The following is a 56543-nucleotide window of genomic DNA, read 5'->3' on the forward strand; positions in this document are numbered from 1 at the left end:
AGCCCGTGGGCTTCCGCCGCTGGGCCGCGGTGTGCGTCGGCCTCGCGGGCGTCATCGTGATACTTCGTCCCGGTGAAGGCGCCGTGCAACTGGTGGCGCTGTTCCCCTTGGCCGCGGCCTGCTGCTACGCGGCCATGCAGATCATGACCCGCCGCCTCGGGACCACCGAGCGCGCCTCCACCATAGCCTTCTACTCCCAGGTGGCCTTCATCGTCGCCAGCGTCACCATGGGGCTGGTGGCGGGCGACGGGCGGTTCGCGCCCGACGACGGCACGATCCTCGTGTTTCTGCTGCGGGCCTGGACGGTCCCGTCGATCGCGGACGGCGCGCTGTTCCTCGGCATCGGCGCCTTGAACGGAGTCGCCGCCTACCTCATGTCCCAAGGCTACCGCGTCTCGGTGCCCGCGGCACTCGCGCCGTTCGAGTACGTGGCGCTGCCCATGTCGGTGTTCTGGGGGGTGCTGTTCTTCGGCCACTGGCCGGACGCGGTGACATACGCCGGGATGGCGCTGGTCTGCGGCGGCGGCCTCTACGTGCTGAACCACGAGCGAGTCCGCCGGTCCGGCGCCAGATCAAGCTCGTGACCGTACTTGAGTGGGTCAAGGACAAGCCCGGGCCTTCCCCGGAAGTGCCGCTCAGCTTTCAGTTGACAGGCGGGCGTCGATGTACCGGACTCCCGCGGCCAGCCGCGCCAGGGTCACGTTCCGCCCGAGCACGTCGATGACCTCGTAGATGCCGGGGCTCACGGTTGACCCGGTCAACGCCACGCGCACGGGCTGAGCCACCCGGCCCAGCTTGATGTCCCGGTCCGCCACGATGTCGCCGAACACCTGCTCGATGCCGGACTGGTTGAAGTCGGCCAGATTCCCCAGCTTGACGGAAACCTCCTGGAGAAGGCTCTTGGCTTCGGGAACGAGGTGCTTGCGGCCGGCCTTCTCGTCGATCTCCACCGTTTCGGCGAGGAAGTAGTGCGCCATGTCCGCCAGCTCCACCAGCGACTTGGCCCGTTCTCTCAGGGTCTTGACCATCTTCTCCAGCCACGGGCGGTCGCCGGGCACGGCGTAGCCCTTGGCCGTCAGGTAGGGGACTGCGTCTTCGGCCAGTTGGGCCGTCGGGCGGTTCTTGAGGTAATGGGCGTTGAGCCACAGGAGCTTCTCCGGGTTGAACACCGCCGAGGACTTGCCCACGGCGTCGATGTCGAACTTCTCCACCAGTTCGTGGGCGTCGAAGATCTCCTGGTCGCCGTGGGACCAGCCCAGCCGCACCAGGTAGTTGTTGAGCGCCTCGGGATAGTAGCCCATGTCCCGGTAGGCCGTCACCGAGGTGGCGCCGTGGCGCTTGCTGAGGCGCTTCTTGTCCTCCCCCAGGATCAGCGGCACGTGGGCGAACACCGGTGGCTCCGCCCCCAGCGCCCGGTAGAGTTGCATCTGCCGCGGCGTGTTGGACAGGTGGTCGTCGCCGCGGACGATGTGGGTGATGCCCATGTCGATGTCGTCGCACACCACGCAGAAGTTGTAGGTCGGGTTCCCGTCCGAGCGCGCGAGGATCAGGTCGTCCAGCTCCGTGTTGTCGAACTCCACCCGCCCCTTGACCTTGTCCTCCACGACCGTGGCGCCGCTCTCTGGCGAACGGAACCGGATGGTAAAGGGAATCCCCTCCGGCAACGTCACCGCCGCCCGCTCCGCGGGCCGGCACGTGCCGTCGTACATCGGCTTGCGCTTCTCGGCCATCGCCGCCTGGCGCTTTGCGTCCAGGGTCTCGGGCGTGCACACGCAGGGGTAGGCGTCCCCGGCGCTCAAGAGGGCCCGGAGCCGGTCCTGGTACAGGTCCATCCGCTCCGTCTGGTAGAACGGCCCCTCGTCCCACTCCAACTCCAGCCATTCCATGCTCCGCAGGATCGCGTCGATGGCCTCCGGGGTTGAGCGCTGGCGGTCCGTGTCCTCGATGCGGAGCACAAACTTCCCGCCGCAGTGCCGTGCGTACAGGTAGTTGAACAGCGCCGTGCGCGCGCCGCCGATGTGCAGGTAGCCGGTGGGGCTGGGAGCGAAACGTGTTCGGACTTGGGGCATGAGTTCCGTGGTTCCGGATCTTTAGTGAAGTTGTGGCGTGCGGAGCGCCATGAGGGCGCGTCGCCGGACCACGCCCTCCACGCATCATTTGTAGAAGGCGCCGTCAGCGGTTGTCAAATCAAGGCCTGTAACTGCTGGCGGGTATGAGCGAACGATGGAGGGCCGCTGGAGTGATGGGAGTTGCCAGCGGAGAAATCTGTGGGGCGGTGTCTTGCCGACTAACCGAGGTACCGCGTGATGCCGACGGCAACCGCGGCAATGCTGACGACGATACCCAGTATCCGCCATTCCCGGCTTGCCGCCCTGTGTTCCGACTCGCGCATGTCCCGTACTAGCCGGGTCTCCAAAGCGCCGATGCGCTCCACGACACGGGTTTCAAGTTGCGCCAAGTCTTCACGGGTGGCGTAGTGTGCAATTTCCATGAGCGGTTCTCCCGGTGAGATTCTGGACTGTACGATATCCTAAATGGGAAGCTGGTTCAACCGGCGATGTCATCAGAAATGCTGTAGTGGTGAGTCGGCCCGACGGGTCAGATGAAAATTTGACCGAGTCGGCCCCGTGTGCCATAGTTCCGGTTCGGTACCGGCTTCGGAGAGATGGCCGAGCGGTCGAAGGCGCACGCCTGCTAAGCGTGTGTACCCCAAAAGGGTACCGAGGGTTCGAATCCCTCTCTCTCCGCCACCCTTCCTTCAACAGCTTTTCTAGACAGTTTACGAGGTTAGCAGAGATGCCGCACCCTGGCGGCGATGCCGACCACGATGCCGAATATGCGCCATTCCCGGCTGGCCGCACGCCGTTCCGATTCGCTCATGTCCCGCACCAGACGGCTTTCGAGGGCGCCGATTCGCTCCACAACGCGGGTTCCCAGTTGCGCCAGGTCTTCACGTGTTGCGTAGTGGTTCATTTCGAGCGCTGCCAAGAGTAATTCGTCGTGGTGCGTGTGGGCTGAACGCTACAGATACTTGACGAAGGCAACGGCGACCGCTGCAACGGCTGTCAACAAGCCGAGCAGGCGCCATGTGAGGTGAGAGATCTGTGCCGTCAGACGGGTTTCAACGCCGGCTATCCGTTCCACCAACCGGGTTTCGAGTTTGGCCAAATCCTCGCGGGTTGCATAGTGCTGTGCTGTTTCCATACCCGATCCCTTACGGCCGAACCGGTCAACGCTACGTCTCCGGAGGACTGGTCCGCAGTCTTCCGCAAACTCACGATTCGACCGTGTGCCATTCCGTGGTGGGTCTTGTCTCCCCGATACTGGACTGTATGGTATCCTAAGGGCGAAGCCGATTCAACAGGAAGGGCTGCATCGCGATGACCGCTGAGGCGTTGCGGTTTCCCGGTCGGTATGGTTAATTGCTCAGTACTCCCCCCAGACACTTGCGCCCGTAGCTCAACTGGATAGAGCGCCAGACTACGGATCTGGAGGTTAGGGGTTCGACTCCCTTCGGGCGCGCCACCTTGCATCTTGTAGTTTCCTCAACAGGTTTGAAGCAGAGAGGCTTCCGCAACGTATTCGCATTCGCCGGATTCTCGGGGCAAAAACCAAGAGTGATGGTTGATGTACGTAACCCGGACTGCTTGAGGACACGAACATGCAAGACCACATCGACGAAAGAAAGGCGCGCTACACGCGCATGGACGAGGGCACGGTGGAGGACTACGCGCTACTGAAGGAGCTTCGGAAGCCGTTCGAGGGCGCCGCCGTCGAGCGTGCGCTGGCGCACCTGGAGCTCTTGCGCGACAGCTACCCGGGCAATCACATCGACCGCTACCAACACTCGCTTCAGACCGCGACCCGCGCCGAGAACGCCGGTGAATGCGACGAGATTGTCGTGGCGGGGCTGCTGCACGACATCGGCGATACCATCTCCCTTTACAACCATGAGGAGATCGGCGCCCAGGTGCTGCGCCCATACGTGAGCCAGTACACCTACTGGATGCTCCGGCAACACGGCATCTTCCAGGGCTACTACTATTTCGACAAGATCGGACGGAACAAGGACGAGCGCGAGCAGTTTCGGGGTCATCCCGCCTTCGAGATGACCGAGCGCTTCTGCCGCGACTATGACCAGGTGTCCTTCGATCCGGACTACGAGACCCGGCCCGTCGAGCACTTCATGCCCAGGATGCGGACGATCTTCGGCCGCGAGCCCTGGGGGCCGTATACGCGGGAGCTCTGGCCGGTTGCCTGAAGGGTACGGTGCCCCTCTTCATCCCTCCGCCAGCACCTCCACCCGTAACGGCCGGCTCTGCCATTCCGGAAAGCGGTTGCCGCGCCCGGGGCAGGACGACACGGCCACCAGGCAGTCCTTCTCCGCCCTGAGTTCAAGGTAGTCGCCGGCGGTCGACTCGGCCGGCTCCTCGAACAGGCGGTCGTCCTTGCCGATGCCGGTCTTCATGAAGATGTTGAAGGCGTCATGGACGTTGTGCGCGGTGAGCCCGTAGGATTCGATGGCTCGCACGAGGTTGTCCTGGCAGTTGGGGGCGTTGTCGACGCCACGGAGCTTCCACAGTCCCGAGCTGCAGCGCGCGTAGATGAGATCGTGGGAGATGCCGCCGAGTGGCGAGTCGACGCGTTTCACGGTGTCGTCGGTGATGGTGAACAGCACCTCCATGTTGGGCGAGGAAAACAGGCGGTTGCCGGTGGAGAGGTGCGCTCCCTCCACGATCCGGGTGCGCCCGGACCAGAACTGCTCCTTGTAGTCGGGCAGCGTCCAGGCGTTGAAGTCGGCCACCTGACCGCCTTCGACGTCGACGACCCGTACGTACTGGCCGGTCTGCACCGTGCAGGCGGCGCCTCCGCCGGCGGGAACATCAACGGAGCTGATTTCGCGAAGTGCCACGGCTTCCCTCCCTTTCGACTATGTCGATCCGGTGATTGTCCTGATCATTGCTTCGCTGCGCCTTACTTGCCGGGTGCGGTCCGCGCCCCTTCTCGCAGTCGCGCCAGCGCATCCTCGTAGTAGTGTTCGTAGTACCAGTCCGAGATCTCCTCGGCGGTGGCGGCCCACACGCCGTCGTGCCCGAGGATGTATTGCAGGCCCTTGTCGATCCACTTGGCGCGGTGCGCCTGGCCGCCGATGAAGGGGTGCAGGCAAAGGCCCAGGATGCGGCCCGTCTCCGCGCCTTCGGCGTGCAGCACGTCGAACTGGTCGCACATCATCCGATAGAAGCTTTCGCCGTCCATGCCGGCGCCCACGAAGGCGTAGATGTCGTTGACCTCCATGCAGTAGGGCACGCCGATGAGCCGGCCGCTGCTCACTTCGATGGGGTAGGGCTGGTCGTCGTTGCACCAGTCGGAGACGTACTCGATGCCGGCCTCGGCCAGGATCTCCAGGGTGTTGAAGGTCTCCACGAGCCCGGGGCCGAGCCATCCCTTGGTGGGGCGCCCGGCGGCCGCGCTCAGCTTCGCCACGCTGGCTTGGATCACGGCGCGCTCGTCTTCGGGCGAGAGGCCGCCCAAGGTGTGCGAGTTGTTGAACCCGTGGCCCATGAGCTCCCACTCGCGCCGCACCGCCTCGCGGATGATCTCGGGATAATAGTCGCACACCTGGTCGTTGGTGGGGGCCGAGGCGCGAAGGCGGTAGCGGTCCAGCATCTCCATGAGCCGCCAGATACCGACCCGCGCGCCGTAGTCGCGCCAGCCGGCGTTCTTGGGGTCGGGGATGGGGCCGGGCGAGCGGCTCGGCGGCAGGCTCATGCCCGGGGCGTCGATCTCGAAGTGCTCCAGGTTCATCTGCACCCACAGCGCCACCCGGGCTTCGTCCGGCCAGCGCAGGGGAGGGCGCTCGATCAGGGCCGAATACCCGATGAGAGGTTCCATGCTCCGTTCCTCCGGCATCGCTGTCCCCTGTCCGCTACGACGTCGGGCCGCACAGTTCCAGGGCGGCCAGGGCGTATACGCCGGCGGCCTTGACCAGGTGCTCTATCTTCAGCACCTCGCTGTGTCTATGGGCCGGGTCGTAGTTGGCGAACTGGCCGCCGGTGGAGATGCCGCCGGGGCCGTAGGTCAGGCCCCGGATGCCGTACTCGAACATCGGTCCGGCGTCGCTGGAGACGGCATAGCGGTTGGGCGCGGCATAGGGGACGGGCTCGCCGTAGACGTTCTGATGGGCCCGCTCCATGGCCTTCACCAGGGGCTCGTCGCGCTCGAGCTCGAAGCCGTTCCCCGTCAGGTACAACTCGACGTCGGTTTGCAACTCCGGGTCATCGGCCTTCAGTTCGTTCAGTACCGCCTCGATTTCCTTTTTCACCTCCATGAAGCTCTGTCCCGGCACCACGCGCACGTCCACGTACAGGTTGCAGAAGGGCGCCGGGCACTTGGAGGGCTTGTAGGGGTGTCCGCCCTGGATGGCGCCGATGCCGATGCGGCCTTCCATGAAGGGATGCGGATGGCGTTCCCGGAACACGGGCTCCCACGCCTGCAGCGCGGTGAAGACGCGCATCATCTTCTCGATGGGGTCGATGCCGTGCTCCTTGGACCAGGTGTGCTGGGACCGGCCGTAGACCGTCACCTTGACGAAGCAGTAGCCGGTCTCGCCGATCTGCAGGCGCATGCCGGTGGGCTCGCCGATGACGGCGTAGTCGGCGGTGACGCCATGGGTCACCAGGAAACGCGAACCCACCTTGCCGCCGCGGAATTCCGCCCCCTGGTACTGGTCCACCGGCGCCTTCTCGGTCTCGCCCACCACGCCGGTTATGAGGAGATCGCCGGCCAGCTCCACGCCGGCCCGCTGGAGCGCCCGCACCGCGCCCCAGTAGGCGGCGAAGGCGCCCTTCATGTTGCTGGCGCCGAGCCCGTGGATCCACCCGTCGGCGGTGGTGGCCTGGGGCACGCCGCCGCCGACGATGTCGGCCGTATACCCGCTGCCCAACACCTCGGCCTCGCGTCCGGTGGTGCTGGTGTCGAAGTGTCCGCTGAAGAGCAGCGTGGGCGAGCCCTTGCTGCCGGGCAGCCGGCCCACCACGTTGTTGCGGCCCGGCTCCACCTCCTGGAGCTGCACGCGCATGCCCAGCTCCGCCAGCCGTCCGGCGAGATAGTCGCCGGCCGGCGCCTCCGCGCCCGGCGGGCTGGAAATGCTCACCAGGTCCATGGCCATGGTCACCAGTTCGTCCTCGCGGATCCCGGCCAGCACCTGCTTCTGAAGATCATCCATCGGCATCCTCATTGTCTTCGAGATGGCGTCCTTCGACTTCGCTACGCTACGCTCAGGACGAACGGTTGTAAGGACAGCCACATCCCGTTCGTCCTGAGCGTAGCGAAGCGAAGTCGAAGGACGCCATCTAGTGCTACCCGGCCTCGTGCACGACCTTGCCGTCCACCACGGTCATGTCCACGGTGATGTGCCGGATCTCCTCCGCCGGCGCCGTCAGGATGTCCCGGGACAACAAGGCCAGGTCGGCGAGCTTGCCTTCCTCGATGGAACCCTTGCTCTGCTCCTCGAAGTGCGCGTAGGCGCCGTTGTAGGTGTAGATCCGCATTGCCTCCATGACCGTCAGGCGCTCGTCGGGATTCAGCACCGTGCCCCCCGGGCTCGGGTCCAGGCGCCGGTTGACCAGGCAGTCGATGCCCACCATGGGGTTCGCGGTGACGATGGGCATGTCGGAGCCGCCCGAGGAGATCACTCCGCGGTCCAGCAGCGACTTCATGGGAAACGCGTACCGCGAGCGCTCCGCGCCCCAGGGCTCCAGGGTGCAGGCTTCGCCCAGCACCTCCAGGATCGGCGGCTGGGCGTTGTAGACGACGCCGAGGCCGGCGGCACGGTCCAGCAGCTCGGCGTTCCACAGGTAGGCGTGCTCCAGGCGGTGGCGCGCGTCCGGGCGTGGGAAGGCCTTCTGGGCCTTTTCGATGGCGTCCAGGGTCACGGTGATGCCGTGGTCGCCGTGGGGGATGGCGGCGATCTGGAAGCCGGCCTTGTGGGCTTCCAGGCAGAACTCGTCCGCCATCTCCTGGGAGCAGCGGAAGCTCCCGCGAAATTTTCCGTCGGGGTCGTTGGAGTAGGGCTCGAAGAGCGCCGCCGTCTGTCCCTGCACGCCGCCGTCGATGCCGATGACCGCCGGCCCGAGGCGGAGCCAGTCGTCGCCGTAGCCGGTGCGCATGCCCGAGCGGAATATCCTGTAGGCTGCGGTCTCGATGTCCCACTGGGTGCCGTAGACCGGATAGATGTTGAGATAGATGCGCGCCGTGAGGCCGCCGCGGGCGCGCAGGAGCTGCCACGCGTGGGTCTCGTGCTCGTTGCGGATGGACGCCTCGTCCACGCTGGTGACCCCGAGCCCGTTCAGGTACTGGCACGCCCAACCGTAGCCTTCCGCGAGTTCTTCCAGCGTCGGCGGCGTGATGGTGGGGAAGATGTAGACCACCCGGCAGTTGTCCCACATGGGACCCAGGGGCGCTCCCTGCTGGTCCCGGAGCATGGGGCCGCCGGGAGGATCCGGGGTGTCGTCCTCAATGCCCATGCGGCGCAGCGCGGCCGTGTTGGCGGTCCAGCTCATGGACTCGCGCTGGCGCAGCAGCACCGGGTGGTTGGGGGAGACCGGGTCCAGGTCGCGCCGCGTCGGGTAGCGCCGCTCCCGCAGCCGGTGGTGGTCGAAGCCCCAGCCCACGATCAGTTCGCCGGCGGGGGTCTGGTCCACGCGTTGCTTCACGGCCGCGGCGACGTCGTCGATGGAGGAGGCGACCTCCGGGCCGCAGTTGATCCACTTGCGGTCCTCCACCGCGTTGATGATGTGCATGTGGTTTTCCACGAACCCGGGAGTCAACGCGCGCCCCGCCAGGTTCACCACGCGGGTGTCGTTGCCGACCAATGCCTCCACGGATTCGTTGGAGCCCACGCGGACGATGCGGTTGTCCGCCACCGCCACCGCCTCGACCACCTGGTCCCGCTGGTTCATCGTAATGACGCGTCCGTTGACGAACGCCAGATCCGCGTCGCGCCAAGCGTTGCTTGCCATGAGCGTCCTCCTTCCGGCAGGGGGCTGCCGCCAGTATGGTGTCTCATTCCCATGGAAACGCACGAGGAAAACGCACGAGACAACCCGCCCATACGATTATTGGCCGCCTAGTGCAACCTTGACACTCCGAGAAATCCTGTGCGAGTATCGCGCCCGGAGCAGGGGTTGGAGGGCTGTGACGGTCTGTTCGGAACGGTGCCGCTGGTGGCACCGGCGCAACGGGCGGTGTTTTCACCCTGTGCGCACGCTGTCGTCCTGGAGACGCCGCCGAGGAGGAAATCACGATGAGTAGGACGAACCTGACGAGAAGATCGGGCTGGTCTGATTCCTCGCCGAAACGGTGGTCTTTGGGACTCGCCATCGCGGCGGTCTTTGTCATTACCTGCGTCTTCGCGATGCAGGCCACCGCGCAGAAATCCGGCGGCATCCTGCGTCTCGGAGGCGAGCGTGACGTGAACGATCTCGATCCGCACACCACGCGCGTGGGCTGGGACATCAACATCATGCAGAACGTGTACTCGGGGCTGGTGCGCGCCGGCACCGATATCCAGCCCAGGCCGGACCTGGCGACGAGCTGGGAGTTCACGTCGCCCACCCAGCTCGAGTTCACGCTGCGCGAGGGAGTGAAGTTCCACAACGGACGCGAGTTCACCTCGGCGGACGCCAAGTACTCGCTGCAGCGGATTCTCGACCCGAACGTTCCCGCAGGCTACGCGAGCACCATCGCGTCCATCGACTCCATCGAGACGCCGTCCAAGTACAAGCTCGTGCTGAAACTGAAGAGGCCCGACGCGGCCATCGTGACGAACCTGTCGCTGCCCGCCATGGCCATGGTGGCCGAGGAGGCGGTGAAGCCCATGCCGGTGGGGTTGAAGGATGGGATGATGGGCACCGGGCCGTACATGTTCAAGGAGCAGGTCAAGGGTCAGCGGCTGGTGCTGGTCAAGAACCCTAATTACTACGACAAGTCGGTGCCGTTGCTGGACGAGCTGCACTTCATTCCGCTCAAGGACCAGACCGCGCGCACCAACGCGTTGCGGGCGGGGCAGGTGGACTACATCGAGCCGGTGCCGCCCAAGGACGTGAACGCCCTCAAGCGCGACCGCAGGATCAACGTCACCGGGGGGCCCAACATCAGCTTCGTCAACATCTCGCTCAACGTGAGCAAGAAGCCGCTGGACGACGTGCGCGTGCGCCAGGCCATGGCCTACGCCATCGACCGCAAGGAGATGGTGGAGAAGGGCTTCGACGGCTTCGCGCAGCCGCTCTGGGGGCCGCCGCTGATCCCGCCGTACTGGGCGGGGAACGACGAGAAGTACTACAACCTGGATCGCGACAAGGCGAAGAAGCTCCTGGCGGACGCCGGGTATCCCAACGGCGTGGACATCGTGCTGCGCATCGGCACGACCTCGTACCACGCGGCCTTCGCCGCGGTGGTGCAGTCCGAGCTCAAGAAGGTCGGCATCCGCGTCGAGATCAAGGCGTCCGACAGCGCCACCGCGCAGCGCGACTGGCGCTCCGGCAACTTCCAGATGTATCCGATCCGCTGGTGGGGTTCGGATTTCGTCGATCCGGACGGCGCCCTGTCGCCGTTGTTCACCTGCAAGGGCAGCTACAACAACAGCCGGTTCTGCGACCCCGAGTTCGACAAGCTGTTGGCCAAGGGGGTGGTCGCCACCAGCATCGCGGAACGCAAGGAGGCCTACCGGGTTGCCATGAAGCGGCTGGCGGAACAGCAGCCGTGGGTCTTCCTCGTGGCCTTCGACCGTTTCCAGGCCATGCGCAACCACGTGAAGGGTTACACGGCGTTCCCCAACGCCAGCCAGTACTCGTTCCGCGAGGTCTGGCTCGACAAGTAGGCAAGCAGGTTCGTGGGCGTCGAAGGCTGGTTCCCGGCAACAAGGGTTCGTCGGGGACCAGCCGTCCGGCGTTCCGGAACAGGACAGTCACAGCTCCAGCCCGCACGTTGCATGAAGAGGCGTCACCTCGTGGACGCTGCGTCAACACTCATGAGTCGGGGACCCCACGAATCGTCATTCCCGCGGAAGCGGGCATCCAGGCGGGGTGAGGCGGGCGGTCCCACGCGGCTGCCGCGTTGACCTGACGGGTTTCCGGTGAGTCGATACATCGCGCAGAAGCTGGTCTCCCTGGTGCTGGTGCAGTTCGGCATCTCGGTGGTGGTGTTCTACATGATCCGCCTGGTGCCGGGCGATGCCGTGGACTTCATCTACGGCCTGTACATGGGCTCCGGGCGCATCGAGGAGATCCGCGCGCTGTGGGGCCTGGACCGCCCCATCGTGGTCCAGTACCTGGAATGGATGGGGCGGGTGCTGCAGCTCGATTTCGGCCGTTCCATCGTCTCCGGCTACCCCATAGCGGACGAGATCTTCGCGCGGCTCCCGGTGACGCTGCACTTGTCGTTCATGGCGGGGACCTGGAGCGTCATCTTCGGCGTGACCCTGGGCGTCATCGCATCGCGCTATCCCAACGGCAAGATTGACGGCATCGTCACCACCACGGGAATCCTCGGGCTGGCCATGCCGCACTTCTGGCTGGCCACGTTGCTGGTGCTGGTGTTCGCCGTCTACCTCAACATCCTTCCTTCCGTCGGCTACATCCCGTTCTTTGAAGACCCCGTCGAGAGCACGCTCTCGCTGATGCTGCCGTCCCTTGCCCTGGGCACCACCATGGCGGCGGCGGTGATGCGCATGGCGCGTTCGGCCATGCTGGACGTGCTCGCCCATGACTACATCCGCACGGCCCGCGCCAAGGGAGTGCGCGAGCGCCGCGTGTACTCCAGCCACGCTCTCAAGAACGCGTTCATCCCGGTGCTGACGCTGATCGGCACCGAGACCGGCAAGCTGCTCGGCGGCTCGCTCATCATCGAGCAGATCTTCGCCATCCCGGGCATTGGCCAGTACGCCGTGGAAGCCGTGCTCAGCCGGGACTACCCGGTGCTGCAGGCCACCATGATCGTCATCGCCGGCAGCTACGTGATCATCAACACGCTGGCCGACCTCGGCTACGGGCTGCTCGACCCGCGCGTGCGGTACGACTAGCCCCTTACAGGTGAGTGACGCCGTGGCGGAATCCATCAACATCACCCATGCACGGCAGCCGGTCGCGCCCCGCCGAGAAGGGGCGGGGCGGGCTTGGCGCCGGTTCGCGCGCCACAAGCCCGCCCTGGTGGGGGCGGCGGTCATCCTCGTCTACCTGCTGGCGGCGCTGCTGGCGGACGTCCTGGCGCCCTACGACCCGCTCGACATGGGCGCCGGGTCACGGTTGACCGGGCCGGACGCCGCTCACTGGTTCGGCACGGACGAGTACGGGCGCGATGTCCTCAGCCGGGTGATCTACGGCGCCCGGATCGCCTTCGTCGTGGGGGTCCTCTCGGCCTCGGGCGCCGCGGTCGTGGGCATGCTGATCGGGGTGCTCGGGGGCTATTTCGGCGGGTTGCTCGACCGCGGCGTGACCATGCTCATCGACCTCGTCTTCGCGTTCCCGACGATCCTGCTGGCCATCGCGGTGGCGGCGTTCCTCACGGGCGGCGGGTTGCCGCCGGCGGTGCCGGTCATCATCGCGCTCTGCGTGGTGCAGGCGCCGCACTTCGCCAGGGTGGCGCGCGGGGCGACCATGGCGATCAAGGCGCAGCCGTTCGTGGAAGCCGCCCAGGTGCTGGGGGGCTCCCACCCGCGCATCATCCGCAGCCACATCGCCCCCAACGTGGTGGCGCCGCTGCTGGTGCAGTTCGCCCTGTCCTTCTCCTACGCCATCCTCGCGGAATCGTCCCTGAGCTTCCTCGGCGTGGGCCACCCGCCGCCAGCGCCTTCCTGGGGTGCCATGCTGACCGGCGCCTACGGCTACGTCGAGCGCGCGCCTTGGGCCGCCTTCTTCCCCGGAATGGCCATCACACTCCTCATCCTCGGCTTCAACATCCTGGGTGACGGCCTGCGCGATTTTTTCGATCCTACAAGACGTTAGGCGCCGGCTTGCGCATCCATCGGGGAGCGGCTATTGTCCATCAGGCTTGCCCCAGGTTCCTCAAGCGTTTCCACGGAGGTGTTCCATGGCGGACTCGAACGTGTCGACAGCGGTTTCCACCGCCGACGTCGTGTTTGTCGGTGGTCCCATCGTGACAGTCAACTCCCGGGACGATGTGGCCGAGGCACTGGCGGTCCGCGGCAGCAACATCCTGCGGGTAGGTGACCGCGCCTACGTCGAGCAGACCGTCGGGCGCGACACCGAGGTGGTGGATCTCAAGGGGCGGGCGCTGACCCCCGGTTTCATCGACAACCACATCCACATGACCAACGGTCCCCAGCGCCACTGGGTGGACTGTACCTACGCCGCCTGCCCGTCCATCGCCGACATCGTCGAGAGGATCAGGGAGCGGACCGCGAAGGCCAAGCCGGGCGACTGGATCCTGGGCCGGGGCTTCCAGGCGACGCGTCTCACCGACCGGCGCAACCCCAACCGTTTCGACCTCGATCCCGTATCGCCCGACAACCCGGTGGGCATCGCCAACCGCGAGTCCATGGGGTGGACCTTCAATACCCAGGGGTTGCGGCGCATGGGGGTCCAGGACGATACCCCCGACCCCGCCGGCGGCCCCATGGAACGGGACGATCAGGACCGTCCTCTGGGTCCCATGTGGGACAACACGCGCACGGTGTTCATCACCCCCAACCTGCCCCAGTGGGACGTGGACGACATGATGGACGGCTATCGCTGGATGGCGAGTGAGCTGAACCGCAACGGCGTCACCACGGCGTTCGAGGCCGCCATCCGCAACCGCAGGGACACGGTGGGCTGGCAGCGGCTGCACCGCCAGGCGCCGCCGAGCCTCCAGGTGGTCATGGGCCCGTACCCGGTGCACGGCGAGGGATGGGACCTCGAGGGCACCGCCGGCAAGATCTTTGAGACCGGCTTCGCCACCAACTACGGCACGGAGTGGCTCAAGCTCGGGGCGCTCCAGGTCGGCATCGACGGCGGCGTCATCGGCCAGACCGCGGCCCTGTTCGAACCCTACAGCAACGACCCCGCGGGCAAGAAGCTCGGCAGCTTCCGCATCACCCAGGAGGTGGCCGACGACTTCATGGCCCAGTGCCAGGCCAGCGACTGGCAGGCCGGGCTCATCTGCCACGGCGACCATGGCATCCACCGGTCGCTGGAGGCCATCGCCAACGGCCGCGCCCAGGTGGCGGCGCACGACCTGCGCCACCGGCTGGAGCACGCCTACCTGTGGAACCCGCGGGTCATGGACCGCATGGCGGAGTTGGGCATCATCTGGAACACGCAGCCGCCGATCCTGGAGAGCATCGGCAGCGAGGGCATCCACGGGCAGTGGGGCGACCGCGCGCGCTACGCGTTCCCGTTCAAGTCCCTGACCGACCGGGGCGTCATCATCTCCGGCGGCTCCGACTGGCCGGTGGGCATGTACAATCCGTTGCAGGGCATCGACATCCTGGTGAACCACCGCTTCGGACCCGAGGAAGGCGGCGAGGTGCTCAACGCGGACGAGGGCGTGAGCGTGCTGCAGGCGATTCGCATCTACACCTACAACTGCGCCTACACGTCGTTCGACGAGACCCGCACGGGTTCCCTGGAAGAAGGCAAGAGAGCCGACCTAGCGGTGCTCTCGGAGGACATTCTCGGGGTGGCGCCGACCGCGATAAGGGACATCAAGGTCGACCGCACCTACGTGGACGGGCGCCTGGTGTTCGAACGGGCGTAGTTCCGCGTCCGGCGGCGACCCGGAGGCCCGGCAGCCTGCGCCGCAGACGCCACAGGGCGGGTATCGAACCCGCCCGCGTCCGCGCCGCGCCGGCGGCGATACGGGTATTCGGGGAGGCGTTTCGGCGGTTGGCCGGGCAGTGAAGACAGGAGGAAATCATGGCGCTGGCACTCGTGGGCGCCCGCATCATGACCGCGTCCAACGGCGCGATCGACGAGGGCACCCTGCTGATCGAAGGGCGGACCATCGCGGCCGTCGGCGCCGGCGTTCCCACGCCCGAGGGCGCCGAGGTCTGGGACGTGAGCGGTAAGGTCCTCATTCCGGGGATGATCGACGCCCACACCCACCTGGGGCTGTGCCAGGACGGGGTGGGGGCGAGCCAAAGCGATGAGGACGAAGTGGGCGACCCCGTGGTGCCGCACCTGCGCGCCCTGGACGCCATCAACCCCGAGGACGTCGCGTTCCAGGACGCCCTCAGGGGCGGCGTCACCACGGTGGGCGTGATGCCCGGCAGCTACAACGTCATCTGCGGCCAGCCGGCCGCGGTGAAGGTGGTGGGGCGCACGCTGGAGGAGATGCTGGTGCGCGCCCCGGTGGGCATGAAGATCGCCTTCGGCGAACGCCCGAAGCAGGTGTACGGCGGCATGAAGAAGAGCCCGATGACGCGCATGGGCATCGCCGCCATCCTGCGGGAGGGGCTGGTCCGGGCGCAGCACTACGCCGCCAACGGGGACGGCTCGCGGGACCTGCGGCAGGAAGCCATGGTCCCGGTGGTGCGCAAACAGATCCCGCTGCGCGCCCATGCGCACCGGGCCGACGACATCATGACCGCCATCCGCATCGCGCAGGAGTTCGACCTCGACCTGATCATCGAGCACGGCACCGACGGGTACAAGGTGGCCGGGGAACTGGCGGAAGCCGGCGTCGGGGTGGTCCATGGGCCGTGGCTCAAGACCCGCGGCAACCTAGAGCAGTCGGGACGCAGTCCGCATTCGCCGCGCATGCTCATCGAGAGCGGCGTGCTCACGGCCTTTTCCACCGACCACCCGGTGATCCCCATCCAGAACCACCGGATGCAGGGCATGACCGCGGTGGACCACGGGGTGAGCCCCAACGAGGCGCTCAAGGCGCTGACCCTCAACTCCGCGCGGCTCATGGGCATCGACGAGCGGGTGGGAAGCCTGGAGACGGGCAAGGACGCGGACGTGGTGGTGCTGTCGGGTTCGCCCTTTGACGCGGCGACACGGGTGGAAGGCGTCATCGTGAACGGGAGCATTGGCTGGAAAAGCGAGCCGGCGCGCATGTGAGGGCCGCCGGCGAGGGAGAAGAGACATGAAACTTCAGAAAGCGTTCATTTGCACGGCATCCATCGTTTTCGCAATCCTCTTCGCGGCCGCGGCCGTCCACGCGCAGGCCATGAAGATCACCACCGCGGAGGTGGCCTATGTCACGGGCAACGACAAGGTCAAGGGCTACCTCGCCAAGCCCGCGGACAAGAAGGCGCGTCCCGGCCTGATCCTTATCCACGAGTGGTGGGGCCTCAACGACAACATCCGGGAGAACGCGCGTGCGTTCGCCGAGCTGGGCTACGTGGCCCTGGCGGTGGACCTCTACGACGGCGAGATGGCGACGACGCCGGACGGTGCCCGCAAGCTGGCGGGAAGCGTGCGCAAGAACACGGACGCGGCGTTCGCCAACCTGAAGCAGGCCGTGAGCTACCTGAGCGGCCTCAAGGGGGAGGTGGACCCGGCGCGCATCGCCTCGGTGGGCTGGTGCTTCGGCGGCGGCTGGTCCTACCAGATGGCCAAGAACGACCTCGGCGTGAAGGCGTCGGTCATCTACTACGGCCGCTTCAACCCCGCCGACGACCTGAGCCGCATGCGCGCCACGATCCTCGGACACTTCGGCGAGACGGACAGGGGCATCAAGGTGGACAACGTCCGCGAGTTCCAGGCGAAGCTCAAGACCCTCAAGGGCGACCACATGGTCTTCATCTATCCCAACGCGGGGCATGCCTTCGCCAATGCCGACAGCCGCAACTATGACAAGACGGCGGCGGAGACGGCCTGGAAGCGGACCATGGAGTTCTTCCAGAAACACCTGTAGCGTGCCGATCAACCGGACACCACACTAGCCACAGGGAGGAAATCGACATGGCGCGCATCCGTCACATCGCCATACTCACGGACGACAAGGAGAAGCTGGTGGAGTACTACACCGGCGTGTTCGGGCTCAAGGTGGTCAAGGGAGTGGGCACCGCCACCTACCTCTCGGACGGGCACGTGAACCTGGCCATCATCCCCAAGGGCCCGGAGGAGCGGGTCGAGGGACGCGCCCTGGACAGCGGCCTCAACCACATCGGTTTCGAGGTGGACGACGTACAGGCCTTGAAGTCGGTGTCGGACCGGATGGGGGCGGCGGACGACGTGAGGAAGAGGCCGCCCAATCGCGAGGCGGAGTACCGGGTACAGGACCCCGACGGCAACCTCATCGACCTGTCACAGCACGGCTGGCCGGTCTGACAGTGGCATCGCGAGCAGGAGAAGGAGTGCATGGCTGAACAGGAACGGGTGCTGTTGCCCGACGACGTTGAACCCAGGCGTTATGACATAACCCTCAGGCCCGACCTCGAACGTTTCACCTTCGGCGGCAGCGAGACCGTCGACATCGACGTGAAATCGGCCACGCGCCGGATCGTGCTGCATGCCACCGAGCTGGAGCTGCACTCGGTGGCGCTGGAGCGGAACGGGGCGTCGTGCGTGCCGTCGCGCATCGAGTCCGACGAGGAGGAAGAGACGGTCGCGTTCGTATTCGACGCCCGGCTCGATCCGGGGCCGGCGCGACTGCGCATCGAGTTCACCGGACAGCTTAACGACAAGATGCACGGGTTCTACCGCGGCGTCTATCAGGTGGACGGCGAGAAGCGGATCATGGCCGCGACCCAGTTCGAGGCCACGGACGCGCGGCGCGCGTTTCCCTGCTGGGACGAGCCCGCGCGCAAGGCCGTGTTCGCGGTGGCGCTGGTGGTGCCGGAGGACCGGGTGGCGGTGTCGAACATGCCGCCGGCTCACACCGAGACCGGGACGGACCGCCTCAGGACCGTACGCTTCGCCGAGACCCCGGTGATGTCCACGTATCTGCTGGCGTTCATCGTCGGCGAGTTCGATTACGTCGAGACCGAGACCCCCGAAGGCGTCACCGTGCGGGTGTACACGCCGCTGGGACGGCAGGAGCAGGGGCGGTTCGCGCTGGACGTGGCCGCCCGGACGCTCTCCTTCTTCCACGAGTATTTCGGCATCGCCTATCCGCTGCCCAAGATGGACCTGCTGGCCATCCCGGACTTCGCCGCCGGGGCCATGGAGAACTGGGGCGCGGTGACCTATCGCGAGACGGCCATCCTTGTGGACCCCGAGGAGTCTTCGGCGGGGACGCGCCAGCGTGTGGCCATCATCGTCGCGCACGAGCTGGCGCACCAGTGGTTCGGCAACCTGGTCACCATGGAGTGGTGGACCCACCTGTGGCTCAACGAGGGGTTCGCCTCGTGGATCGAGTTCATGGCCGTGGACCACCTGTTCCCCGAGTGGGACATGTGGACGCAGTTCGTCTACACCGACTTCGGCCGCGCCCTGTCCCTGGACGGGCTGAAAAGCTCACATCCCATCGAGATTGAGGTGCAGAGTCCCAAGCAGATCAGCGAGATCTTCGACGGCATCAGCTACAGCAAGGGCGCCTCGGTGATTCGCATGCTGGACGCCTATCTGGGCGCGGACACGTTCCGCAACGGTCTGCGGCGCTACCTCGAGCGGCACCAGTACGGCAACGCCACCACCGAGGACCTGTGGCAGGCCCTGGCGGAGGAGTCCGGACAGCCGGTGAAGCGGATCATGGACACCTGGACCAAGCAGACCGGTTATCCGCTGCTGTCCGTGGACGCCGGCGGGGGAGAGGTGGCGCTGCAACAGACGCGCTTCTTCCTGAGCGGCGTGCCGGATCGAAGCGACCCGAGCCGGTGGTCGGTTCCGTTGGGAATCCGCACGGAGGGGGCCGGCGACACCTTCCAGGTGTTCGAGGGCGAGCGGGCGAACATAGAAGTGAGCGTCGGCCGCGGCGGCTGGCTCAAGGTCAACCCGGACCAGACCGGCTTCTATCGCAGCAACTACAGCGCGGAGTTGTGGGACCGGCTGGGCGCCGCGGTGCAGGCGGGAGAGCTTTCATCGGCCAGGGACCGTCTCGGCCTTGAGAACGACGCCTTTGCCTTGGCCCGCGCCGGCTACCTGGACGCGTCGCGACCGTTGGCGCTGGCGCCGGCCTATCGCAACGAGACGGATTACACGGTGTGGGCGGACCTGTCGGAGAATCTCCGGGCCTACGACGTGCTCCTTTCGGACCAGCCTTGTCACGACTCGTTCCGTTCCTTCGCGCGCAGCCTGTACCAGACGATCTACGGGAGTCTCGGGTGGGACGTCCGGCCGGGTGAGAGCCACTTGACGCGGCTGCTCAGGCCGCTGGTGATCGGCATCCTGGCTCGCTACGCCGACCCGGAGGTGGCCGCCGAAGCCCTGCGCCGGTTCGACGAGGGGACGCGCGCCGGGACGCCGGTGGCGCCGGACGTGCGCGGGGCGGTGTACGGTCTGGTGGTGGAAGGGCGCGGCGCCGAGGGGTACGAAACGGTGCTGCGGGTCTACCGCGAAGCCGAGCTTCACGAAGAGAAGAACCGCTGCCTGCGGGCGTTGGGCTGCAGCACCGACACGGACCTGCTGCGGCGCACGCTGGAGTTCTCCCTGTCGGACGAGGTGCGCGGGCAGGACACCCCGTTGTGCGTGGCCGGTGTCGCCACGAATCCGCTGGGGCGGGACTTGGCATGGGACTTCCTGCGGGAGAAGTGGGGCGAGTTCGACGCCCGCTACGGGCAGGGCGGGTTCATCATCGCGCGCATCGTGTCCATCACCACCGAAGATTTCACCACCCTGGAGAAGGCCGCCGAGGTGGAGGCGTTCTTCGAGGCGCATCCGGCGCCGGCTGCGACGCGCACGATACGCCAGTCCCTGGAACGGATCCGCTCCAACGCGTTGTGGCTGGAGCGGGACGGCGACGCCATCGCCGGCTGGCTCGACGCGTACCGGCCGCCGTCGTGATTCGAGCGCGGCCGGGTCCCACGGCGGCGTGACGCAACCAGAAGCGAAGAAGGAGAGCATTCATGTCAGGAAACGCGGAGCTTCTTTCGTTCACCACGGCCGACGGCGAAACCCTGCACGGGCTCCTGTTCCGCCCGGACGCGTCGCCGCGTCCCGATCTCGCGCTGATCCTGATTCACGGGGTCGCCATGAGCTTCTACACCGGCCCGCTCCCCGTGTTCGCCGAGGCCCTGGCCGGACGCGGCCACCACGCCTTCTCCATCAACTGCCGCGGCCACGACTGGATCGCCCGGGGCGGGGACCTCACGGCTTTCCGCGGCGCCACCTACGAGAACTTCGAGGACTGCGTGCTCGACATCGACGCCGCCATCCACCGGATGAAGGAGGCGGGTTACGCGCGCTTCGTGCTCGTGGGGCACAGCCTGGGCTCGATCAAGTCCCTCTACTACCAGGGTACGCGCCAACGCGACGACGTCGCCGGCGTGATCTCATGCTCCGCCCCGAGGCAGTTCTACTCTGCCAGGGCGGCCGAGGACCCGGAGTTCGAGGCACGCATGGCGGAAGCCGAGCGTCGAATGGCCGGAGGAGAAGGGGAGGAGTACCTGTGGGCGCCGGCCAGCGGCGCCATCGGCCCGTTCACCTACAGGACCTACGTCAGCAAGTACGGGCGCGACGAGACCAACGACGTCCGCCCCCACGCAGCAAGGCTGAACTGCCCGCTGCTCGTGACGGCGGGCGAGATCGAGGCCGCCTACTTCCGTGAACTGGCCCGCGAACTGGCCGACTCCGCCGGACCCGACAACTGCACCTGCATCATCGTCCCCGGCGCCAACCACTTCTACGCGGGTTGCGAGGCATTCATGATCGATGCCCTCGACGGGTGGCTGAAGGAGAAGGTTGGGTAGCGATTCGCTTCCTCATCGTCGTTGCCTTGCGAGTTTTGCCGCAGCCTGTTTCGCGGGAATTACGGGTGCGGACAGGAGCCCGCTTCAAAGCCGTGCCAGCAGCCTGCCGTAACCCTCCACCGGCTCGTTCAGCTTCATCGCCTTGAGCGCGGTCCAGATCCAGGCTTGGGTGTTGGTGACCACGGGCTTGCCGAACTCCTGCTCCAACTGGTCGATGATGGGAGTGATGCGCCACTTGTTGCAGGGCATGTAGAGGCCGTCGACGTCCGGGTGGTCGCGCAGCAACGGACGCGCGACTTCCAGGCCCGACTCCGGCGGCAGCGCCCAGATGACCTTGGAGTTTTCATATGCCAGGCCCCGGTAGGCGGCGACGTGGATGTCGTCGTGTTCGAGGAAGCGGGCCAGCCGGGCATCCTGGTCCTCGGGGAAGGGCGACGCCATCACCACACGCTTCAGACCCAGCTCGCGGCAGGCGTCCACCACCGCTGTTAGGACCGTCGAGGCGGGCACGGGCGTGACCTCACCCACGGCGGCCAGGAGCTGGCGGTCCGAGCCGGGGCCCTTGTAGGACAGGAACAGTTCGCCGGTAACCATGAGGAAGTCGAGAGGGTATTCGGTCAATTCCCGCACCAAGCCAAAGAACTCGCTTTCGGCCCGGGCGAACTCCTCGTCGGTGAACTCGCGCACCCGGAGCCCGCGTCCTTCCACTGTGATATCCGGCGGCAGTATCCGGTAGACGTCCGCGAGCACCTCTTCGCTCATGTTCGGCGATATCAGGCCGATGCGTTTCATGTGAATTCCGCCTTCGAAAAGCCGCCGCCCCACTTGTCGGGCGACGGCACTTCCCGCTTATACGTTGCCCAATGACAGGAGCGACAGCGACGTCACCTCGAAGTCCTTGACCCAGTACTCGCCGGTGTACATGCCTTCGGCGCCCTTGGCGATGTTGGCCCGGGCCGGACTGGTGACGTAGTTCTGCATGTCTTCCTTGGTTTCCCAGAAGGTGAGGGATATCCCTTCGTCCGGATTCTCGGAACTCCGGAGCAGTTGGCGGCCGCGAAAGCCCGGCATGTTCGCGGTGGCGGGCACCACCACCTCGTTGTAGTACCGCTCGTATTCCGTCCATTTCCCGAGTCGAAGCTTGCCCCAGAAAATTCGGCAGACCATGGGTTCCTCCTGACAGAAGCGATTTGAACAGGCCGCGGGTTGCGAGAACCGCACGGCCGGCTCAGTCTTTCGGTATTGTAGACCTGAAGCCCCGCGGCTCGCAATCCGCCCGCTCAAAGAGGCGGGATGATGCCGCCGCGATGCTGGCGACCAGGGCATGGACAGGATGCATCCGCGCTTCCGTCACAAGGTAGGCCACGATGAAGAGCGGCGGGACCACGAACATCCCCAGCAGAAACGGCGAGCGTGTGTTTGTTCCGGCTCAGCCGGCCGGGTTGCGGCAAATCACGTTCAGAAGGGCTTGGCGCCCCTCCTCCTTGACGGCCTTGAGGCCGCGCTGCAGGGCGGAGGGGAGGTCCGCCGGGTCGTCCACGCGTTCGGCGTAGGCGCCGCATGCCTGGGCGGTAAGCTCGAATTGCGGCGACGGCGACAGGTCCGTGCCCGGGAAGTTCCCGCTCTGGTGGGCGACGCCGTCGGGATACAACTCGCGCACCGTGCTGAGCGTCGCGTTCCATGCCTGGTTGTTGTAGATGACGGTGAGGAACGGCACTTGGTACTTCTGCGCGGTGAAGTGGCAGGCGGTGGGGACGCAGAACATGTAGGAGCCGTCGCCTTCGCAGGCGATGACCGTGTGGTCCGGCGCGGCCAGCTTGGCGCCGATGGCGGCGCCCATGCCCCATCCCAGGTGCCCGGCGGGTGCCTGGTCGAAGAACGATCCGGGCCGTTCCAGTCCCAGCACCGGCCCCAGCGGTGAGGTCACGGCCTCGCCCATGACGATGGTCTTTTCGTCCACCACGTCGGCGATGCAGCGCGACACCCACAGGGGATGGATGGGGCGCTCGTCCTTTACCTTCTCGATGCGGGCGGCGAGTTCCGCCCGGTTGCTGTCGTGAACCGCGTTGATGCGGCTCCGCCGCTCGTCGACGCGTTTCCGTAGCGCCTCCGAGCCGTCGAGCCCCTCCCGGATCAGGCCGTTCAGCACCGGCAGCGTCACGTCCGACGATCCGGTCATGGCGTGGTCCACCGGGAAGCCCCACACAGGGATGGAGGAGAACAGCGGGTCCACTTCCAGTTGCAGCACCGTGGCGTCGGGCCGCAGGTTGTCCCGGGTCGCCGGCGTCCACGGCACGTCGACGTCGATGAGAAAGACCACGTCCGCCCCCTTCACGTGGGCGGCGACGTCGTGGCCGGCATGGCACGGGTGGCTCGACGGGAAGTTCATGTAGGGCGACTGCGGATGCTGCACCACGGGAACAGCCAGCAGGTCCGCCAGCTCCACCAGCGGCGCCACCGCCGCGGGGGTCTTGCCGACGTAGCGCGTCACGATCACCGGGTCGGACGCGCCCATGAGGATCTCCGCCGCCCGCTCAAGGTCCCCCACGGGGGTCTGGATCTTGCTCGGCGGCTCGAACACCTCCGCGGACACACGAGTCGTCTCCATGGACTCGTACAGCCACTCGCGCGGCAGCGACAGGTACACCGGTCCGCGCGGCTCGGCCATGGCGATCTTGAAGGCGCGCGGGACGATGGCGCCGAGCTGCTCGTTGGCGCGGTTCTCGAAATCCCACTTCACGAACTCGCGCACGATGCTGCCCTGGTCCCGGGATTCCTGGCGCCAGTGGATGTGGCGGCTCTTGCCGCCCGCCACCTCGCCCTCGGTCACCGGGGTGCGTCCGGCCACGAACAGCATCGGCACTTGGCATGCCTTGGCGTTCATGAGCCCGCCCAGGCCGTTGGCGGTGCCGGGCAGGGTGTGCACCAGCACCACCTGCGGCTTGCCCGACGCGCAGTAGTAGCCGTGGGCCATGGACACCGCGGCCTGCTCGTGGGGCACGACCACGATCTCCGCTCCCTTGGACTCGCTGCGGTGCATCTTGGCCAGCGCCTCCAGGATCGGGCCGTGGTCCGTCCCGGTATTGGCGAAGATGTAGTCGACGTCGGGATTGGCGTTAAGCTGCGCCAGAAAGGCTTCGGCCCCGTTGGCCACGGTCACGTCTTCGAATTGAGGTCCCGGCATGTTCGCATTCTCCGTGTGTTGTGGGGGTCACCAAGAGGGCGCAAGTCCGCAGACTTAACAACCGTCTCGTCGGCATGTCAAGTCAACGTTCGAACGAAGCAATGCTCCAACGGTCGAACCCAGGAAGCGGAGTTGACCGGCCACACGAAGCATTTTAAGCTCGGTGTTCACATGGGCGAAACAGACTGTTTCGGGGAGGACGCGGCCATGAGCGAGTCTCGGGAGGATTCGGCGAAGATCGAGGGCACCTACGTGTTCGACGGAGCTCAGTCGCGCAAGGGCTACCGTCTCAACAAGTTCTTCTTCTCCCTCAACGAGGCCGAGAACCGTGCGGCCTACAAGGAGGATGCCGAGGCGCTCATGGACCGCTTCGGCCTGTCCGAGTGGGAGAAGGAGAAGTTGCGGGAGAAGGACTGGCTGGCGCTGGCGCGCGAGGGCGGCGCCAACATCTACTTCATGTACAAGATGGGCTCGGTGACGGGCGACAGCCTGCAGCACATCGGCGCGGCGTTCCGCGGCGAGACGCTGGAGGAGTTCCTGAGCACGCGCAAGGTGAAGGGGGCGAGGTAGCATGGGCAGGATCGTTGCAGGGATCGGGTCGTCGCACGTGCCCGCGGCGGGAGCGGCGTTCGACCAGGGCAAGCAGGACGCTCCGGAGTGGAAGCCGCTGTTCGACGGCTACCGGCCGGCCATGGACTGGCTGCGGGAGGCCCGCGTCGACGTGGCCGTCTTCATCTACAACGACCACGGCTCGGACTTCTTCTTTGACAAGTACCCGACCTTCGCCATGGGGGTGGCCGGGAGCTATGCGCCGGCGGACGAGGGCTGGGGCCCGCGCCCGCTGGCGCCGGTTCCGGGCGATCCCGAGTTCTCCTGGCACATGGCCGAGTCGCTGATCCGGGAAAGCGAGTTCGATATGACCGTGTGCCAGGAGCTGTCCGTCGACCACGGGCTGCTCACGCCGCTGCCGATGCTCTGGGCGCACGAGCCGCAATGGGACATCCGGGTGGTGCCCGTGGCGGTCAACGTCGTGCAGCACCCGCTGCCCACGGCGCGCCGTTTGTGGAAGCTGGGGCGGGCGCTGCGCACCGCGGTGGAGAGCTATCCCAGGGACATCCGCGTGGCGGTCCTGGGTACCGGCGGGCTGTCGCATCAGCTCCACGGGGAGCGCTTCGGCTTCCGCAACGAGGAGTGGGACCGCAGCTTCATGGAGCGCATCGTGAGCCGGCCCGAGGAGCTGGTGGAGCTGTCGCACCATGACTACATGGTGCAGGGGGGCGCCGAGGCGGTGGAGATGATCATGTGGCTGGGCATGCGCGGCGCCATGTCGCCGGAAGTGCGGCTGGTGCACCAGAACTACTACGCACCCATGCTGACGGGCATGGGCCTGCTGCTCCTGGAAGACACCGCGAATTCGTGAACATGGAGCGCGATCGGGTAGCAACGGACGCGCTCCGGGTGACGCTCCTGGTTACAGGCAGGCCCAAGCCGCAGCCGGGACACACGAGCCCGGCCACGTTGGTGGAGGCCGATCCCGTTTACTATCCATTATAATTCCCTTCTCGTTCTTCCGCGGGCAACCCCACCGTATCCGCCACGCGCTGAGCGTAGTGGTTCCAGGTCCACTCGTAGACCTTCGACACGGCGGCCTGAAGGCCTCCCTCCACCACGAAGGCGAAGGCATCCAGGTCCGCCTGGGAGAGGGTAGGCGGGCGAGCACCGCCGGTGGCGCGGGCGGCGTCCAGGGTGACCCTGGCCAGGGTTTCCAGGCGTATGCCCAGCAGGGTCACGGCTTCCACGGTAGGGCCGATGACGGTGAGGCCGTGGCCGCGCATCAGGCAGCAGTCCCGGTCGCCCATGGTGGCGATCAGGTCGGCCGCCAGCTCCGGGCTGTCGATGAGCACCGATCTGGGATAGAGCGGGATCCCCTGAATCGCGGCGCTCAGACTCAAGGGGTCGTAGCAGCCGTAGATGGGCCGAAGCGGGAGCCCGGCGATAGTGGCGACGAGGCAGTGGTACGGATGGGCGTGCAGCACGGCCCGGGCCTCGGGGCGCGCCTTGTACAGCTCGCCGTGGATCGGCAGCTCGATGGGCAGACGGTATCCGTCCACCTGTTCCACGGTGCGGTCGAAACCGACCCGGCGCACGTGGTGCACGTCGGTGTACAGCAGCCCCTTTTCCGGCGCGGTCTCGTCGCCACCGAGGCAGCGGAGGAACATCTCGTCCGAGTCGGGAATACGCACCGACAGGTGTCCGAGAATGTCGCCGAGGCAGCCCTGGCTGGCCAGAATGCGGGTCCCCAGCGCGACCTTGCGCCGGAGGGTCAGCAGCGATGCGTCCATAACCGTCCTTTCGCTTCGCCGGTTTCGTCCGGCCGCATATGCTCACGTGTAAACCGCCTGCGCCCCGGAGTGTCAACCCGCAATTGAAACCACTGCGGCCTTCATCTATGGTCAGGCTGTTTCATGACCGCTTACGTCACCATCCACGAGTTGCTGTCCCACCAGGTCGCTGAGCGGCCGGACCGTCCTTGCCTGATTTACGAAGACCGGCAGTGGAGCTACGCGGAGTTGGCCGCGGAAGTGGAGCGGGTGGCGCACGCGTTCGCGGCTCTCGGGCTCCGGCCCGGGCAGCGTGTCGCCATCCTGCTGCCCAATTGTTCGGAGTTCCTCTGCGCGGTGTTCGCCATGGCCCGCACCGGCGGCGTGTTCGTGCCCCTCAACACGGCACAGACCGCGGACGAGCTTCAGTACCTCCTGTCCCACTCCGAAGCACGCTGCCTGCTGACCGCCGATGCCTTCATGCCGCTCATCCAGGGCATCCGCGGGGATTGTCCTAAGCTGGAGCAGGTGATCACGCTCGATCCCCCCGGCGGGAGCGGCGTCCTGGGCTGGGACGAATTCATCCGCGGCGCCGAGCGCCGCCCGGCGCTCACGGAAGTCTCGCCCGAGGACATGGCGTCCATCATCTACACGTCCGGCACCACGGACCGGCCCAAGGGCGTGATGCTCAAGCACTCCGCCTTCGCCTTCGCCCCGAGCCACCGCGCGCGGGCGCTGGGCTGGACCGGTGACGATCGGGTGCTGGTGGTGATGCCGCTGTTCCACGTCAACGCGCTGTGCCACATGACCCTCGCGATGATGTCCGTGGGCGGCGGCGTGGTGCTGAAGGATCGGTTCAGCGCGTCGCGTTTCTGGGACGACGTAAAGCGCCACGGCGTCACCACCTCGAGCATCATGCAGACGATTCCGCGTATCCTGCTGAACCTGCCGCCGGACCCGGCGGACGCGGATACGCCGTTGCGGCAGGCAATGGCGCTCTTGCCGCCCGACGTGCACCTGGAGTTCGAGCGGCGTTTCGGCGTCACCGCCATCCCCACCTACAGCCTCACCGAGGACCTGCTGAGCGTTCTCGGGCCCTTGGACGTGTCGCGCCGGAAGCTCGGCAGTTGCGGCGTGCCCATCGCTCCGGAGGTGCACCGGGTGCGCATCGTGAACGAGGAAGGGGAGAACTGCGCGCCCGGCGAATTCGGGGAGATCGTCAAGCAGAGTCCGGCGGTGATGATGGGCTACTACAAGAACCCCGACGCCACCGCCGCGGCCCTTCGCGACGGCTGGCTCCACACCGGTGACCTGGGCTACCTGGACGAGGACGGTTTCCTGTACTTCGTCGACCGCAAGAAGGACATCATCAAGCGCGGCGGCGAGAACATCGCCTCGGCCGAGGTGGAGCGCGTGCTCAACTCCCACCCGCTCATTGCCGAGTCCGCCGCGGTCGCGGTGCCGGACATCATTCGCCAGGAGGAAGTGAAGGCGTGCATCGTGCTGGCCGCCAACGCCTCCCCTGAGGACCTGCCGCCGGAACGGCTATGGGAGTTCTGCGCCGATCACTTGGCGGCCTTCAAGATACCGCGCTATCTCGACTACCGGCCGGAACTTCCCAAGACGCCGAGTTCGAAGGTGCAGAAGAACCTTCTTCGGGACGAGGGCGTGGGGCCGGAGGTGGCGGACAGGACCGCCTTGACAAATATCACCGGCGCGGCCAAAAGATGAGGTCAAAGGAGGGACATACAGTGGCAAGACGCAGCACAAGTACGGCATTGAAGCACCGTCCGGAGGACCTGGGGACCCCCAGGATGCGCTGGGGCAGCGACGTCGTCGCGGCGGTGGCGCGCGAACTCGACTTCAAGTACATCGCGCTGGTTCCTGGGGCCAGCTACCGAGGTTTCCACGACAGCCTGGTGAACTTCCTGGGCAATGAGAACCCGCAGATGGTCACGTGCCTGCACGAGGAACACGCGGTGTCCATCGCGGACGGCTACGGCAAGGCCACGGACGAACCCATGGCGGTGGCGCTGCACTCGAACGTGGGGCTGATGCATGCCACCATGACCATCTTCAATGCCTGGTGCGACCGGACGCCCATGGTCATCTTCGGCGCCACGGGTCCGGTGGACGCGCACAAGCGGCGTCCCTGGATCGACTGGATCCACACCGCCGCGGACCAAGGCGCGATCATCCGGAACTACATCAAGTGGGACGACCAACCGGCGTCGCCGCAGGCGGCCGTCGAGTCGGTGCTGCGGGCCAATCAGATCGCCCGCACCGCCCCCTTCGGGCCGGTCTACGTTTGCCTTGACGTGGGTCTGCAGGAGGAGTCGCTGCACGAGGACGTGCGCATCCCGGACGCCTCGCGGTATGCGGCGCCGAAGGCCCCCTTCGCACCCTCGGCCGTGGTCAAGCAGGCGCGGGAAGTCCTCAAGAAGGCCAAGTTCCCGGTCATCCTCATGGGACGGATGTCCCGCGGCCAAGCCGACTGGGATCGCCGCGTCAAGCTCGCGGAGGCCCTGAACGCCCCGGTGCTCACCAGCTCCAACGACCCCTCGTCCTTTCCCACCACCCATCCGTTGCACTTGGCCGCGCCGGCACTGCGTCCGTCGAAGCAGGCCGTGGCGCTGGTCAAGAAGGCGGATGTCATCCTCAGTCTCGACTGGCTGGACCTGGCCGGGTATCTGCGCGGTTGCCTGGGGGCATCGCAGACACAGACGCCGGCCGACAAGACCATCATCCACTGCTCCATGGACACCTATCGCACCAACGGCTGGAGCATGGACCACCAGGCGCTGCCCGCCGCGGACATCCCGGTGGCGGCATGCCCGGACACCCTCGTGGAACAGATGCTGGAGGGTTTCGGCCGCAAGCGGCCCGCCGCGGGGTTGAAGGCCATCACCCACTGGACGCGCACCCCTGTCGGCCGGGCACGGCCCAAGGAGGGCGTCCCCATGACGTTGATGGACATGGCGCTGACGGTGCGGGAGTTCGCCCGCAGCCGGCCCGTGAGCTTCGCGCGCCTGCCCATCGGCTGGCCCGGCGAGGCCGCGGAGTTCAGCGGTCCGTTGAGTTTCATGGGCAACGACGGCGGCGGCGGCGTGGGCAGCGGCCCCGGCCATGCCGTCGGCACCGCGCTGGCCCTCCAGGGCAAGGGCCGCCTGGTCACGGGTGTCCTGGGCGACGGCGACTATCTGATGGGCTGCAACGCGCTCTGGACCGCCACGCACATGGATCTGCCGCTGCTCATCGTCATCGCGGACAACCGCTCCTACTACAACGACGAGATGCACCAGGAACGGGTCGCGGTGATGCGCGAGCGGCCGGTGCAGAACCGCTGGATCGGGCAACGGCTGGACGATCCGCCCGTGGACCTCATCGCCATGGGACGGGCCCAGGGCTTCGACGGCGAGGCGCCGGTGTCCACCGCCGAGGACTTGGCCGCCGCCCTGGAGCGGGGCGCCCAAGTGGTGTCCAAGGGGGGCCGCTACGTCATCGACGCCTTGGTGGAACCGGGCTATGCCGACACCGGCGCCGACCAGCGCGCGGACATGAGCAAGAAGAAGAAGTGACGCGGGGACCGCAACTTTTCGCCGTTCGTCCTGAGCGTAGCGAAGCGAAGTCGAAGGACGCCATCTACACGTCGAAGAACACGGTTTCACGCGGACCCTGCAGGCGGATCTCGAAGTCGTAGACCGGCGGTGCGCCGCCGGATGCGCGCGGGACCGCCAGCAGGGTCTCGCGCCGCCCGGCCTCGGTGATGGTCCGCAGGACCGGGTCCCGGTCATTGGCGGCTGTTTCGTCCGCGAAGTACATCCGCGTCACCAGTTGCTTCAGCAGGCCGCGCGCGAACACCGACAGGGAGATGTGCGGCGCCTGCACCGTCTCCTCGGGTCCGGGCACGCCCCCCGGCTTGACCGTGACGATGTTGAAACGGCCGTCGCCGTCGGTGATGGCGCGGCCGAATCCCTGGAACCCCGCCACCAGCGGCACCTCCCGCGTGTCCTCGGCGTGCGCGTAGCGGCCGTGGACGTTGGCCTGCCACACCTCGATGACGCAGTCGTCCACGGGCTGGCCGGCGCCGTCGACGATGCGTCCCTGAATGCGGATGGCGCCGGCATCGTCCGTCGCCGCCAGTTCCGCGCCGCCTTCCCACGGCACCATGATGCGGTGAAACGGACCGATGGTCTGGGAGGGAGTGGTTCCATGCCGGCCTGACACGATTCAACCCTCCATCGGCGTGGCGTCCCGGCCCCGCAACACGATGTCGAACTCGTAGGCGAGGGCCCACTCCGGTTCGGTCTTCTCGAGGTCGAGCCTGCACACCAGCCGTTGCCTCGCCCCGGCGTCGGCGGTCGAATTGAAGATGGGATCGCAGTCGAGCAGCGGATCCCCCGGGAAATACATCTGCGTGATCAAGCGCGTGACGAACGCGGTGCCGAAGAGCGAGAGGTGGATGTGCGCCGGGCGCCAGGCGTTGGGGTCGTTGCCCCAGGGATACGCCGCCGGCTTGATGGTCACGAAACGGTAACGGCCCTCCGTGTCGGTGGCGCAGCGTCCGCCACCGCTGAAGTTGGGGTCGAGCGGGGCGGGGTGGTTGTCGGCGTCGTGGCGGTAGCGGCCCGCCGAGTTGGCCTGCCAGATCTCCATGAGGGCATCCGGCAACGGTCTGCCGTGGGTGTCCATGACCCGCCCATGGACGATGATGCGCTCGCCCAGGGGCTCCCCTTCGTGCTGCCGGGTGAGGTCGTGGTCCAACGGACCGACCTTCTCGTGGCCGTACACCGGTCCGGTGATTTCCGACAGCGTGTGCGGCAACGGCACCAGGGGCCGCTTGGGCGCCCGCAGCACCGTGGAGCGGTAGTCGGGGTAGAGGTAGGGCGGCTGTTCCGCCGCTGGGTCGCGCTTGTATCCGGTCGGCTGATCCATGTTGCTCCTCGCTTTTTCCAAGACGAATTACGCCGTATGCCGGGCCTTGTAAAGCAGCGCCAGAAAAGCCCCTGCAAGGGTGAGGGCCCCGACCCAGACGAAGCCCATGTCGAAGGCGCCCAGGTCGCCGCACAGGCCCAGGAACCAGGGGGTGGCGCCGCCGCCGATGACGAACGCCATGGGGACCACAAGGGACACGGCGGTGCCGCGGGTCTGCATGTCGCCCAGGGTGGACAGGGCGGTAAAGCCCGCGGGGAAGAAGCCCACTGCCACCATGGGCTGGATGAAGACGGCCACCGTCACCCAGGAATCCGGGACCAGCCCCACGAGGGCCACGGTGACGCTGCTCAGGGCCAGCGTTGTTGACAGGGTGCGGCGGACGCCGAAACGGTCCGCCGCCCATCCTGCCACCAGGGCCAGGACCGGACAGGCGCCCCGGGAAAGCCCCACCAGCGTGTTGGCCCAGCCTTCCCCCAGGCCGCGTTCCGACACCAGGTAGAGGGGGAGCATCGTGAACACGCCCAGGGTGATGGCGACTCCCAGGATGAAGAGCGCGAGGATGATCCACAGCATGGGGTCCTTCAGGAACCGCCGGATCACGGCCGGGACCGGGGGTTCGCCGGCGAACCTGCCGCCGCGGCCGAGTACGGCGTAGAGCCCGCTGGCCAGGAAGTTGACGAGGCCGAAGTAGAACAGGATGGCCCGCCAGGAGAGACTTCTGAGCAGCAGCTCACCGAGCAACGGCACGATGACGAAGCTCGTGTTGGGCGCCAGCTCGTGGATGGAGATGGCCTTGCCCCAGTGGGGACGGGTAACCAGCGAGGTGATGGTGGCGATGGCCGACGGAAGGTATAGGCCGGCCCCGAGGCCCATGGCGAAGAGTCCGAGCCGGATGCCCGTCAAGGTGGAGGCTTGGGCCACCGCGAGGGTCGATAGTCCCAGAAGCGCGAAGGACAGCACGATGGTCCGGTGGTGCAGCAAGCGGGCGGATACGTAACCGGCCCCGGACATGGCGGTCAAGTACCCGGCGGAGATGAACAGGAAGAACATGCCGGCCTGGGCGTGGGTGATGCCGAGATCCGCCTCCACCGTCGGCAGCAGCGGCGCCAGGATGACGCGACCGGTGAAGTTCAGCAGGAAGATCACCGCCATCAGCAGCACGGCGGGAGCCTGCATGCGGAAGTCGGCGTCGATGGAGGTGCGCGGGAGGCCTATGGCCGGCCTCCGTCCTTGAGCGTTGCTCCGGTGTCGTTGCCGGCCGAGGTGCGGGGAATCGGTTTCCAGTAGGCGAAGCCCATGCCGCAGCCCGTGCCCGCGGGCGAACGGTATCCGGGAACGTAGTCCACCAGCGTCATTTCCATGGGCTCGGCGAACCCGCCCAGGGCGATCCAGTTGAGGATCTCGGAAGTGCCGCTCCTGAGCTTCTCGCGCGGAAGCCCACGGAGCGCGCCGGCGTCCTTGTCGGCCAGGGCCTTCAGCATGGCCTGGTCGATGTCTTCGTCGACCACGAAGTGGCTCAGGCCGCCGGAGGCCATGACGGCCACCCGGGCGTCCGAGTCCCACGACTCGATGGCCTCGCGGACGCATTGCCCCAGCGCGTAGCAGCGTCCCGGCGTCGGCTGGTTGGGCGGGTAGTAGGTATTGACCATCACCGGCACCATGGGCAGCGTGCTTCCGGGGAGGAGGCGGCGGTACAAGAAGCTGAACGCGTGCCCGATGCCCTCGCGCAGCCGGTTGGTCCGGGCGATGTCGAAATCGTGGTCCGAGAGCCAGGCAATCAGGTGCTCGGCCAGCTCCGTGTGGTTGCAATAGAGCGGCGCGGTCTCCGCCCAGCCCCGCTGCTCGGACTTCTTCCACTCGGGCAGCGGTCCGGTGCGCGGCGCGATGGTCATGTCCGGCCCGTGGTAGACCGCGAAGGTCGGCATGTTGTCGTCGAGGAACTGTTCGTGCTGGTCGTCGCCGAAGGCGACCACCACGTCCGCGCGCGCTTCCCGGAGCGTGTCGCCCAGCACCTTCAGTGCGTCCTGACACGCCTGGAACCGCTCCCGGTACTTTTCCGGCGTGATCTCACGGCCGATGTCCGCTTTCGCCGCGGCCGTCAGCGCCGGGTAGTCGAGGGTCGGATCGGTCTCGTCCTTGGTCTGCAGCAGGCGCCAGTCGGTGACGCTCAATTGCGGGGTGTGAGAGGTAGCGAGCGCCAGGACGATCCTTGCCATGGCGCCCTTTGTACCAGATGCAAGACGCCATGGCACCATTTGGCGGTAGTGTCGCGGTTTGCGGACCGGGACACCAACCTTTGGGCCGGCCGCTTGACACTCCCGGAGGTCCGGGGATACATTCGCGCGGTGCGAGAAAACAACCCTATCAGGAGGTGCAGATGAGATTCTTTACGGCCATGGCCGCCTTGCTGCTGGCTGTCGTGATATCCGGCCCGGTGCATGGGGCGGACGATTTTTACAAGGGCAAGAAGATCCGTCTGATCGTGTCGTCGAGCCCGGGCGGCGGCAACGACACCTACTCCCGGCTCATCGCGCGGCACATCCCCCGGCACATTCCGGGCAATCCCACCGTCATCGTCCAGAACATGCCCGGTGCCGGCGGAATCATGGCCGCGGACTACCTTTACCGGAAGGCCAAGCGGGACGGCACGGTGTTGGAGCAGATCAACTGGGGCGTGTGGTTCCACCAGGTCGTCGGGTCCAAGCGGGCGCGCTTCGACTTCAACAAGATCAACGCCGTCGGCGTCGCCGCCATCGAGAGCGCGATCCTCTTCACCCGCAAGTCCGAGTTTCCCGATTGGAAGTCCGTGCTGGCCTCCAAGAAGCTGATCACCAGCGGAAACAGCGGACGTCAATCCCTGGGCTACACCATGGGCAAGGTGATGGAAGTGATAGAAGGGAGGCGGATCTTCGACTACGTCTTCGGTTATCCGGGCGCGCGGCAGTACAGTCTCGCGTTTCGCCAGGGTGAGGTCCAGTCGTCCGGAAACACCCCGGGCTCGTTCGCCGATCAGCTCGGCGACATGTGGGACGAAGGCAAGGTCGCCATGCTGGCGCAGGCACCGACGCCCGAAGGCGGCAGGACCAAGGAGTTCCCGGATACGCCCACGTTGCTGGAATACGCCAAGACCGACGCGCATCGTGAAGTGATAAAGGTCGCCTTCGATCTCACCCACTACGGCCGTCCGTATGCGCTTCCCCCGGGCGTGCCCAAGGACCGTGTCCAGATCATGCGCGATGCCTTCGACGCGACCATGAAGGACCCGAAGTTCCTGGCCGAGGCCAAGAGGATCAAGCGGGTCATCATTCCGTCCACCGGCGCAAAACTCCAGCAACTCTGGAAGAACGTTCTCAACGCGTCCCCCGAGAACCTGGCCATCTTCAAGGAGATATTCGGCGAATCGTAGTGCCGGACCGGGCAGGCGGGGGCTCCGTGTGCTGGGGGTCCCGAACATCGGCAGAAACCTGGAGGTAACAATGAAGGCAGTATTGGGTCTCGTGACGCTCGCGTTGTTTTTGTTCGGAGCAGGCTCGGCAGCGGCGGCCGACTTCTACGAGGGCAAGAAGATCCGGCTGATCGTCTCGTCCTCGCCCGGCGGCGGCAACGACACCTACTCGCGGTTGCTGGCGCGCCACATCGGCAGGCACATTCCGGGCAACCCGACGATCATCGTGCAGAACATGCCGGGAGCCGGCGGCGTCCGCGCGGCCAGCTACATCTACAACAAGGCCAGACGCGACGGCACCGTCATGGAGCAGATCAACTGGGGGGTGTGGAACTGGCAGGTGGTGGGCGACAAGGCTCGCGGCAGCCAGTTCGACTTCAACAAGATGCAGGCCATCGGCGTGATCGTCATCGAGAACGGCCTGCTCTACAGCCGCAAGGACCGTTTCAAGACGCTGGACGAGATCAAGAACTCGGGCAAGCTGGCCCGGGTCGGCATCAGCGGCAACCAGTCCAGCGGATTCGTGCTCGGGAACATCGTCGAGAAGCTGCGCGGCGAAAAGCTGTTCGAGTACGTCTTCGGCTATCCCGGCGCGCGCCAGTACAGCCTCGCGTTCCGGCAGGGCGAGGTGGACGTCTCGGGCAACGTGACCTCTTCGTTCATGGATCAGCTCGGGGACATGTGGAAGGCGGGGGACATCATCATGCTCGCCCAGACCGGCACGGTGGAGGGCAAGAAGAGTCCGGAGTTCCCCGACGCGCCGTTGCTGGAGGACATGGCCAAGACCGAGAAGCAGAAGAATCTGGTGCGGGCGACCTTCCTGCTCTCGCGCTACGGACGTCCGTACGCCATGCCCCCCGGAGTTCCCGCGGACCGCGTGGCGCTTGTGCGCAAGGCTTTCGACAACACCATGAAGGACCCGAAGTTCCTGGCCGAGGCCAAGAAGCTGAAGCGGCCCGTGAGGCCGACGAGCGGTCCAGCCCTTCAGAAGATGTGGAAGGATTCGCTTGGCGCTTCACCGGAAGACAAGGCCATCGTCAAGCAGATCTTCAATCCCCCCGGCAAGAAGTAAGACAGGATGCTTGATGCAGGGTTCGTGCGTGACGAACCCTGCAGGATTTCTCAAAGCTGGGAGGTTACCATGCGGACTGTATTGAGTCTCGTGATGCTCGTGCTGCTCCTGTTCGGCGCGGGCTGGGCAGGGGCGGCGGATTTCTACGACGGCAAGAAGATCCGCCTGATCGTCTCGTCATCGCCGGGCGGCGGCAACGACACGTACTCGCGGTTGCTGGCGCGCCATCTCGGGCGCAACATTCCCGGAAACCCGACCATCATCGTGCAGAACATGCCGGGAGCCGGCGGGGTCCGGGCGGCGAGCTATCTCTACAACAAGGCGCGGCGCGACGGCACGGTCATGGAGCAGATCAACTGGGGGGTGTGGAACTGGCAGGTGGTGGGGGACAAGAGCCGCGGCGGTCAGTTCGACTTCAACAAGATGAACGCCGTCGGCGTGATCGTCATCGAGAACGGCCTATTCTACACCCGCAAGGACCGGTTCAAGTCGCTGGATGAGGTCGAGAAGTCGGCCAAGCCGGCCAGGGTCGGCATCAGCGGCAATCAGTCGGGCGGATTCGTGATGGGCAACATCATCGAAAAGCTTCGCGGCAAGAAGCTGTTCGAGTACGTCTTCGGCTACCCCGGCGCGCGCCAGTACAGCCTGGCGTTGCGGCAGGGGGAGGTGGACGCCTCGGGCAACGTGACGTCGTCGTTCCTGGATCAGCTCGGGGACATGTGGAAGGCGGGGGAGTTGGTCATGATCGCGCAGACCGGTACGGTGGAAGGCAAGAAGGCCCCGGAGTTCCCCGACGCGCCTTTGCTGGAGGACATGGCCAAGACAGAGAAGCAGAAGAACCTCGTGCGCGCGACCTTCCTGCTCTCCCGCTACGGGCGTCCGTACACCCTTCCTCCGGGAGTCCCGGCGGAACGGGTCGCGCTCATCCGCAAGGCCTTCGACGCCACCATGAAGGACGAGAAGTTCCTGGCCGAGGCCAAGAAGCTCAAGCGGCCCGTCAACCCCACGAGCGGCGCGGACTTGCAGAAGATGTGGAAGGACTCGCTCAACGCCTCGCCGGAAGACAAGGCGATCGTGGCGCAGATCTTCAACCCCAAGGGGAAATAGCAGCGCCGGTCCGAACCGCCTTGTGTTGAAACAAAAGGGCGCCGGGGACATCCGATCCCCCGGCGCCCTTTTTGTCTTGAGAGAGCGGGAACGATCCGGCGCGGCCGTCACCCCAGCCAGGGCATGAGGCTCTTGAGGAAATTCTCGGGCCCGGCAATGAGCGGCTCAAGCCAATGGATGTGCAGGATCTGATCGAAAACGCCGACGAAGAAGACCAGCATGCCGCCGGTGAGCCAGAGCGTCAACGGCCAGCCCTCCCTGGCCTGGTACTTCAGGTACAAGAGGGTGAACACCGGTACCGTGATGAAGAACCCGAACAGCAGAATGCTGAAGAACATGCCCAGGAGCCACGCCGCAAAGGTCAGCCCGGCCGCTGCCACCTCGGCCGTGGACATGGTCCAGTCCACCTGCAGGTCGCCGGTTTCCCGCTCCTGGCTCGCGGTTGTCCTCATGCTGCGGTAGCCGTCCATGACCAGTTGGATCAGCGCCATCACCAGGACCGGCACGCCGACGGAGCGGGGAAACAGGCCCGTGCCCAGTGGCCAATCCTTGGCGGTGTAGACCATGCCGGCGGCGACCAGGGCGACGAACAGAGTGAACACCAGCGAAGGTGTGACGCGCATGGCTACTCTCCCTCCCCCGTGATTCCCGTGAGCTGCCGGACCTTACGCTCCTGCTTGACGCTGTAGTAGATGGTCGCGATGGTGACCGCGAGCACCACCAGGACCAGCGGCCGGATGAGAAACGCGGCGCCGTAGGCACGGACGGAAATGAAGAGGTACCGCTCGATGAGCCCGCCCAGCAGAAATCCCAGGAGCAGCGGCGGCCGGGGCCATCCGCACCGTTTCATGATCCATCCCAGCAGCCCGAAGAGCAGCACCGTCACCAGGTCGAAGATGCTGGCGGTGGCTTGATAGGCGGCGAGGAACACCACCACCGTCACCAGCGGCGCCAGGATGTTGATCCGTACCGAAGAGATCTTGGCGAGCTGGTTGGTGAAGCAAAGCGCGATGACCGTGGCCATGATGTTGGCGATGGCCGTGCTCCACACGATGGAGTAGGTGAGATCCAGGTGCTCGTTCAGCATGGAGGGGCCCGGTTGCAGGCCGTGGATCATGAAGGCGCCGATGAGGAGCGCCATGGATGCACTGCCGGGAATGCCGAAGGCCAGCGTGGGCACCAGGGCGCCGCCCTGCTTGGCGTTGTTGGCGCTTTCCGGGGCGATGACGCCGCGGACGTCGCCCGAGCCGAAGGTCAGGGCGGCGTCCTTGCACGTAGACTTGGCGTGTCCGTAGGCGAGCCAGTCCACCACCGCGGAGCCCAGGCCCGGGATGATGCCGACCCAGGTGCCCAGGAAGGCGCAGCGGAGCATCAGCCACCAGTTGGCGAAGACGTCCCGGATGCCGTGCCCCACGCCCTTCATGGCCTGTTTGGGCACGCTGCTGATCTGCTTGCCCTCGATCACCATGTCCGCCAGCTCGGGCAGCGCGAAGATCCCCAGGCTCACCACGATGATGTTGAGACCGTCGAACAGGTAGAGCGAATCGAAGGTCCAGCGCAGGAGCCCTTCCTGCTTGTCGATCCCGATCATCGACAGCAACAGGCCCATGCCGCCGGCGACGATGCCCTTGAGGGGGACGCGGCCGCTCAGGATGGCGACCATGGAAATGCCCATGATGCCCAGGGAGAAGAGCTCCGGCGCGGCGAACAGGAGCACGAGCGGCTTCAGAATGGGAATCAGCATTCCCAGGATGACGGCACCGACGACGCCGCCCAGGAGCGACGAGAAGTAGGCGGCGCCGAAGGCCCGCCCCGCCTCCCCCTTGCGGGCCATGGGGTGGCCGTCCAGGATCGTGGCCTGGGAACCCACCGTTCCCGGAACCGCGAACAGCACCGAGGGGATGGTGTCGGTGGTCACCGGCACCGAGGAGAGGGCCACCAGCATGGCGATGGCCGCGGTCGGGTCCATGTCGAACGTGAACGGCAGCAACAGTGCCAGGCCGACGACGCCGCCCAGTCCCGGGATGGCTCCCAGCGCCATGCCCACCACGACTCCGAAAGTTATGAAGAGAAACCGTTCCACGCTGAACAGCGCGGTCAGGCCATCGGCCATTGCTTCGAACACGTGACGCTCCTGGTTCGTGTATTGGAGCCCAAGTTTATAGATGAAAAATCAGTATTTCTGAACAGTGGGGCTCACGGCTTGTATTCATACGCCTCGGCCGCCGGCTTGTACGCCCGCGGCAGCCACAGCGGGCGGCGCAGGTTCTGCGGCCCGGGCGCCGGCCGGGTCAGCTTGAGCCAGCGCTTGTACACCTCGTGCGACTTGTTGGTGTCGACGAAGATGTCGCCGTAGCGGTCGTCTCCCGTGGGCCTCTCCACCCGCACCTTCTGGTGCCAGCAGTGCTGTCCGCTGATGTTGTCGGGCTGCACCGGGAAGGTCAGGTTCTGATGCACCCCGGCCTCCTGCCACCATACCCGGCCGGAGTCCTTGTCGGCGCTCTCGAAGGGCTGGACGCCGTGGACCTGCCGCATCATCCACTGGCCCGGCGCCAGTTGCTCCAGGTTCACCAGGGCGGTGGCGAAACGGCCGCCGCCGGTTTCCTCCTTGAGGCGCCAGCGCCCCAGGTGGTGCGAGCACGCCACCACGCCCGGGCGGATGCCCTCGGTGACCCACACCCGGTCCACGAACCAGCCGATCTCGGTGTGCACCTTGACGAGGTCGCCGGTGCCGACCCCGAGGCGTTCGGCGTCGCTCGGATGCAGCCACACCGGGTTCTTGTGCGAGATCTCGTAGAGCCACTTGGCGTTGGCCGAGCGGCTGTGGATCAGCGTGGGCAGGCGGAAGGTGGGCAGCAGCAGCATCTCGCCCTTGGCGGCGTCGATGTTGGAGCGGTGCACGTGGCTCTTGATGTAGCCGGGGTAGCGGTGCTCCGGCCACTTCCAGTCCTTCAGCGTCGCGGAATAGAACTCCATCTTGCGCGACGGCGTGGGGAAGCCGGCGTAGCCCTTGCCGTCGACCTCCACGCCGATGACGGCGCCGCCCTTGGAGACGACCCTGGTGACCGGGTCCACCGCGGCCTCGGCCATGTCGGCTTCCTTGATCTCGTTGGCGTGGCTGCTGTAGATGTTCTCGGCCACCAGGAAGGCGCCGTAGCGGCGCATGTACTCCAGCGGCGAGATGTTTTCCCTGGCCGCGGCTTCAGGCAGTCCCGGCACGCTGTTCTCGAACATCCACTGGTAGTACTCGGAAACCGTGAGCTTCTCGCCCGGCCGGTAGGGCGACTCGAAGTACTTGCGGATGCCCAGGGAGCCGTCGGGGTCGATGCGCCAGGACAGCTCGATCCAGAACTCGTCCTCCTCCCATACCTCGCCGAGCCCGGCCTCCGCGTGCGCTTCCCAGGTGGTGTCGAAGGTCTTGCCCCGCCGCTCCAGCGCCACCCGCAGCACCGGCTGGCGGAAGCCGATCCAGCGCGCCGAGTGAGTCTCCTGGCTCATGAGGTCGTGGCGCTCGGACGCCAGCCCCATGGGCAGCACGTAGTCCGCGAACCACGCGGTCTCGCTCCAGGTGGGCGTCAGGCACGCGTGGCGCTCCACCTTGGCCTCGTCGCTCAGCATCTCGATCCAGCTCATGCCGTCCGGGTTGGTCCACACCGGGTTGTAGACCCGGGTGAAGTACACCGCCAGCTTGCCCCGGCCCTCCTTCACCAGGTGGGGCAGGAGAAAGCTCATCTCGAAGAAGGCCAGCGGGTATTCGGGCGGGTACATGAGCGTGTTCCACACCTTGGCCGGCGGCGGCATCATCGGCGGCGCCGGGATGAACTTGTTCCAGGCATTGGGGGTCGTGCCCCCGGGAGTGCCCACGGCGCCCGCCAGCACCACCAGGAACTCCAGCGCCCGCGCCACTTCCCAGCCGCCCAGGTTGCCGGCGGCGGCGTTGCGCCACACGTGGGTGGCCAGGGCCGAGCCGGCGCGGGCTACCTCGTGGGCGACTTCCACAATCATCGCCGCGTCCACCCCGGACTCGGCCGCCGCGAACTCCGGCGTGTACTGTCCGTAAAGGGTCTTCAGCTCCTCCTCGAACCGTTCGAAGGTCTGCGGGGCGTCCGGATGCTCCTGGCGCAGGAACTGCTCCCAGTTGACCCACTTCCTCACGAACTCCCGGTCGTAGAGGCCTTCCTGCAGCAGCACGTTGCAGATCGCCAGCAGCACCGCGGCTTCGGTGCCGGGCCAGGTGGGGAGCCAGTAGTCGGCCTTGGACGCGGTATTGGACAGCCGCGTGTCGATGACGGCGACCTTGGCGCCGCGCTCCTTGGCCTCGATGATGCGCTGGGCGTGAGGGTTGAAGTAGTGGCCGGTCTCCAGGTGCGAGCTCAGCAGCAGCATGAAGCGCGCGTTGGCGTGGTCGGGCGAGGGGCGGTCGATGCCGCACCAGAAGGCGTAGCCCGTGCGCGCGCCGGCGGAGCAGACGTTGGTGTGGCTGTTGTGGGCGTCGATGCCCCAGGCGTGCATGATGCGCTGGTGGTAGAGCAGCTCATGCCCGGGCCGCCCCACGTGGTACATGATCTCGTTGCGCCGGTCCTCCTCCAGGGCCTTGCGAATGCGCCCGGCCATGTCGTCCAGCACCTCGTCCCAGGTGACCCGCTCCCACTGGCCGCCGCCCCGATGTCCCACCCGCTTCATGGGATAGAGGATGCGCTCGGGGTCGTTTACCTGGTTGATGGTGGCCGGCCCCTTGGCGCAGTTCCGCCCCCGGCTGCCGGGGTGTTCCGGATTGCCCTCGAACTTGCGGATCTTGAGGGTCTCCTTGTCCACGTAGGCCAGCAGCCCGCACGCGGCCTCGCAGTTGAAGCAGATGGTGGGGACCAGGTCGTAGCGCCGCTCCACCCGCCTGGGCCACGCCGCCGCGTCGTACTCGGTCCAGTCCAGCCAGCGCTCGCGCGGCGGGAAGTTGCGCAGGCCGCCCTGGGGCGGCTCCAGGTTGGCGGCGTCGGGGCTCAGGGGTTGCGGTTCGTTTTTCATGGAGGTGGATTTCCTAACGGTCTTCGAGGTTCGATGTTCGCCGAAGCCAACGCTTCAACGCGTCGCGCGGTTTTCCTAGCTGAGGGGTACGGATTGGCCGGCCTCGACCCACAGGCTCTCGAACGCCCAGAGTCCGGCGAGGGCCAGCAGCGCGGCCAGAGGGTTCAGGAACCAGGAGGCCTCCGCCTGCGCCCCGGCCCATACGAGGAAGATCACCGGTAGGACGATGCCCACGGCCATGAACAGGCCCCAGAACTTCTCCTTGAGCGCACCGCGGGTGAGCAGTTCGGTGGCGCGCCGCACGTCCTCGCTGATGGGTGTCAGCGCGACCTCTCCAAGCACCAGACCGCCGGTGATGATCAGCGAGACCATGAGCACGGTGGTCAGGGCCGCCATCGCACCGCCGTCGAGTCCGCCGGCGAGGCCCACCAGGATCAGCACGGCGGCGCCGGCGGTGACCGCCTGGACGATGAGGTGCCAGAAGAACAGCGGGCTCTGCCACAGGTCCCGCCCCTTGGCCTGCGCGAACAGGAACGCGGTGTACCCGGCGGCACCGATGCCGAAAACGACGCAGGCCGCCACCACCCATCCGGGCACGGCCGCGCCGCCGATCCCGTACGCGAGCCACACGAGGCTGACCAGCGAGTAGGCCATCAGGATGTAGCCGCCCAGCACCAGCCATGAGCGCGGGTTGGGCTTGGTGAGCAGGTAGTAGAAGCGGTCGGGCCGCTTGAGGTCGAATACGAGAAGGCCTGTGGTGAGGCCGGTGAACACCAGCGCCAGCACCGGGCCCGTGATGTTCAGCAGCGGCCCGTCCTGGAGCCGTCCCAGGACCATCAGCAGCGCCGCCACCAGCAGCACGCCGGCGCCGATGGACTTGGTCCAGAGATAGGCGGCGATCTTCGACCCCCAGGGCCGCGGGTGCGGCACGTCGTAGACTTCGCGCGCGCCGCCGGGGACCGGGCTGCCGTGTCTCGAGGCCGAGAGGGCGTAGAGGTCTTCCCCCGGGTACTTGTCGGCCCAGAAGTGGGTGTCGGCGGTCTCGGTCATGGTGGGCTGGAGCGCGTCCTCCTCCACGCCGACGTAGAAGAGCTTGGGGTGGGTGCCCTTGTGCGGCTTGCGCAGCGACACCTTGCGCGTGGCCACGGTGCGGGAGATTCGGCTTTCCGGGTCGTCCAGATCGCCCGACAGGATGGCCTGGGTGGGGCACACCACCTCGCACGCGGGCTGCAGCCCCAGCTCGACGCGGTGCGCGCAGAAGTTGCACTTGGCCGCGGTGTTGTGGTCGGGGTCGATGTACAGGGCGTCGTAGGGGCAGGCCTGCATGCACGACTTGCAGCCGATGCAGCGGTCGTTGTCGAAGTCGACGATGCCGTTGGGGCTGCGGTAGAGCGCCACCGTGGGACAGATCTCGATGCACGGCGCGTCGTCGCAGTGGTTGCACCGGAGCACCGCGAAGTGGCGGCTCGTGGCCGGGAAGGCCCCCTTCTCGATGTACTTCACCCAAGTGCGGTTCACCCCCACGGGCACGTCGTGCTCGTCCTTGCACGCCACGGTGCAGGCGTGGCAGCCGATGCAGCGGTCCTGGTCGATGACGAATCCGTAACGCATGAAGTCCCTCCAAAGCGGGTATATATCCGCCGGAACTCGGGACAGTCAAACCGCCATGCGGCTTGCTTGACCGGGGCCAACCCGCTAGAACCCTCTGCCATGCCCAAGCTCCGCAGCCTCAGAGACGCCATCGCCCAGGAGGTCGAGGACGGCATGTCCGTGTTCATGGGGGCGGCTCTGGAGTCGCTGATTCCCTTTGCCGCCGGTTACGAGATCATCCGTCAGCGCAAGCGCGGACTGACGCTGATGACCACCATCTCGGACATGCAGTTCGACCAGCTCATCGGCGCGGGGTGCGCGGACAAGGTGTGCGGTGCCTGGGTGGGCAACGTGGCGGCGGGCCTCGGGCACAACTACCGGCGCGCGGTGGAACGCGGCGAGCCGGGGCCGCTGGCGGTGGAGAACCATTCCAACTTCTCCATGGCCCTGGGCCTCAAGGCGGCGGCCATGGGCGTGCCGTATCTGCCCACAAGAACACTCATGGGCAGCGACTTCGGGGAGGAGGCTTCGTTCGCCGGCGTGCGGTGTCCGTTCACCGGAGAGCGCTTGCTGGCGGTGCGGGCGGTGAAGCCCGACGTTGCGATTCTGCACGTGCAGCGGACCGACGAGGAGGGCAACGCCCACGTGTGGGGCAACCTGGGGGTCACCCAGGACGCGGCCATGGCGGCGGGCAAGGTGGTGCTTACCTGCGAGGAGATCGTGCCGCACGAGGTGATATTAAGCGACCCCAACCGCACGTTGATCCCGGGTTTCCTGGTGGCGGCGGTGGCCTGTGTTCCTTTCGGCTCCCACCCGTCGCCGACCCAGGGGTACAGCCGCCGCGACGACGACTTCTACTTCGACTATCATGCCAAGTCACGGGACCGTGCCGGATTCGAAGAGTGGCTGAACCACTGGGTGCTGGGGGTGGAAGGCCAAGACGGTTATATCGAGCGGCTCGGCACCGAACGGGTCGCGCGCCTCAAACCCGATAGCGACTCCATGGCGGCGCCGGTGAGCTATGGGTACTAGTGCCGCGTTCCAGGAAAGCTCCGATCGCCTGGGAATGGCGTCCTTCGACTTCGCTCCGCTACGCTCAGGACGAACGGAAAGAACTTCCACGCACCGTTCGTCCTGAGCGTAGCGGAGCGTCAGAGGAGCGAAGTCGAAGGGCCATTGAATCGCGGCGCTGGGAATGCTACCGGGTCTGGATCGGCGGCGGCGGAGGCATCGCGACCCTTCCGTGACGGCCCCGGATTAAGCTTGCCCCGGGTTTGACTTGGGGTCCGGGGTGACGACCCATGGACTACACGCGGCGAGAGCTCATGGTCATTGCAGCGGCGCGCGAGATTCGCGACGGCGAACGTGTCTTCGTGGGCATGCGCCTGCCGTTGCTGGGGTTCGCGGTGGCCAAGGAGTTGCACGCGCCCGCCGCCATCGGCATCTTCGAGAGCGGCGTGGTGCGGGACTGGCCGGCGTTGAAGCCCATCTTCACCATGAGCGATCCGCCCAACGTGGCCGGAGCGCTCTTCTGCTGCGGCCTCATCGAGGTCATGAGCCTGCTCCAGAGCGGGCGCGTGGAGATGGGGTTCATCGGTGGCGCCGAGGTCGATCGCCACGGCAACCTCAACACCCATTGGGTGGGAGACGACGGACGGCGGCTGCGGCTTCCGGGTAGCGGAGGGGCCGCGGACATCGCCACCCTGGCGGGACGGTGCGTCATCATCATGAACCACGAGCGGCGCCGTTTCGTGCCCCGGGTGCAATACATCACCTCCCCGGGTTACGGCGACGGCGCCGGCTGGCGCGAGCGGCGCGGCCTTTCGGGCGGTGGCCCGAGCCGCACCATCACCAGCCTCGGCATCTTCTCCTTCGACCCGGCGACGCGGGAGATGCAGATCGAGACGTATCATCCCGGTGTCACCGTGCAGGAGATCCGGGACGAGACCGATTGGCCGCTGAAAGCGGTACCGGACGTCAGGGAGACTCCGGAACCGTCCCGGGAGGAGATCCTGGCCGTGAGAAAGTACGACCCCGACGGCGTCTGGACATCCTGACGCACGCTACGGACTCCTGATCGAAACACCATGATCTTCGCCGTCCTCTCCGGTTTCGTCCTGGCCCTGCTGGCGCCGACCCTGTATCGGCTGAGCCCGCGCTGGTCGGGTGCCGTCTTCTCGATCTTCCCGGCGGTCCTGGCGCTCTATTTCCTGAGCCACATGGAAGCCGTGGTGGGCGGCGAAGCGGTCCGCGTCGCCTATCCCTGGATGCCGGCCATGGGGCTGGAGCTGTCGTTCAACCTGGACGGCCTCGGGCTCCTCTTCGCCCTGGCCATCACGGTGGTGGGGACGCTGATCATCGCCTACGCCGGCAGCTACCTTCACGGCCACCCGTCGCTGGCGCGCTTCTACCTGTTCATCCTAATGTTCATGGCGTCCATGCTGGGCGTCGTGCTGTCCGACAACCTCATCGCGCTGTTCATCTTCTGGGAGCTGACCAGCGTCACCTCCTACTTCCTCATCGGTTTCGAGCACGACAAGGACACCGCGCGGGCGGCGGCCCTGCAGGCGCTGATCGTCACCGGCAGCGGCGGCCTGGCGCTCATGGCCGGCGTGCTGCTCATGGGGCAGATCGGCGGCAGCTTCGAGATTTCTACCTTGGCCGCGGACAACGCCGCGCTGCAGGGACACCGGCTCTACCCGCTGGTGCTGGCGCTGGTGTTCGCCGGCGCGTTCACCAAGTCGGCGCAGGTGCCGTTCCACTTCTGGCTGCCGTCGGCCATGGAGGCGCCCACGCCGGTGAGCGCCTACCTGCACTCCGCCACCATGGTGAAGGCGGGAGTCTACCTGCTGGCGCGCCTGAGCCCGGTGCTGGGCGGCAGCGACATCTGGCTCTACGTGGTGACGGGCTTCGGCGCGGCCACCATGCTGGCGAGCGCGTACCAGGCGCTCTACCAGACCGACCTCAAGAAGATCCTCGCCTACTCCACGGTGAGCGTGCTGGGCACCCTCACCATGCTCATCGGCCTGGGCGACAAGCTGGCCATCAAGGCGGCCATGGTGTTCCTCATGGCCCACGTGCTCTACAAGGCCGCGCTCTTCCTGGTGGCCGGTTCCATCGACCACGAGACCGGCACGCGCGACATCCGGCAACTCGGCGGGCTGCGCAAGACCATGCCCATCATCTGCGCCGGCGCGGCGGTGGGCGCCCTGTCCATGGCCGGGCTGCCGCCGTTCTTCGGCTTCGTCGGCAAGGAGACGCTCTACGAGGCGGTCACCCACGGCAACCTGCCGGTGACCGTGGTCGCCGTGCTCACCAGCATGCTGCTGTTCGCGGTGGCGTGGCTGGCGGGAATCCGGCCGTTCTCGGGCGCGGAGACCCACACGCCGAAGCATCCCCACGACCCGCCCTGGACCATGTGGCTGGGGCCGGTTTTCCTGGGCTGCCTCAGCGTCCTGTTCGGCCTGGTGCCGGTCCTCCCCGAGGCGCTCCTGTCCGCGGCGGCGGGGTCGGTGCTCGGCAAGCCCGTGAGCTTCCATCTCGCCCTGTGGCACGGCTTCAACGCGGTGCTGGTGCTGAGCCTCGCGACCTTCGGCCTGGGCGTGCTGGTCTACTGGCAACTCGAGAACCTCAAGCGGGTGACCGAGTTCGCGTTGCCCGCGGTGCGTCGCGGACCGTCCCACTGGTACGCGTTGTGGCTGCGCTTCCTGAACTGGTCGGCGGTGGGCCAGACCCGGGTACTGCAGAACGGCTACCTGCGGCTGTATCTCGCCACCATCATGACCGTGACCGCGGTGCTCGCCTGGTACACCTTCCTGACGTACGGAGACGTCGCGGTGGTGGCCATGGACTGGGGCGACATCGGCGTGCACGAGTGGGTGGTGGGGCTGGTGGCGCTGGTGGGCGCCATCGCCACGGTGCGGGCGCAGACGTTCCTGCGCGCGGTCATGGCCCTGGGCGTGGTGGGCTACAGCGTGGCGCTGATCTTCGTGCTCTACGGCGCCCCCGACCTGGCCATGACGCAGTTCCTGATCGAGACCCTGTCGCTGATCCTGTTCGTGTTCGTGTTCTACTACATGCCCCCGTTCAAGCGGTTCTCCAGGCGCGTGGTGATGGTGCGGCATGCGGTGATCGGCACCGCGGTGGGCGCGTTCTTCACGCTGCTGGTGCTGGTGGCCACGTCGGTGCAGTGGCATCCCACCATCTCCACCTACTTCTCGGACAACTCGTACCTGATGGGGCAGGGGCGCAACATCGTCAACGTGATCCTGGTGGACTTCCGGGGCTTCGACACGCTGGGTGAGATCACCGTGCTGGCGGTGGCCGGCATCGGCGTGTACTCGCTCATCCGGTTGCGGCTCGGCAAGGGGAGGGGGTCGTGAACTCGCTGATTCTCAGGACGGCCAGCCGGTTCCTGCTGATCCTGCTGTTCCAGTTCTCCATCTTCCTGCTGCTGCGGGGACACAACGACCCCGGCGGCGGCTTCGTCGGCGGGCTGGTGCTGGCTGCGGCGCTGACGCTTTACGCCATCGCCTACGACGTGCGCTCCATGCGCCGCTTCCTGCCGTGCCGGGCGCAGACCATCATCGCCTGGGGGCTCTTGGCCGCGGCCCTGAGCGGCGTCTTCTCGATGTTCAAGGGGCAGCCGTTCATGACCGGCCAGTGGACGCACGTCTACATCTTCGGCCTGGACCTCCACCTGGGCACGCCGCTGCTGTTCGACATCGGCGTCTACCTGACGGTGGTGGGCGTGGTGCTCATCGTCATCATCAGCCTGGCGGAGGAAGTGGAGGAGGACGACTGATGGAAGCGCTCCTCGCCATCGTCATCGGCGTGCTCTATGCCTCGGGCGTCTACATGCTCATGCGCCGGAGCATCGTGAAGCTGATCATCGGGCTGGCGCTCCTGGCCCACGGCGCGAGCCTGCTGGTGTTCACCGCCGCGGGGCTGACGCGCGCGGTGCCGCCGGTGATCCCCTACGGAGAAAAGGCCGTCACCGGAGTGGCGGACCCGCTGCCCCAGGCGCTGATCCTCACGGCCATCGTCATCAGCTTCGGCGTGCAGGCGTTCGCCATGGTGCTGGCCTACCGCGCGTACCAGACCGTGGGCACGGACGACCTCGACGACATGAAGGCAACGGACACGTGAACTCGCTCATCGTCCTGCCCATATTGCTCCCGCTGCTGGTGGGGGCGGCCTGCGTCGTGGCGTGGCGCTACGTGGCCGCGCAGCGCATCCTCACCCTGGCGGGCAGCATCGTCTACCTCGCGGTCTCCGTCGTCCTGCTCGAACGCGTGGCCAGCGAGGGCATCCAGGCGGTGCAGAAGGGCGACTGGATGGCGCCCTTCGGCATCACGCTGGTGGCCGACATGTTCAGCGCCGCCATGGTGGCCACCACCGGCGTGGTGACGCTCGTGATCGTGGTCTACTCGCTGGGCAGCATGGACCGCCCCCGGGAGGCTTGGGGTTACTACCCGCTGTTCAACATCCTCATCATGGGCGTGTCCGGCGCCTTCCTCACCGGCGACATCTTCAACCTGTTCGTGTGGTTCGAGGTGCTGCTGATCTCGTCCTTCGTGCTGCTGGCGCTGGGAGGCGAGCGCGCCCAGCTCGAGGGCGCCATCAAGTACGTCACCTTGAACCTGGTGGCGTCGGCGTTCTTCCTGGCGGCGGTGGGAATCCTCTACGCCATGGCGGGGTCCCTCAACATGGCGGACCTGTCGGTGCGGCTCGGGGACGTGGCGCAGCCGGGGCTGGTGACCACCCTGGCGATCCTGTTCCTGGTGGCCTTCGGCATAAAGGGGGCCATCTTCCCGTTGTTCTTCTGGCTGCCGGCCTCCTACCACACGCCGCCGGTGGCGATCTCCGGCATCTTCGGCGGGCTGCTGACCAAGGTGGGCGTCTACGCGCTGATCCGCGTCTTCACGCTGCTGTTCCTGAACAACGTCGACTACACCCACACGATCATCCTCTGGGTCGGCGCCATCACCATGGTGACGGGCGTGCTCGGAGCCGTGGCCCAGTACGAGTTCCGCCGCCTGCTGTCCTTCCACATCGTGAGCCAGATCGGCTACATGGTCATGGGGCTCGGGTTCTTCACCCCGCTGGCGCTGAGCGGCACGGTGTTCTTCATCGTCCACAACATCTTCGTCAAGACCAACCTGTTCCTGGTGAGCGGGGTCTCGCACCGCATTCACGGCACCTACGACCTCAAGAAGCTGGGCGGCCTCTACCGCGCCCACCCGTGGGTGGGCATGCTGTTCCTGCTGTCGGCGTTGTCGCTGGCCGGGGTGCCGCCCCTGTCCGGGTTCTTCGGCAAGCTGGTGCTGGTCAAGGCCGGTCTCGGCATCGAGCAGTTCGTGGTGGTGGCCGCGGCCCTGGGGGTTAGCCTGCTGACGCTCTTCTCCATGACCAAGATCTGGGCCGAGGCGTTCTGGAAGCCCTTGCCGGAGGGCACCGAGACGCATGCGCCGGGCGCGGGCATGGGGCTCATGCTGGGCGGCATCGTGACCCTGGCCGTGCTCGCGGTGGTCATGGGCGTGGCCGCGGGACCGTTCTTCACGCTGGCGCAACAGGCGGGCGAGCAGTTGACGAACCCGGCGCCGTACATCGAGGCGGTGCTGCGGGTGAGGGGAGGGTCATGACCGTCCTCTTGTGGAACATCATGCTGGCGCTGAGCTGGGCGGCGTTGACCGAGGAGGTGTCGGCGCTGAACCTCGCCGTCGGTTTCGTCATAGGCTTCGCGATCCTGTACGCGGTGCGCCGGCTGCTGCGGCCGTCGCGGTACTTCGAGAAGCTGTGGCAGGGAGTCCGGCTCGGCTCGCTGTTCGCCTGGGAGCTGCTGCTGGCGAACCTGCGCATCGCCTACGAGGTGGTGACGCCGTCGCACAGCATGAAGCCCGGCGTGGTGGCGATCCCGCTGGACGCGGAGACCGACGCCGAGATCACGTTGCTGGCGAACCTCATAACCCTGACTCCGGGCACCCTGAGCCTGGACGTGTCGGACGACCGGCGCGTGCTCTACATTCACGCCATGTACGTGGACGATGCCGAGGAGCTGCGCCGGTCCATCAAGGACGGTTTCGAGAAACGCGTCCTGGAGTTGCTGCGATGACGACCCTGGCCTTCGTTCTGCTCGGGGTGCTGAGTCTGGGCATCGTGCTGGCGTTCGTCCGACTCCTGCGCGGTCCCAACATCCCGGACCGGCTGGTGGCGCTGGACCTGCTGACCACCGTGGGCGTGGGCATCGCCGCCCTCTACTCCATCGCCTTCGACGAGCCGGTCTACCTGGACGTGGCCATCGTGCTGGCGCTGGTGGCGTTCCTGGGGACGGTGACGTTCTCTCGCTACATCGAGAAATGGGCACACCATGGCGACTGACATCATCTGCGCCGCGTTCATGATCATCGGCACCGCCTTCATGTTCCTGGGGTGCGTGGGCATCCTGCGCATGCCGGACCTGCTCACCCGCATGCAGACCGCCACCAAGCCTCCTACCCTGGGCGTGTTCTGCCTGATGGTTTCCGCGGCGATCTACTTTCCGGAAATCGGCGTCACCATCCGGGTCCTGGCCATCACGCTCTTCGTCTTCCTCACCGCCCCCGTGGCCGCGCACATGATCGGGCGGGCCGGCTACCAGGTGGGCGTCAAGTTCTGGAAGGGGACGGTGATGGACGAGCTGAAGGACAAGTACCGCGGCACGTCCATCGACTCGTGACGGCGGGACCCGCTTGTCCGATCAGACGTTGGTGAGCGGACCGTACTCCATGACGATGTACAGGGTGTAGACGACGAGGCAGAGCGCGCCCGCCAACCGTCCGAGCCGCCCGCGAAACGCCAGCCACGAGATCAGCACGACCGTCGCGCCCAACATCGTCCAGATGGCGAGGTGGAGCAGGTGCGGCGGAACGTCCAGCGGATGGACGGTGGCGACCAGGCCGCCGATGGCCAGGAGGTTGAAGATGTTGGCGCCGAGCACGTTGCCCACCGCCACCTCCGAATGCCCGCGATAGGCGGAGACCACCGCCGTGGCAAGCTCCGGCAGCGACGTGCCGACGGCGACCACCGTCACGCCGATGACCGCCTCCGACACTCCCAGCAGGCGCGCGAGCCCGATGGCGCCTTCCACCAGCAGGTGCGATCCCGCGACCAGGCAGCCGAGCCCGACGGCAAGCGTGCCCACAGTCATCCAGACCGGACGGTCGGCGGCATCCTCGTCCGTCCCCGCCTCGGGAGGGTTGCGGCGGGCGCGGCGGACGGAAATCACCGTGAACGCGACGAGGCAGGCCAGCAGCAGCACGCCGTCGATCCGGCTCAGACTGCCCGCCATCCCGAGTATGATGAAGAGCGCCGCCACCCCGGTGGCGACGGCCCCTTCGAAGCGCACCTCGCGCGGGTTCACCACCATCGGGCAGACGCAGGCGGCGGCCCCGAGGATCAGCAGCAGGTTGCAGATATTGCTGCCGACGATGTTCCCGATGGAGATGCCGGGGGCGCCGCGAAGGGCTGCATCCAGGCTCACCAGCAGCTCCGGCATGGTGGTGCAATAGGCCACCACGGTGAGCCCGATGATCAGGGGCGAGACGCCGAAGCGCCGCGCAAGCTGGACCGCGCCCCGCAACACGAACTCCGCCCCGCCCATGAGCAGGACGAAGCCACCGGCCAGTTCGAGATAAATCATGAGGGTCTTCGGGCCTGTCTCGCAGGATCGGGCGGTTCGAGGTTGAGTTCGCGGGACCGGGACGGCCCGAGGTTGATCTTCAATAGTCCGATAACCGGCGTGAGTCAAATCCGCGAATCCACCAGGAGAGGCAAGGGGGCGCTGGAAGATGCACCGTGCCATCTGGTAGTGTCAGTAACGGACAAGGAGACGGAAGGACATGGGAATCGGCATCGGCATCGGCTTCACCGGCTGGCCCTTCGGAGAGCCCAACCCCGAGGCATTCTGGAGCGCCGTGGACCTGGCGGAAAACCTGGCCATCGACTCGCTGTGGCTGAGTGATCGCGTGGTGTCGGAAACCCTGAGCCTCGAGCCCGTGGTGGCGCTCTCGTGGGTGGCCGCGCGTACCCGCAAGATGAAGTTCGGCACCAGCGTCATGGCCCTCCCGCTCAGGAACCCCACCGTGCTGGCCAAGGAGCTCGCCACCCTGGACTTCCTGTCGGGCGGACGGCTGCTGCTGGCCGTGGGTCTCGGCCGCGACGACGACACCGAGCTTCAGGCCTGCGGCATCCACCGCGCCGAGCGCGCCGGCCGCACCGAGGAAATGGTGCATCTTCTGCGCGCCCTGTGGTCCGGCAACAACGTCAGTTTCGAGGGGAAGTACTACCACCTCGAGGACGTCTCCATTCAGCCCAAGCCCGCCCAGGCCGATCCGCCCATCTGGGTCGGCGGACGAAGCGGCCCCGCCTTCCGCCGCACCGCCCGCCTGGCCGACGGCTGGCTGGCCTCCCAGATGCTGCCCGCGGAAGTGGAGACCGCCATCGCGCGCATCCGGAAACACGCCGACGACTACGGCCGCCGCATCGACCACGACCATTTCGGCGTGCTCTTCAACTACTGCTTCGCCAAGGATTCAGAGGAAGCCGCCCGCATCGCCCGCCCCCACGCCCTGCGCAACCGCACCGACGTGGAGTTCACCGAAACCTCCGCCCTGGGCACGGCTCAGGACATCACCGCCGCCATCCAGCGCTTCATCGACGCCGGCGCCTCCAAGTTCGTCGCCCGCCCCGCCTGCCCCCCCGAAGCCATCCACGACCAACTCCGCCGCCTCGGCACGGAGATCATCCCGCGGTTCGCCTGACGACTGTCATTCCTCCAAAAACGCGGCCTACCGCACTTCCGCGATCTTGTTGAACCCGTCGTAGGCGGCGACCTTGTAGGCTTCGGCGAAGGTGGGGTAGTTGAAGACGTTGTCGCGGAAGTACTCGATGGTGCCGCCGAGGGCGATGACGGCGTGGCCGATGTGGATGATCTCGGTGGCTTCCTCGCCGATGGCGTGGACGCTGAGGAGCTTCAAGGTGTCGGGGTCGAAGATCAGCTTCAGCATGCCGGCGCGGTCGCCCACCATCTGGGCCTTGGAGACGTCCTCGTAGAGGGCCTTGCCCACCTCGTAGGGCACGCGCTCGGCGGTAAGCTCCTGCTCGGTGCGGCCCACCATGGAAATCTCCGGGATGGAGTAGATGCCGTAGGGGAAGAAGGGCGCGGGCTTGAGCGACGGCCCGTCGAACATGTGGGTGCTGGCGAGACGCCCTTGCTCCATGGAGGTGGAGGCCAGCGCGGGGAAGCCGATGCAGTCGCCCACCGCGTAGATGTGCGGCCGCACGGTCTGGAAGTTCTCGTTCACGGTAACACGCCCGCGCGCGTCGGTGTCGATGCCGATGCGGTCGAGCCCAAGCTGGTCGGCGTTGGACTGCCGGCCCACGGTGTACAGGAGGGCGTCGCCGGTGACGCGCTTGCCGCTCTCCAGCTCGGCGCGCACCAGGCCGTTGTCCTGAATGCGCACGCCGGTCACGTGTTCCCCCAGGCGGAAGATGGCGTCGCGCCGGCGCATGTGGTAGCGCAGCGCCTCGATGATCTCCCGGTCCACGAAGTCCAGCATGGTGTCGCGGCTTTCGATGAGCGTCACGCGCACGCCCAGGGCGGAGAGCATGGAGGCGTATTCCAGGCCGATGACTCCGGCGCCCACCACGATCACACGCCGGGGGATATCGCCGTGGCCCGAGCTGCCGAGATCTTCCGCCAACATGACCTTCCGGCCGTCATAGGGGATTTCCGGGTCCCGCGCCGAGCGCGTGCCGCAGGCGATGAGGATGTGGTCGCCCCGCACCTGATGTCCGTCCTCCACCTGCAAGGTATGGGGGTCGACGAAGCGCGCCCAGCCGTTCACCAGGGTCACGTCGTTGCGCTGGAGCTGATCGGTTATCTGGGCTTGTTCCCGCTCGACTACGGTGCGCACACGGAACATGAGGTCGTCCACCGTGACGTGCGACTTGGGCGAGTAGGCTTGCCCGTAGAACGACTTCTGCTGGAAGCCCGTGAGGTAGAGCACCGCCAGCCGCAAGGTCTTGCTGGGGATGGTGCCGGCATGCAGGCACACGCCGCCGAGCATGTCGTAGCGGTCGATGACCGCCACGCGCTTGCCCATCTTGGCGGCCGCGATGGCGCCCTTCTGCCCGGCCGGGCCGCTGCCGATGACCACCAGGTCGTAGGATGTTGGCTCCATGGTTCCGTCGTCCTGTCGCGTGCGGAAACGGTTCCGGTGCTCACAGCTTCTCGTCGTCGGGTACGGTGTCGGTCACGAGGTCGCGGATCAGCGGCCGCTTGGGCAAGGGTTCCACCCGGGCTCCCTCGGGTGCGAGGCGCGCGGTGCACAGGTAGGCGACCTGTCCGTCCACCAATGCCATGCAGGTCTTGCACGCGTTGGCGTTGACGCAACCGTAACGGAACGCCAGGCTCGAGTCCACGTGGGCGCGCACCCACACGAGCGCGTCGAGGACGGACATGCCTTCCTCGTAGGGTACACGGTACATGTCGTACCGTTCGGGGTCTCCGCCGCCGCCGCGCCGCACGCGCAACTCGGTCGTCGTGTGGCTGGTCCGCGCTGTCGTGCCGCTCATTTTGATTTCGCCCTCGCCACCCCTGGATTCCCGCTTCCGCGGGAATGACGGTCCACGGCGTCGGGTGTCTTGCTCCCCATCCTACCAGCGCGCCGCCACTTCTTCGGCCTTCATTTCGATCACTTGGTTCCGCACGAGTCCCGGGTCGCTCTCCGGGAAGTCCAGGCGCTGGTGGGCGCCGCGGCTCTCGGTGCGGCCCAAGGCGGCCCGGGTTACCGCCTCGGCGGTGGCGAGCATGGCGTACAGCTCCAGCCGGTCCTGCAGGTCGAGGTTGTAGCCGCCGCCGGCGTGCACCGTGACGGGAGTCTCCCGGATTTCGCGGATGCCGTCGAGCGCGCGCCGGAGTCGGTCGCCGGTCCGGAAGGGTCCGACGTCCTCCCACATGAGGTCCTGCAGCCGGCGTTGCAGGACATTGGCCGGGACGCCGTCGTCCGAAAACGTCTCCGCGGCACACCGCAGACGCGCCACCGCGTCCTCGGCCGCCGCATCGTTCCAACCCGAGGAGGTGCCGGCCGCGGCGCCGGCCGCGCGCCCCGCGCATTCGCCGAAAACCAGCGCCTCGGTGATGGCGTTGCCGGACAGGCGGTTGGCGCCGTTGGCGCCGCCCACGGCCTCACCGGCGGCATAGAGGCCCGGCACGCGGGTCTCCATGCGCTGGTCCACGCGGATCCCGCCCATGTGGTAGTGCGCCGTCGGCGCCACCTCCACCGGCGTCTTCGTGAGGTCGATGCCGTTCGTCGCCAGCCGGTCGATGACCGGGCCGAAGGCGTCCCGCAGGGCCGCGTCGGGAACGTGCCGGAAGTCCAGGTAGACGCCGCCGTGGGGCGAGCCCCGGCCCGCCTCCACCTCCTTGAGGATGGCGTAGGAGGCCTGGTCGCGCACCGTGGTGTACTTGCCGCTGTCCTGGCCGCCGTAGCGGTGCATGAACTCCTCGAAGTCCCCGTTCAGCAGCCTGCCGCCAAGCTTGTAGCGGAAGGGGTCCCACATGATGGGGTCCATGCCCACGAGCCGGGGCGCCAGGTGGGCGATGGGGAAGAACTGCACGAACTCCATGTCGATGAGGTCGGCACCGGCCCGCAACGCGAGGGCGTAGGCCTCGCCGCCCATGTTGGTGGAAGCGCTGTTGCGCCGGAAGATCTTGGTGAGCCCGCCCGCCGCCAGGACGATCGCCTCGGCCGCAAAGGTGACGATGTCGCCGGAGACCACGTCCAGGCCCACCGCTCCCACCGCGCGGCCGTCGGCTACCACCACGTCCGTGACCGTCACGTTGCTGACCCGGCGCACGCCGCTCATGGTGCTCACCTGGCGCCGCAGCGTCCCCGCCACTCCCGGCCCGGTGTTGAGGAAATCCACGTAGCAGCAGCGCGCGCGGCCGTGGCCGGGCGCCTGGACCTGGCGGATGCGCCCGCCCGCGGCGCGCGCCCAGTGGGCGCCCCAGCGGTCCATCTCGAAGATCC

At 66.7% G+C, this 56543-nt stretch carries 52 protein-coding genes and 2 tRNA genes (1 of these 54 running past the window's edge); 30 read left to right on the top strand and 24 right to left on the bottom strand.

The genetic code is table 11. From position 1 onward, the window contains the following. A partial coding sequence (locus OXU42_15050) for a DMT family transporter (GenBank protein ID MDE0030707.1) occupies positions 1 to 584 on the top strand: 584 nt, incomplete at its 5' end. Positions 585 to 635: 51 nt separating this feature from the next. On the opposite strand, the gene gltX is transcribed toward OXU42_15050, so the two are convergent. Together gltX and OXU42_15060 are read right to left on the bottom strand one after the other, a co-directional pair. After that, on the bottom strand, positions 636 to 2069 hold the full coding sequence (gene gltX / locus OXU42_15055) for a glutamate--tRNA ligase (protein ID MDE0030708.1): 1434 nt from the start codon (positions 2067 to 2069) through the stop codon (positions 636 to 638). A 218-nt stretch (positions 2070 to 2287) separates the two neighbouring features. Further along, on the bottom strand, positions 2288 to 2491 hold the full coding sequence (locus OXU42_15060; protein ID MDE0030709.1) for a hypothetical protein: 204 nt from the start codon (positions 2489 to 2491) through the stop codon (positions 2288 to 2290). 168 nt (positions 2492 to 2659) lie between these two features. Between OXU42_15060 and OXU42_15065 the strand changes: the two genes are divergently transcribed. After that, positions 2660 to 2750, top strand: a tRNA-Ser gene (locus OXU42_15065). A 37-nt stretch (positions 2751 to 2787) separates the two neighbouring features. Here OXU42_15065 and OXU42_15070 read toward each other — a convergent pair. Beyond that, a complete protein-coding gene (locus tag OXU42_15070) occupies positions 2788 to 2988 on the bottom strand; it encodes a hypothetical protein (protein ID MDE0030710.1) in 201 nt (66 codons plus the stop codon). Positions 2989 to 3021: 33 nt separating this feature from the next. Then, positions 3022 to 3204, bottom strand: a complete 183-nt coding sequence (locus OXU42_15075) for a hypothetical protein (protein ID MDE0030711.1) — start codon at positions 3202 to 3204, stop codon at positions 3022 to 3024. Between the two features lie 244 nt (positions 3205 to 3448). Here OXU42_15075 and OXU42_15080 point away from each other — a divergent pair. Both OXU42_15080 and OXU42_15085 read left to right on the top strand, forming a co-directional pair. After that, positions 3449 to 3525, top strand: a tRNA-Arg gene (locus OXU42_15080). Between the two features lie 136 nt (positions 3526 to 3661). Further along, a complete protein-coding gene (locus tag OXU42_15085; protein MDE0030712.1) occupies positions 3662 to 4261 on the top strand; it encodes an HD domain-containing protein in 600 nt (199 codons plus the stop codon). 18 nt (positions 4262 to 4279) lie between these two features. Here the strand turns inward: OXU42_15085 and OXU42_15090 are convergent, their stop codons facing one another. The 4 genes from OXU42_15090 to OXU42_15105 form a co-directional block, all read right to left on the bottom strand. Next, a complete protein-coding gene (locus OXU42_15090; GenBank protein MDE0030713.1) occupies positions 4280 to 4912 on the bottom strand; it encodes an urea carboxylase-associated family protein in 633 nt (210 codons plus the stop codon). 62 nt (positions 4913 to 4974) lie between these two features. Beyond that, the gene (locus OXU42_15095; GenBank protein ID MDE0030714.1) at positions 4975 to 5892 is read right to left on the bottom strand and encodes a polysaccharide deacetylase family protein; all 918 of its coding nucleotides are present in this window, start codon (positions 5890 to 5892) and stop codon (positions 4975 to 4977) included. A 34-nt stretch (positions 5893 to 5926) separates the two neighbouring features. Further along, positions 5927 to 7225 (bottom strand): M20/M25/M40 family metallo-hydrolase, encoded by a 1299-nt coding sequence (locus OXU42_15100; protein MDE0030715.1) that lies wholly within the window; start codon positions 7223 to 7225, stop codon positions 5927 to 5929. A 133-nt stretch (positions 7226 to 7358) separates the two neighbouring features. Beyond that, entirely contained in the window at positions 7359 to 9020 is a 1662-nt protein-coding gene (locus OXU42_15105; GenBank protein MDE0030716.1) for an amidohydrolase, read from the bottom strand. A gap of 284 nt (positions 9021 to 9304) precedes the next feature. Here OXU42_15105 and OXU42_15110 point away from each other — a divergent pair, with 284 nt between their 5' ends. The 9 genes from OXU42_15110 (at position 9305) to OXU42_15150 (ending at position 20794) form a co-directional block, all read left to right on the top strand. After that, on the top strand, positions 9305 to 10879 hold the full coding sequence (locus OXU42_15110) for an ABC transporter substrate-binding protein (GenBank protein MDE0030717.1): 1575 nt from the start codon (positions 9305 to 9307) through the stop codon (positions 10877 to 10879). Positions 10880 to 11134: 255 nt separating this feature from the next. Next, positions 11135 to 12079 (top strand): ABC transporter permease, encoded by a 945-nt coding sequence (locus tag OXU42_15115; protein ID MDE0030718.1) that lies wholly within the window; start codon positions 11135 to 11137, stop codon positions 12077 to 12079. Between the two features lie 22 nt (positions 12080 to 12101). Continuing rightward, complete coding sequence (locus tag OXU42_15120; GenBank protein ID MDE0030719.1) at positions 12102 to 13001, top strand: ABC transporter permease; 900 nt, start codon at positions 12102 to 12104, stop codon at positions 12999 to 13001. 85 nt (positions 13002 to 13086) lie between these two features. Next, entirely contained in the window at positions 13087 to 14754 is a 1668-nt protein-coding gene (locus tag OXU42_15125; protein ID MDE0030720.1) for an amidohydrolase, read from the top strand. A gap of 158 nt (positions 14755 to 14912) precedes the next feature. Further along, the gene (locus tag OXU42_15130) at positions 14913 to 16061 is read left to right on the top strand and encodes an amidohydrolase (GenBank protein ID MDE0030721.1); all 1149 of its coding nucleotides are present in this window, start codon (positions 14913 to 14915) and stop codon (positions 16059 to 16061) included. Positions 16062 to 16086: 25 nt separating this feature from the next. Further along, positions 16087 to 16860 (top strand): dienelactone hydrolase family protein, encoded by a 774-nt coding sequence (locus tag OXU42_15135; protein MDE0030722.1) that lies wholly within the window; start codon positions 16087 to 16089, stop codon positions 16858 to 16860. Between the two features lie 47 nt (positions 16861 to 16907). Continuing rightward, positions 16908 to 17276, top strand: a complete 369-nt coding sequence (locus OXU42_15140) for a VOC family protein (protein ID MDE0030723.1) — start codon at positions 16908 to 16910, stop codon at positions 17274 to 17276. A 30-nt stretch (positions 17277 to 17306) separates the two neighbouring features. After that, a complete protein-coding gene (locus tag OXU42_15145; GenBank protein ID MDE0030724.1) occupies positions 17307 to 19889 on the top strand; it encodes a M1 family metallopeptidase in 2583 nt (860 codons plus the stop codon). 62 nt (positions 19890 to 19951) lie between these two features. Beyond that, complete coding sequence (locus tag OXU42_15150) at positions 19952 to 20794, top strand: alpha/beta fold hydrolase (GenBank protein ID MDE0030725.1); 843 nt, start codon at positions 19952 to 19954, stop codon at positions 20792 to 20794. Between the two features lie 84 nt (positions 20795 to 20878). Here the strand turns inward: OXU42_15150 and OXU42_15155 are convergent, their stop codons facing one another. The 3 genes from OXU42_15155 to OXU42_15165 all read right to left on the bottom strand — a co-directional run bounded on the left by OXU42_15155 (position 20879) and on the right by OXU42_15165 (position 23978). Continuing rightward, a complete protein-coding gene (locus OXU42_15155; GenBank protein ID MDE0030726.1) occupies positions 20879 to 21586 on the bottom strand; it encodes a hypothetical protein in 708 nt (235 codons plus the stop codon). A gap of 57 nt (positions 21587 to 21643) precedes the next feature. Further along, complete coding sequence (locus tag OXU42_15160) at positions 21644 to 21961, bottom strand: antibiotic biosynthesis monooxygenase (protein MDE0030727.1); 318 nt, start codon at positions 21959 to 21961, stop codon at positions 21644 to 21646. Between the two features lie 262 nt (positions 21962 to 22223). Continuing rightward, positions 22224 to 23978, bottom strand: a complete 1755-nt coding sequence (locus tag OXU42_15165) for a thiamine pyrophosphate-requiring protein (protein ID MDE0030728.1) — start codon at positions 23976 to 23978, stop codon at positions 22224 to 22226. A 207-nt stretch (positions 23979 to 24185) separates the two neighbouring features. Between OXU42_15165 and OXU42_15170 the strand changes: the two genes are divergently transcribed. Then, the gene (locus OXU42_15170; protein MDE0030729.1) at positions 24186 to 24548 is read left to right on the top strand and encodes a protocatechuate 3,4-dioxygenase; all 363 of its coding nucleotides are present in this window, start codon (positions 24186 to 24188) and stop codon (positions 24546 to 24548) included. Between the two features lies 1 nt (position 24549). Beyond that, positions 24550 to 25398 (top strand): class III extradiol dioxygenase family protein, encoded by an 849-nt coding sequence (locus tag OXU42_15175; protein MDE0030730.1) that lies wholly within the window; start codon positions 24550 to 24552, stop codon positions 25396 to 25398. 121 nt (positions 25399 to 25519) lie between these two features. Here the strand turns inward: OXU42_15175 and OXU42_15180 are convergent, their stop codons facing one another. Continuing rightward, on the bottom strand, positions 25520 to 26320 hold the full coding sequence (locus OXU42_15180) for a class II aldolase/adducin family protein (GenBank protein MDE0030731.1): 801 nt from the start codon (positions 26318 to 26320) through the stop codon (positions 25520 to 25522). Between the two features lie 123 nt (positions 26321 to 26443). Between OXU42_15180 and OXU42_15185 the strand changes: the two genes are divergently transcribed. Both OXU42_15185 and OXU42_15190 read left to right on the top strand, forming a co-directional pair. Then, positions 26444 to 28030, top strand: coding sequence for an AMP-binding protein (locus OXU42_15185; protein MDE0030732.1), 1587 nt, complete (start codon positions 26444 to 26446; stop codon positions 28028 to 28030). 20 nt (positions 28031 to 28050) lie between these two features. Then, positions 28051 to 29877, top strand: a complete 1827-nt coding sequence (locus OXU42_15190; GenBank protein ID MDE0030733.1) for a thiamine pyrophosphate-binding protein — start codon at positions 28051 to 28053, stop codon at positions 29875 to 29877. Positions 29878 to 29941: 64 nt separating this feature from the next. On the opposite strand, the gene pcaG is transcribed toward OXU42_15190, so the two are convergent. From pcaG to OXU42_15210, 4 genes are read right to left on the bottom strand one after another with little or no spacing between them, the layout of a single operon-like run. Then, the gene (gene pcaG, locus OXU42_15195; GenBank protein ID MDE0030734.1) at positions 29942 to 30526 is read right to left on the bottom strand and encodes a protocatechuate 3,4-dioxygenase subunit alpha; all 585 of its coding nucleotides are present in this window, start codon (positions 30524 to 30526) and stop codon (positions 29942 to 29944) included. Positions 30527 to 30529: 3 nt separating this feature from the next. Then, entirely contained in the window at positions 30530 to 31234 is a 705-nt protein-coding gene (gene pcaH / locus OXU42_15200) for a protocatechuate 3,4-dioxygenase subunit beta (protein MDE0030735.1), read from the bottom strand. Positions 31235 to 31261: 27 nt separating this feature from the next. Next, a complete protein-coding gene (locus OXU42_15205) occupies positions 31262 to 32410 on the bottom strand; it encodes an MFS transporter (protein MDE0030736.1) in 1149 nt (382 codons plus the stop codon). A gap of 35 nt (positions 32411 to 32445) precedes the next feature. Continuing rightward, entirely contained in the window at positions 32446 to 33450 is a 1005-nt protein-coding gene (locus tag OXU42_15210) for a hypothetical protein (protein MDE0030737.1), read from the bottom strand. 161 nt (positions 33451 to 33611) lie between these two features. Between OXU42_15210 and OXU42_15215 the strand changes: the two genes are divergently transcribed. The 3 genes from OXU42_15215 to OXU42_15225 all read left to right on the top strand — a co-directional run bounded on the left by OXU42_15215 (position 33612) and on the right by OXU42_15225 (position 36858). Continuing rightward, entirely contained in the window at positions 33612 to 34640 is a 1029-nt protein-coding gene (locus OXU42_15215) for a hypothetical protein (protein MDE0030738.1), read from the top strand. Positions 34641 to 34710: 70 nt separating this feature from the next. Next, positions 34711 to 35751 carry a hypothetical protein gene (locus OXU42_15220; GenBank protein ID MDE0030739.1) on the top strand — a complete coding sequence of 347 codons (1041 nt, stop codon included), beginning with the start codon at positions 34711 to 34713 and terminating at the stop codon, positions 35749 to 35751. 69 nt (positions 35752 to 35820) lie between these two features. Continuing rightward, positions 35821 to 36858: a hypothetical protein gene (locus tag OXU42_15225; GenBank protein MDE0030740.1), complete on the top strand. Its 1038-nt coding sequence runs from the start codon at positions 35821 to 35823 to the stop codon at positions 36856 to 36858. A gap of 107 nt (positions 36859 to 36965) precedes the next feature. Here the strand turns inward: OXU42_15225 and OXU42_15230 are convergent, their stop codons facing one another. The 4 genes from OXU42_15230 to nrfD all read right to left on the bottom strand — a co-directional run bounded on the left by OXU42_15230 (position 36966) and on the right by nrfD (position 43491). Then, entirely contained in the window at positions 36966 to 37481 is a 516-nt protein-coding gene (locus tag OXU42_15230) for a tripartite tricarboxylate transporter TctB family protein (protein MDE0030741.1), read from the bottom strand. 2 nt (positions 37482 to 37483) lie between these two features. Further along, on the bottom strand, positions 37484 to 38983 hold the full coding sequence (locus tag OXU42_15235) for a tripartite tricarboxylate transporter permease (protein ID MDE0030742.1): 1500 nt from the start codon (positions 38981 to 38983) through the stop codon (positions 37484 to 37486). 71 nt (positions 38984 to 39054) lie between these two features. Further along, positions 39055 to 41880, bottom strand: a complete 2826-nt coding sequence (locus tag OXU42_15240; protein MDE0030743.1) for a molybdopterin-dependent oxidoreductase — start codon at positions 41878 to 41880, stop codon at positions 39055 to 39057. Between the two features lie 75 nt (positions 41881 to 41955). Then, positions 41956 to 43491, bottom strand: a complete 1536-nt coding sequence (nrfD, locus tag OXU42_15245; GenBank protein MDE0030744.1) for a polysulfide reductase NrfD — start codon at positions 43489 to 43491, stop codon at positions 41956 to 41958. Between the two features lie 99 nt (positions 43492 to 43590). Here nrfD and OXU42_15250 point away from each other — a divergent pair, with 99 nt between their 5' ends. The 9 genes from OXU42_15250 to mnhG all read left to right on the top strand — a co-directional run bounded on the left by OXU42_15250 (position 43591) and on the right by mnhG (position 51187). Beyond that, positions 43591 to 44502: a CoA transferase subunit A gene (locus OXU42_15250; GenBank protein MDE0030745.1), complete on the top strand. Its 912-nt coding sequence runs from the start codon at positions 43591 to 43593 to the stop codon at positions 44500 to 44502. 269 nt (positions 44503 to 44771) lie between these two features. Continuing rightward, entirely contained in the window at positions 44772 to 45527 is a 756-nt protein-coding gene (locus tag OXU42_15255) for a CoA-transferase (GenBank protein MDE0030746.1), read from the top strand. A 30-nt stretch (positions 45528 to 45557) separates the two neighbouring features. Beyond that, a complete protein-coding gene (locus OXU42_15260; protein MDE0030747.1) occupies positions 45558 to 47852 on the top strand; it encodes a putative monovalent cation/H+ antiporter subunit A in 2295 nt (764 codons plus the stop codon). Further along, positions 47849 to 48274, top strand: a complete 426-nt coding sequence (locus tag OXU42_15265; GenBank protein MDE0030748.1) for a Na+/H+ antiporter subunit B — start codon at positions 47849 to 47851, stop codon at positions 48272 to 48274. Before OXU42_15260 ends, OXU42_15265 begins: the two co-directional genes overlap by 4 nt. Beyond that, a complete protein-coding gene (locus OXU42_15270; GenBank protein MDE0030749.1) occupies positions 48274 to 48618 on the top strand; it encodes a Na+/H+ antiporter subunit C in 345 nt (114 codons plus the stop codon). The genes OXU42_15265 and OXU42_15270 overlap by 1 nt, the downstream gene beginning before the upstream one ends. Next, a complete protein-coding gene (locus tag OXU42_15275; protein ID MDE0030750.1) occupies positions 48615 to 50114 on the top strand; it encodes a Na+/H+ antiporter subunit D in 1500 nt (499 codons plus the stop codon). Before OXU42_15270 ends, OXU42_15275 begins: the two co-directional genes overlap by 4 nt. Then, a complete protein-coding gene (locus tag OXU42_15280; GenBank protein ID MDE0030751.1) occupies positions 50111 to 50584 on the top strand; it encodes a Na+/H+ antiporter subunit E in 474 nt (157 codons plus the stop codon). Before OXU42_15275 ends, OXU42_15280 begins: the two co-directional genes overlap by 4 nt. After that, complete coding sequence (locus tag OXU42_15285; protein MDE0030752.1) at positions 50581 to 50850, top strand: cation:proton antiporter; 270 nt, start codon at positions 50581 to 50583, stop codon at positions 50848 to 50850. Before OXU42_15280 ends, OXU42_15285 begins: the two co-directional genes overlap by 4 nt. Further along, the gene (gene mnhG, locus OXU42_15290) at positions 50840 to 51187 is read left to right on the top strand and encodes a monovalent cation/H(+) antiporter subunit G (GenBank protein ID MDE0030753.1); all 348 of its coding nucleotides are present in this window, start codon (positions 50840 to 50842) and stop codon (positions 51185 to 51187) included. The genes OXU42_15285 and mnhG overlap by 11 nt, the downstream gene beginning before the upstream one ends. Positions 51188 to 51208: 21 nt before the next feature. Here mnhG and OXU42_15295 read toward each other — a convergent pair whose 3' ends face one another. Then, on the bottom strand, positions 51209 to 52150 hold the full coding sequence (locus OXU42_15295; GenBank protein MDE0030754.1) for a calcium/sodium antiporter: 942 nt from the start codon (positions 52148 to 52150) through the stop codon (positions 51209 to 51211). A gap of 199 nt (positions 52151 to 52349) precedes the next feature. Between OXU42_15295 and OXU42_15300 the strand changes: the two genes are divergently transcribed. Further along, on the top strand, positions 52350 to 53270 hold the full coding sequence (locus OXU42_15300) for an LLM class flavin-dependent oxidoreductase (GenBank protein ID MDE0030755.1): 921 nt from the start codon (positions 52350 to 52352) through the stop codon (positions 53268 to 53270). A gap of 27 nt (positions 53271 to 53297) precedes the next feature. On the opposite strand, the gene sthA is transcribed toward OXU42_15300, so the two are convergent. From sthA to OXU42_15315, 3 genes are all read right to left on the bottom strand, one after another. Beyond that, on the bottom strand, positions 53298 to 54692 hold the full coding sequence (sthA, locus tag OXU42_15305; protein ID MDE0030756.1) for a Si-specific NAD(P)(+) transhydrogenase: 1395 nt from the start codon (positions 54690 to 54692) through the stop codon (positions 53298 to 53300). A gap of 40 nt (positions 54693 to 54732) precedes the next feature. Next, positions 54733 to 55086 carry a 2Fe-2S iron-sulfur cluster-binding protein gene (locus OXU42_15310; protein ID MDE0030757.1) on the bottom strand — a complete coding sequence of 118 codons (354 nt, stop codon included), beginning with the start codon at positions 55084 to 55086 and terminating at the stop codon, positions 54733 to 54735. An 81-nt stretch (positions 55087 to 55167) separates the two neighbouring features. Next, positions 55168 to 56543, bottom strand: partial view of an FAD-binding protein gene (locus tag OXU42_15315; protein MDE0030758.1) — the 3' portion only. The gene runs 280 nt beyond the window's last position; only the last 1376 of its 1656 coding nucleotides appear in the window; its start codon lies beyond the right edge, outside the window; it ends in the stop codon at positions 55168 to 55170.

The sequence above is a fragment of the Deltaproteobacteria bacterium genome (assembly GCA_028818775.1).
In the GTDB taxonomy this organism is placed as follows: Bacteria; Desulfobacterota; Binatia; order UBA9968; family JAJDTQ01; genus JAJDTQ01.

What these genes read in the sequence shown, in the direction of transcription:
- gltX (MDE0030708.1), bottom strand. Translation starts at nt 2,069, where the DNA reads ATGCCCCAAGTCCGAACACGTTTCGCTCCCAGCCCCACCGGCTACCTG.
- OXU42_15060 (MDE0030709.1), bottom strand. Translation starts at nt 2,491, where the DNA reads ATGGAAATTGCACACTACGCCACCCGTGAAGACTTGGCGCAACTTGAA.
- OXU42_15075 (MDE0030711.1), bottom strand. Translation starts at nt 3,204, where the DNA reads ATGGAAACAGCACAGCACTATGCAACCCGCGAGGATTTGGCCAAACTC.
- OXU42_15085 (MDE0030712.1), top strand. Translation starts at nt 3,662, where the DNA reads ATGCAAGACCACATCGACGAAAGAAAGGCGCGCTACACGCGCATGGAC.
- OXU42_15095 (MDE0030714.1), bottom strand. Translation starts at nt 5,892, where the DNA reads ATGGAACCTCTCATCGGGTATTCGGCCCTGATCGAGCGCCCTCCCCTG.
- OXU42_15100 (MDE0030715.1), bottom strand. Translation starts at nt 7,225, where the DNA reads ATGGATGATCTTCAGAAGCAGGTGCTGGCCGGGATCCGCGAGGACGAA.
- OXU42_15105 (MDE0030716.1), bottom strand. Translation starts at nt 9,020, where the DNA reads ATGGCAAGCAACGCTTGGCGCGACGCGGATCTGGCGTTCGTCAACGGA.
- OXU42_15110 (MDE0030717.1), top strand. Translation starts at nt 9,305, where the DNA reads ATGAGTAGGACGAACCTGACGAGAAGATCGGGCTGGTCTGATTCCTCG.
- OXU42_15125 (MDE0030720.1), top strand. Translation starts at nt 13,087, where the DNA reads ATGGCGGACTCGAACGTGTCGACAGCGGTTTCCACCGCCGACGTCGTG.
- OXU42_15130 (MDE0030721.1), top strand. Translation starts at nt 14,913, where the DNA reads ATGGCGCTGGCACTCGTGGGCGCCCGCATCATGACCGCGTCCAACGGC.
- OXU42_15135 (MDE0030722.1), top strand. Translation starts at nt 16,087, where the DNA reads ATGAAACTTCAGAAAGCGTTCATTTGCACGGCATCCATCGTTTTCGCA.
- OXU42_15140 (MDE0030723.1), top strand. Translation starts at nt 16,908, where the DNA reads ATGGCGCGCATCCGTCACATCGCCATACTCACGGACGACAAGGAGAAG.
- OXU42_15145 (MDE0030724.1), top strand. Translation starts at nt 17,307, where the DNA reads ATGGCTGAACAGGAACGGGTGCTGTTGCCCGACGACGTTGAACCCAGG.
- OXU42_15150 (MDE0030725.1), top strand. Translation starts at nt 19,952, where the DNA reads ATGTCAGGAAACGCGGAGCTTCTTTCGTTCACCACGGCCGACGGCGAA.
- OXU42_15155 (MDE0030726.1), bottom strand. Translation starts at nt 21,586, where the DNA reads ATGAAACGCATCGGCCTGATATCGCCGAACATGAGCGAAGAGGTGCTC.
- OXU42_15160 (MDE0030727.1), bottom strand. Translation starts at nt 21,961, where the DNA reads ATGGTCTGCCGAATTTTCTGGGGCAAGCTTCGACTCGGGAAATGGACG.
- OXU42_15165 (MDE0030728.1), bottom strand. Translation starts at nt 23,978, where the DNA reads ATGCCGGGACCTCAATTCGAAGACGTGACCGTGGCCAACGGGGCCGAA.
- OXU42_15170 (MDE0030729.1), top strand. Translation starts at nt 24,186, where the DNA reads ATGAGCGAGTCTCGGGAGGATTCGGCGAAGATCGAGGGCACCTACGTG.
- OXU42_15175 (MDE0030730.1), top strand. Translation starts at nt 24,550, where the DNA reads ATGGGCAGGATCGTTGCAGGGATCGGGTCGTCGCACGTGCCCGCGGCG.
- OXU42_15180 (MDE0030731.1), bottom strand. Translation starts at nt 26,320, where the DNA reads ATGGACGCATCGCTGCTGACCCTCCGGCGCAAGGTCGCGCTGGGGACC.
- OXU42_15185 (MDE0030732.1), top strand. Translation starts at nt 26,444, where the DNA reads ATGACCGCTTACGTCACCATCCACGAGTTGCTGTCCCACCAGGTCGCT.
- pcaH (MDE0030735.1), bottom strand. Translation starts at nt 31,234, where the DNA reads ATGGATCAGCCGACCGGATACAAGCGCGACCCAGCGGCGGAACAGCCG.
- OXU42_15205 (MDE0030736.1), bottom strand. Translation starts at nt 32,410, where the DNA reads ATGCAGGCTCCCGCCGTGCTGCTGATGGCGGTGATCTTCCTGCTGAAC.
- OXU42_15210 (MDE0030737.1), bottom strand. Translation starts at nt 33,450, where the DNA reads ATGGCAAGGATCGTCCTGGCGCTCGCTACCTCTCACACCCCGCAATTG.
- OXU42_15215 (MDE0030738.1), top strand. Translation starts at nt 33,612, where the DNA reads ATGAGATTCTTTACGGCCATGGCCGCCTTGCTGCTGGCTGTCGTGATA.
- OXU42_15220 (MDE0030739.1), top strand. Translation starts at nt 34,711, where the DNA reads ATGAAGGCAGTATTGGGTCTCGTGACGCTCGCGTTGTTTTTGTTCGGA.
- OXU42_15225 (MDE0030740.1), top strand. Translation starts at nt 35,821, where the DNA reads ATGCGGACTGTATTGAGTCTCGTGATGCTCGTGCTGCTCCTGTTCGGC.
- OXU42_15230 (MDE0030741.1), bottom strand. Translation starts at nt 37,481, where the DNA reads ATGCGCGTCACACCTTCGCTGGTGTTCACTCTGTTCGTCGCCCTGGTC.
- OXU42_15240 (MDE0030743.1), bottom strand. Translation starts at nt 41,880, where the DNA reads ATGAAAAACGAACCGCAACCCCTGAGCCCCGACGCCGCCAACCTGGAG.
- nrfD (MDE0030744.1), bottom strand. Translation starts at nt 43,491, where the DNA reads ATGCGTTACGGATTCGTCATCGACCAGGACCGCTGCATCGGCTGCCAC.
- OXU42_15250 (MDE0030745.1), top strand. Translation starts at nt 43,591, where the DNA reads ATGCCCAAGCTCCGCAGCCTCAGAGACGCCATCGCCCAGGAGGTCGAG.
- OXU42_15255 (MDE0030746.1), top strand. Translation starts at nt 44,772, where the DNA reads ATGGACTACACGCGGCGAGAGCTCATGGTCATTGCAGCGGCGCGCGAG.
- OXU42_15260 (MDE0030747.1), top strand. Translation starts at nt 45,558, where the DNA reads ATGATCTTCGCCGTCCTCTCCGGTTTCGTCCTGGCCCTGCTGGCGCCG.
- OXU42_15270 (MDE0030749.1), top strand. Translation starts at nt 48,274, where the DNA reads ATGGAAGCGCTCCTCGCCATCGTCATCGGCGTGCTCTATGCCTCGGGC.
- OXU42_15280 (MDE0030751.1), top strand. Translation starts at nt 50,111, where the DNA reads ATGACCGTCCTCTTGTGGAACATCATGCTGGCGCTGAGCTGGGCGGCG.
- OXU42_15285 (MDE0030752.1), top strand. Translation starts at nt 50,581, where the DNA reads ATGACGACCCTGGCCTTCGTTCTGCTCGGGGTGCTGAGTCTGGGCATC.
- mnhG (MDE0030753.1), top strand. Translation starts at nt 50,840, where the DNA reads ATGGCGACTGACATCATCTGCGCCGCGTTCATGATCATCGGCACCGCC.
- OXU42_15295 (MDE0030754.1), bottom strand. Translation starts at nt 52,150, where the DNA reads ATGATTTATCTCGAACTGGCCGGTGGCTTCGTCCTGCTCATGGGCGGG.
- OXU42_15300 (MDE0030755.1), top strand. Translation starts at nt 52,350, where the DNA reads ATGGGAATCGGCATCGGCATCGGCTTCACCGGCTGGCCCTTCGGAGAG.
- sthA (MDE0030756.1), bottom strand. Translation starts at nt 54,692, where the DNA reads ATGGAGCCAACATCCTACGACCTGGTGGTCATCGGCAGCGGCCCGGCC.
- OXU42_15310 (MDE0030757.1), bottom strand. Translation starts at nt 55,086, where the DNA reads ATGAGCGGCACGACAGCGCGGACCAGCCACACGACGACCGAGTTGCGC.